This window comes from Corallococcus sicarius (assembly GCF_003611735.1).
GTDB classification, from domain to species: domain Bacteria; phylum Myxococcota; class Myxococcia; order Myxococcales; family Myxococcaceae; genus Corallococcus; species Corallococcus sicarius.
In genome coordinates this window covers 1-51,309 of record NZ_RAWG01000030.1, presented here as the reverse complement: position 1 = coordinate 51,309, position 51,309 = coordinate 1, and the positions used below count along the sequence as shown (strand labels likewise).

Annotated in this window: 38 protein-coding genes; 28 read left to right on the top strand and 10 right to left on the bottom strand. The window is 70.7% G+C overall.

Annotation, left to right across the window (positions count from 1 at the left end; genetic code table 11):
* The 5 genes from D7X12_RS07070 to D7X12_RS07050 form a co-directional block, all read left to right on the top strand.
* A partial coding sequence (locus D7X12_RS07070) for a hypothetical protein (RefSeq protein WP_120624496.1) occupies nt 1-925 on the top strand: 925 nt, incomplete at its 5' end.
* A 76-nt stretch (nt 926-1,001) separates the two neighbouring features.
* Nucleotides 1,002-1,394: a hypothetical protein gene (locus D7X12_RS07065; RefSeq protein WP_120624493.1), complete on the top strand. Its 393-nt coding sequence runs from the start codon at nt 1,002-1,004 to the stop codon at nt 1,392-1,394.
* A 310-nt stretch (nt 1,395-1,704) separates the two neighbouring features.
* A complete protein-coding gene (locus D7X12_RS07060; protein ID WP_158619985.1) occupies nt 1,705-6,693 on the top strand; it encodes a non-ribosomal peptide synthetase in 4,989 nt (1,662 codons plus the stop codon).
* A gap of 43 nt (nt 6,694-6,736) precedes the next feature.
* On the top strand, nt 6,737-12,169 hold the full coding sequence (locus D7X12_RS07055; RefSeq protein ID WP_120624491.1) for a non-ribosomal peptide synthetase/MFS transporter: 5,433 nt from the start codon (nt 6,737-6,739) through the stop codon (nt 12,167-12,169).
* A 29-nt stretch (nt 12,170-12,198) separates the two neighbouring features.
* Nucleotides 12,199-12,870, top strand: a complete 672-nt coding sequence (locus tag D7X12_RS07050) for a DUF6875 domain-containing protein (protein WP_120624490.1) — start codon at nt 12,199-12,201, stop codon at nt 12,868-12,870.
* Nucleotides 12,871-12,906: 36 nt separating this feature from the next.
* Here D7X12_RS07050 and D7X12_RS07045 read toward each other — a convergent pair whose 3' ends face one another.
* Together D7X12_RS07045 and D7X12_RS07040 are read right to left on the bottom strand one after the other, a co-directional pair.
* Nucleotides 12,907-13,260, bottom strand: a complete 354-nt coding sequence (locus D7X12_RS07045; protein WP_120624489.1) for a DUF2019 domain-containing protein — start codon at nt 13,258-13,260, stop codon at nt 12,907-12,909.
* Nucleotides 13,260-14,726 carry a hypothetical protein gene (locus tag D7X12_RS07040; RefSeq protein ID WP_147443552.1) on the bottom strand — a complete coding sequence of 489 codons (1,467 nt, stop codon included), beginning with the start codon at nt 14,724-14,726 and terminating at the stop codon, nt 13,260-13,262. The genes D7X12_RS07045 and D7X12_RS07040 overlap by 1 nt, the downstream gene beginning before the upstream one ends.
* A 226-nt stretch (nt 14,727-14,952) precedes the next feature.
* Here D7X12_RS07040 and D7X12_RS07035 point away from each other — a divergent pair, with 226 nt between their 5' ends.
* Nucleotides 14,953-16,140 (top strand): CBM96 family carbohydrate-binding protein, encoded by a 1,188-nt coding sequence (locus tag D7X12_RS07035; RefSeq protein WP_120624487.1) that lies wholly within the window; start codon nt 14,953-14,955, stop codon nt 16,138-16,140.
* A 130-nt stretch (nt 16,141-16,270) separates the two neighbouring features.
* Nucleotides 16,271-16,720: a hypothetical protein gene (locus D7X12_RS07030; RefSeq protein WP_244224402.1), complete on the top strand. Its 450-nt coding sequence runs from the start codon at nt 16,271-16,273 to the stop codon at nt 16,718-16,720.
* Between the two features lie 26 nt (nt 16,721-16,746).
* On the opposite strand, the gene D7X12_RS07025 is transcribed toward D7X12_RS07030, so the two are convergent.
* Nucleotides 16,747-17,619, bottom strand: coding sequence for an alpha/beta fold hydrolase (locus D7X12_RS07025; RefSeq protein ID WP_120624486.1), 873 nt, complete (start codon nt 17,617-17,619; stop codon nt 16,747-16,749).
* Nucleotides 17,620-17,730: 111 nt separating this feature from the next.
* Between D7X12_RS07025 and D7X12_RS07020 the strand changes: the two genes are divergently transcribed.
* The 16 genes from D7X12_RS07020 (at nt 17,731) to D7X12_RS06945 (ending at nt 34,682) form a co-directional block, all read left to right on the top strand.
* The gene (locus D7X12_RS07020; RefSeq protein WP_120624485.1) at nt 17,731-18,084 is read left to right on the top strand and encodes a hypothetical protein; all 354 of its coding nucleotides are present in this window, start codon (nt 17,731-17,733) and stop codon (nt 18,082-18,084) included.
* Nucleotides 18,081-18,368, top strand: a complete 288-nt coding sequence (locus tag D7X12_RS07015) for a hypothetical protein (RefSeq protein ID WP_120624484.1) — start codon at nt 18,081-18,083, stop codon at nt 18,366-18,368. The genes D7X12_RS07020 and D7X12_RS07015 overlap by 4 nt, the downstream gene beginning before the upstream one ends.
* A 283-nt stretch (nt 18,369-18,651) precedes the next feature.
* Nucleotides 18,652-20,820 carry a methyl-accepting chemotaxis protein gene (locus D7X12_RS07010; protein ID WP_120624483.1) on the top strand — a complete coding sequence of 723 codons (2,169 nt, stop codon included), beginning with the start codon at nt 18,652-18,654 and terminating at the stop codon, nt 20,818-20,820.
* 202 nt (nt 20,821-21,022) lie between these two features.
* A complete protein-coding gene (locus D7X12_RS07005) occupies nt 21,023-22,477 on the top strand; it encodes an ice-binding family protein (protein WP_120624482.1) in 1,455 nt (484 codons plus the stop codon).
* Between the two features lie 128 nt (nt 22,478-22,605).
* A complete protein-coding gene (gene trhA / locus D7X12_RS07000; RefSeq protein WP_244224401.1) occupies nt 22,606-23,232 on the top strand; it encodes a PAQR family membrane homeostasis protein TrhA in 627 nt (208 codons plus the stop codon).
* Nucleotides 23,233-23,318: 86 nt separating this feature from the next.
* Nucleotides 23,319-24,227 carry a hypothetical protein gene (locus D7X12_RS06995; protein ID WP_120624480.1) on the top strand — a complete coding sequence of 303 codons (909 nt, stop codon included), beginning with the start codon at nt 23,319-23,321 and terminating at the stop codon, nt 24,225-24,227.
* Nucleotides 24,228-24,689: 462 nt separating this feature from the next.
* The gene (locus tag D7X12_RS06990; RefSeq protein WP_120624479.1) at nt 24,690-25,934 is read left to right on the top strand and encodes an FAD-dependent oxidoreductase; all 1,245 of its coding nucleotides are present in this window, start codon (nt 24,690-24,692) and stop codon (nt 25,932-25,934) included.
* 127 nt (nt 25,935-26,061) lie between these two features.
* Nucleotides 26,062-26,826, top strand: a complete 765-nt coding sequence (locus D7X12_RS06985; protein WP_120624478.1) for an SRPBCC family protein — start codon at nt 26,062-26,064, stop codon at nt 26,824-26,826.
* A gap of 14 nt (nt 26,827-26,840) precedes the next feature.
* Nucleotides 26,841-28,010, top strand: coding sequence for a zinc-dependent alcohol dehydrogenase (locus D7X12_RS06980; protein WP_120624477.1), 1,170 nt, complete (start codon nt 26,841-26,843; stop codon nt 28,008-28,010).
* Nucleotides 28,011-28,131: 121 nt separating this feature from the next.
* Nucleotides 28,132-28,896: a PQQ-dependent sugar dehydrogenase gene (locus D7X12_RS06975; RefSeq protein WP_120624476.1), complete on the top strand. Its 765-nt coding sequence runs from the start codon at nt 28,132-28,134 to the stop codon at nt 28,894-28,896.
* Nucleotides 28,897-29,010: 114 nt separating this feature from the next.
* Nucleotides 29,011-29,586, top strand: a complete 576-nt coding sequence (locus tag D7X12_RS06970) for an RNA polymerase sigma factor (RefSeq protein WP_120624475.1) — start codon at nt 29,011-29,013, stop codon at nt 29,584-29,586.
* 3 nt (nt 29,587-29,589) lie between these two features.
* Nucleotides 29,590-30,393, top strand: coding sequence for a hypothetical protein (locus D7X12_RS06965; RefSeq protein WP_120624474.1), 804 nt, complete (start codon nt 29,590-29,592; stop codon nt 30,391-30,393).
* On the top strand, nt 30,390-32,036 hold the full coding sequence (locus D7X12_RS44945) for a caspase family protein (protein WP_120624473.1): 1,647 nt from the start codon (nt 30,390-30,392) through the stop codon (nt 32,034-32,036). Before D7X12_RS06965 ends, D7X12_RS44945 begins: the two co-directional genes overlap by 4 nt.
* Nucleotides 32,036-32,950, top strand: a complete 915-nt coding sequence (locus tag D7X12_RS06955; RefSeq protein ID WP_120624472.1) for a carboxypeptidase-like regulatory domain-containing protein — start codon at nt 32,036-32,038, stop codon at nt 32,948-32,950. The genes D7X12_RS44945 and D7X12_RS06955 overlap by 1 nt, the downstream gene beginning before the upstream one ends.
* A 169-nt stretch (nt 32,951-33,119) precedes the next feature.
* The gene (locus D7X12_RS06950; protein ID WP_120624471.1) at nt 33,120-33,620 is read left to right on the top strand and encodes a hypothetical protein; all 501 of its coding nucleotides are present in this window, start codon (nt 33,120-33,122) and stop codon (nt 33,618-33,620) included.
* A 129-nt stretch (nt 33,621-33,749) separates the two neighbouring features.
* Complete coding sequence (locus D7X12_RS06945; protein WP_244224400.1) at nt 33,750-34,682, top strand: DUF4382 domain-containing protein; 933 nt, start codon at nt 33,750-33,752, stop codon at nt 34,680-34,682.
* Nucleotides 34,683-34,773: 91 nt separating this feature from the next.
* On the opposite strand, the gene D7X12_RS06940 is transcribed toward D7X12_RS06945, so the two are convergent.
* Nucleotides 34,774-35,325, bottom strand: a complete 552-nt coding sequence (locus D7X12_RS06940) for a YceI family protein (RefSeq protein WP_120624469.1) — start codon at nt 35,323-35,325, stop codon at nt 34,774-34,776.
* Between the two features lie 142 nt (nt 35,326-35,467).
* Between D7X12_RS06940 and D7X12_RS06935 the strand changes: the two genes are divergently transcribed.
* On the top strand, nt 35,468-36,373 hold the full coding sequence (locus tag D7X12_RS06935) for a LysR family transcriptional regulator (protein WP_120624494.1): 906 nt from the start codon (nt 35,468-35,470) through the stop codon (nt 36,371-36,373).
* Between the two features lie 109 nt (nt 36,374-36,482).
* Complete coding sequence (locus D7X12_RS06930; protein ID WP_120624468.1) at nt 36,483-37,178, top strand: pirin family protein; 696 nt, start codon at nt 36,483-36,485, stop codon at nt 37,176-37,178.
* Between the two features lie 66 nt (nt 37,179-37,244).
* Here the strand turns inward: D7X12_RS06930 and D7X12_RS06925 are convergent, their stop codons facing one another.
* The 4 genes from D7X12_RS06925 to D7X12_RS06910 form a co-directional block, all read right to left on the bottom strand.
* Nucleotides 37,245-38,783 carry a fibronectin type III domain-containing protein gene (locus tag D7X12_RS06925; protein WP_120624467.1) on the bottom strand — a complete coding sequence of 513 codons (1,539 nt, stop codon included), beginning with the start codon at nt 38,781-38,783 and terminating at the stop codon, nt 37,245-37,247.
* A 141-nt stretch (nt 38,784-38,924) separates the two neighbouring features.
* On the bottom strand, nt 38,925-40,454 hold the full coding sequence (locus D7X12_RS06920) for a hypothetical protein (protein WP_147443551.1): 1,530 nt from the start codon (nt 40,452-40,454) through the stop codon (nt 38,925-38,927).
* Nucleotides 40,455-40,633: 179 nt separating this feature from the next.
* On the bottom strand, nt 40,634-41,176 hold the full coding sequence (locus D7X12_RS06915; RefSeq protein WP_120624465.1) for a DUF2378 family protein: 543 nt from the start codon (nt 41,174-41,176) through the stop codon (nt 40,634-40,636).
* A gap of 176 nt (nt 41,177-41,352) precedes the next feature.
* Nucleotides 41,353-45,303: a bifunctional serine/threonine-protein kinase/formylglycine-generating enzyme family protein gene (locus tag D7X12_RS06910; RefSeq protein WP_120624464.1), complete on the bottom strand. Its 3,951-nt coding sequence runs from the start codon at nt 45,301-45,303 to the stop codon at nt 41,353-41,355.
* 64 nt (nt 45,304-45,367) lie between these two features.
* On the opposite strand from D7X12_RS06910, the gene D7X12_RS06905 reads away from it, so the two are divergent.
* Nucleotides 45,368-46,303 carry an RNA polymerase subunit sigma-70 gene (locus tag D7X12_RS06905; protein WP_120624463.1) on the top strand — a complete coding sequence of 312 codons (936 nt, stop codon included), beginning with the start codon at nt 45,368-45,370 and terminating at the stop codon, nt 46,301-46,303.
* 14 nt (nt 46,304-46,317) lie between these two features.
* On the opposite strand, the gene D7X12_RS06900 is transcribed toward D7X12_RS06905, so the two are convergent.
* Complete coding sequence (locus tag D7X12_RS06900; RefSeq protein WP_120624462.1) at nt 46,318-47,409, bottom strand: ADYC domain-containing protein; 1,092 nt, start codon at nt 47,407-47,409, stop codon at nt 46,318-46,320.
* Between the two features lie 249 nt (nt 47,410-47,658).
* On the opposite strand from D7X12_RS06900, the gene D7X12_RS06895 reads away from it, so the two are divergent.
* Both D7X12_RS06895 and D7X12_RS06890 read left to right on the top strand, forming a co-directional pair.
* Nucleotides 47,659-49,350: a hypothetical protein gene (locus D7X12_RS06895; RefSeq protein WP_147443550.1), complete on the top strand. Its 1,692-nt coding sequence runs from the start codon at nt 47,659-47,661 to the stop codon at nt 49,348-49,350.
* Nucleotides 49,347-50,465, top strand: a complete 1,119-nt coding sequence (locus tag D7X12_RS06890; protein ID WP_120624460.1) for a hypothetical protein — start codon at nt 49,347-49,349, stop codon at nt 50,463-50,465. The genes D7X12_RS06895 and D7X12_RS06890 overlap by 4 nt, the downstream gene beginning before the upstream one ends.
* Nucleotides 50,466-50,585: 120 nt before the next feature.
* Here D7X12_RS06890 and D7X12_RS06885 read toward each other — a convergent pair whose 3' ends face one another.
* A complete protein-coding gene (locus D7X12_RS06885; RefSeq protein WP_439329354.1) occupies nt 50,586-51,209 on the bottom strand; it encodes a DUF5953 family protein in 624 nt (207 codons plus the stop codon).
* Nucleotides 51,210-51,309 lie beyond the last annotated feature (100 nt).

Genomic DNA, 51,309 nt, shown 5'->3' with positions numbered 1-51,309 from the left:
CCCTGGCGTAGGCCGCCCCTCCGACACCTTTGAATCCGCCCCGGCCGGCCGCCGGGGTGCGCCCGCGCTGGGTTCGCCCACGCCCGCGGCCACGCCCCTCCCGGTGGGGACGGCCGGCACGCAGGTGGCGACCACGGACACGGTGGCCACCTACCAGGCAGGCCCGCCGCAGCGCCCGGCCATCCACCACGACAACGGCTTCCTGCAGAACCCGAACGACCCCAACGATCCGAACCCCATCGCCACGCAGAGTCCGGGCGTGGGCGACTACGCGGCGCGGGCCGAGTGGGAAGGCCGGCTGGCCGCGGGCCGCGCCATCCAGGGCATCCCGGGCGTGCCGCACAACAACATCCCGGACGGCCTGGACACGTACGACCACTTCCTGCACGGCAACGGGGCGGACCGGCACTTCAGCTACGAGCGCTTCGTGTCCAATGACCCCGCGGGTCAGGCGGTGCTCACCAACTCCACCCGCGACACGCAGCAGGGCGCGGAGGCGTACTACAACCAGCTCGTCGCCAATGATCCGTCGCTCGCCAACCGGCCGGTGACGTTCCAGATCACCGGCTCGCAGATTCCCGTGGGCTCCAGCGAGCAGTTCCCGTACCCGGAGACGGAGAACTGGCAGAAGGCGATTGGCGGCCACAACGTGTGGAACAGCGCCACCGTCACCGTCTACCCGCCGGAGCAGCCGGGAGGGCAGCCGCGCTTCTCCATGGACATGACGTTGCACGCGGAGGACCGCTACAACTTCAACCCGGGACAGTCGGACATCGCCACGGGCGCGCCGGACGCGGCCAACGGGCGGCTGGAGCGGACGGGCCTGGGGCACCAGTACACCAACTACGGCACGCTCCAGCGTCAGGTGACCTGGACGCAGGGGAGCCCCGAGAATGCGGTCTCGCGTCCCATCGGCGGCCGTTAGGCGCGCACTCGCTTCCACCCTGCTGCTGGGGTGTGTTTCGCTGGCCTGTGACAAGCCTGCTGCCGGGAGTGCATCCATGACGACAGAGACGGCGGCTCCGGCCGCGAAGACGGGGACGGACCTGGAGACGCTGGAGAAGCTCGTGAAGCTGCCGCGCCGCCCCCAGGCGGTGCAGTGGCGCAGCTCCGCGCGGGGCATCCCGGGCGGCCTGGGCCCCACGGACACGCAGCTGCTCGCGGTGCTGGAGTACCCGGCCGCGGACGTCCAGGCGCTGCTGCCCACGCTGAAGGCCACGCGGCTGACGGCGAAGGTGGACGACGGCGGCTGGCTGCCGGAAGCCACCCGCGAGGCCCTGAAGCAGGCCACCGCCTACGAGGCGACGCCCTTCTTCAAGTCCCCGCTGAACCAGGGCACCCTGTTCCACCTGCCGAAGTCGAACACCTTCGTGCTGGTGCTCTTCACCACGTAGGCCGGGACGCAAGCCGGCTGACGGCGCGCCCCAGGGCAGCAGTGCCCGGGGCGTGTCTCGCCGACCTCCCAGAACCCTGGTTGTGATTGCGTGACTTCTTCCGCAATTCCTATCAACAGGGTCCAATCCAAGCTCATCCGAAACCCGATGCGTCGGGTCAGACGTCAGAGCGGGCCTGTAGCCTCCCGGATGCTTCCCAATCGCCAGACTTGCTGGCGCTCCAGGATGAGAGACAGCCCCTGTGTCATCTCCAGACAAATCTGTCTTCCCTTATGAATTGCGGGCGACTCACGCCTCACCTTCCTCGCCCGTGGAAACACCGTGGCTCACGACGCAGGTGGAGGCCCGGGCTGCGCAGACGCCAGACGCGCTGGCGGTGGTCACCGACGACCAGCGGCTGACCTACGGGGCGCTGGAGGCGCGGGCGGAGGTGCTCGCGCTTCAGCTCCAGGCCCTGGGCGTGGGGCCCGAGGACCGGGTCGGGGTCTGCGCCTCCCGGGGGCCGGCGCTGATCATCGCGCTGCTGGGCACGCTCAAGGCCGGAGCGGTCTACGTGCCGCTGGACGCCGCGTGGCCGCCGGAGCGCCTCGCCACCGTGCTGGAGGACTCGGGGGCCCGGGTGCTCGTCACGGAGGGGCAGCCGCTGCCCGGGCAGGACGCGCGGAGCACCGTCGTCGTCGACCCCCTGGCGCCCCTGCCTGGCGGTCCCCGGGCCCGGGTGACGTCCAGGGTCGCCCTCACGCCGGAGCGCCTCGCCTACGTCATCTACACGTCGGGGACCACGGGGCGCCCCAAGGGCGTGGCGGTGACCCACGGGGCCGTGCGGCACTTCACGGAGGCCTTCATCCGCGACTTCGCGCTCGCGCCCGGCGACCGCGTGTCGTTCCTCGCGTCGCCCGCGTTCGATGCGTCGGTGCTGGAGGTCTGGCCCGCGCTCGCCGCTGGCGCGAGCCTCCACGTCGCGGACGACACAGTGCGACTGGTGCCGGAGCGCCTCCAGCAGTGGCTGGTGCAGCGGGCCGTCCACCTCTGCTTCCTGACCACCGCGCTGGGAGAGCAGCTCGCGTCGCTGTCCTGGCCCGAGGCCCCTGCCCTGCGCGCGGTGCTCACCGGCGGCGAGGCGCTGCACGTCCGTCCGCACCCCTCCGCGCCGTTCGCCTTCGTCAATTGCTACGGCCCCACGGAGGCGACCGTCTTCGTCACGCGGCAGCGCATCCTCGCGGAAGGCCGTGGACCGCTGGCCATCGGAAAGCCCTTCGAGGGTGTGTCCGTCCACCTGCTCGACGCCGCGCTGCGACCGGTGGCGGCTGGCGAGCCCGGAGCCCTCTTCATCGGAGGCGAGACGCTGGCGCGCGGCTACGTGGACGACCCCGTACTCACGGCGCTCCAGTTCCTTCCGAATCCCTTCAGCCTGACGCCGGGCGCGCGGATGTATCGCACCGGAGACCTGGCACGCAGGTGCGAGGAGGGGGCGCTGGAGTTCCTCGGCCGCGCGGATCACCAGGTGAAGCTGCGCGGGCACCGGGTGGAGCTGGGAGAGGTTGACGCCGCCCTGTCGCTGCTCCCGGAGGTTCGCGCGAGCGTGACTGTCCTGCGCGAGGACCCCGGCACCGAGCGTCGGCTGGTCTCCTACGTGGTGCCACGCGACGCCGCCACGCCCGCGACGCTGCGACAGGCCCTGCGCGCGAAGCTGCCGGAGCCCCTGGTCCCCGCCGCGTTCGTGCTGCTGGAGGCCCTGCCACTCACCGTGGCGGGCAAGGTGGACCGGACCGCCCTGCCCGTGCCGGAGGTCGAGCCGCGAGCGTCCACCCCGGACGTCGCCCTCACGCCCACCGAAGCCCTCCTGCTCCCCGTGTGGCGGCAGGTGCTGCGGCTGGAGTCCGTGCATCGGGAGGAGCACTTCATGGACCTGGGCGGGCATTCCCTGCTCGCCGCGAGGCTGGTGACGGAGCTGCGCCGGCACCTGGGACGCGACGTCTCCCCGCGCGTCGTCCTGGAGACCGGGACGCTGGCCGGGCTTGCCCGCTGGTGGGACGCCTCGCCCTCCTCCACGCTGCCGCCCGTCGCGCGCACGCCGGACGCGGACGGCCCGCTGTCCTTCGCGCAGGAGCGGCTGTGGGTCATCGACCAGCTCGTCGACGATGCCGCGCTCTACAACACGTCCGTGCGCCTCCATGTCCAGGGGGCGCTCGACGTTGTCGTGCTGCGACAGACGCTCACGGAGGTGCTGCGTCGGCACGAAGTGCTGCGGACGGGCTTCGTCGCCCGGGAAGGCCAGCCCCGCCTCCACGTCGTTCCGCCCGGGCCCTTCCCGTTGGAGGTCGTCGACCTGGGGGCCCTTGCGGATCCGAGCGCGGAGGCCGATGCCCGCGAGCAGGCCCAGGCGCGCAGGCCCTTCGACCTGCGTCAGCCGCCGCTCCTGCGGGGACTGCTGCTGCGGTGGGCGGATCAGCGCGCCCACCTGCTGCTCACCGCGCACCACGCCATCTTCGACGGCGCTTCGGTGGACCTGCTGCTCCGGGAGCTGGAAGCGCTCTACCCCGCCTTCGCGGAAGGCAGGCCGTCGCCGCTGGAGGACCTTCCCGTCCAGGCGCGTGACGTCGCCGCGTGGGAGCGCGAACAGCTTCAGGGGCCCGAGCGCGAGCGGCTGTTGTCCTGGTGGATGGAGCAGTTGGGCGGAGAGCTGCCGGTGCTGGCGCTCACGCCGGATCATCCCCGGCCGCCAGTCCAGACGTTCCACGGCGCCACGCTGACGCGCAAGGTGCCCCGGGAGCTGCTCGCGGACCTGGAGGCCCTGGGCCGACGCGAGCAGGCCACGCCGTTCATGGCGCTGCTCGCGGCGTACTGCGCCTGGCTGTCGCGCTACTCGGGACAGCGGGACGTGGTGGTGGGCACGCCGTTCGCTTCGCGCGCGCCTCCCGAAGCGAAGGGGCTGATGGGCTTCTTCGTCAACACGCTCGCGCTGCGGATCGACCTGCACGGCACGCCCACGTTCCGCGACCTGCTCGCGCGCGTGAGGAAGGTCGCGCTCGCGGGCTACGAGCATGGTGCGCTGCCCTTCAACGACGTCCTGGGCGCATTCGGTGCGCGGCGCGAGCTGTCCCACGCCCCGCTGTTCCAGGTGATGCTCGTGGTGCAGGACAGCCCCGCGCCGGCCCGGCTCCAGCCGGGCCTGACGGTCGCCTCCGCGGGCGAGCTCCACACCGACAAGGCCCGCTTCGACCTCACGCTCGTGGTCGACTTCCCACCGGAAGGGCCCACCTTCTCGCTCGAATACAACACCGACCTGTTCGAGCCCGGCACCGCGGCGCGGATGTTCGACCACTTCGTGGCGCTCCTGGGCGCGGCCGTCGCGCGGCCGGATCAACCCTTCGACACCCTGCCCCTGCTCTCCGCCGGGGAGCGCCAGCGGATGCTGGAGTCCTGGAACGACACCGGCACCCGCGCGCCCGAAGGGTGCAGCCACGTCCTCTTCGAAGCGCAGGCGCGCCGCGAGCCCCAGAAGATCGCGGTGCAGTCCGGCGACGTGCGCTGGACGTACGGCGAGCTGGAGGCCCGCGCCAACCAGGTCGCCTCGCACCTGCGCGGCCTGGGCGTGGGGCCGGAGGTGCGCGTCGGGCTCTTGATGGAGCGGAGCCCGGAGCTGGTGTGCGCGGTGCTCGGCATCGTGAAGGCGGGCGGCGTGTACGTGCCGTTGGATCCCGCCCATCCGGATGACCGGCTCACGTTCATGATGACGGACTCGCGGATGCGCGCGGTGGTGTCCGGTCCGGGGCTGGGCGCGCGGGTGGAGTCGCTGGTCGCGAGCATCGCGGCCCAGGGGGCCCCGGCGCCGACGGTGGTGGACTGGACGGGCGACGCGGAAGCCCTGGCGCGCGCGCCTGGCACGCCCGTGGACAGCGGCGTGGGGCCGGAGCACCTGGCCTACGTCATCTACACGTCGGGCTCCACGGGCCGCCCCAAGGGCGTCGAGGTGGAGCACCGGGCCTTCTACAACCTGGTGCTCGCGAAGGTGGAGGGCTTCGGCATCCTCCCGGACAGCACCGTGCTGCAGTTCGTGTCGTTCGGCTTCGACGTCTCCGTGTCGGATGTCTTCATGACGCTCGCGGTGGGCGCGAAGCTGCTGCTGCGTCCGCCGGACGTGGTGGGCGGCGCGGAGCTCGCGGAGCTGCTGCGTAGGGAGGCCGTCACCGTCATCGTGCTGCCCGCGTCGGTGCTGGCCACCCTGCCCTCCACGGAGCTGCCCGCGCTGCGCTCCGTCATCGCGGGCGGCGAGGCGTGCTCCGCCGAGCTGGTGGACCGCTGGGCCCGGGGCCGCCGCTTCATCAACGCCTACGGGCCCACCGAGACGACCATCTGCACCACGATGGCCCGCTGTCAGCCCGGCTGCGGCGCGCCTCCCATCGGCCGTCCCATCCCGCATGCCCGCGTGTACGTGCTCGATGCGCGCCACGAGCCCGTGCCTCCAGGCGTGACGGGCGAGCTGTACATCGCGGGCGCGGGGCTGGCGCGCGGCTACCTGGGCCGGCCGGACCTCACCGCGGACCGGTTCCTCCCGGATCCCTTCGCGCATGCGCCGGGCGCGCGGCTGTACCGCACGGGCGACCTCGCGCGCTTCCTGCCGGACGGCTCGCTGATGTTCGTCGTCCGCGTGGATGATCAGGTGAAGATTCGCGGCTTCCGCATCGAGCTGGGTGAAATCGAAGCCACCCTGCGCCAGCACCCCGGCGTGCATGAGGCCCTGGTCGCCGTCCACGAGCGGGGCCCGGGCGGCAAGCAGCTCATCGCCTACGTCCTCGGCACGCCGGGCACGACGCCCGCCCTGGACGCCCTCCCGTGCTTCCTGCGCGAACGGCTGCCTGAACACATGGTGCCCTCGGCCTTCATCGCGCTGGAGGCGTTCCCCCGCACGCCCAACGGCAAGGTGGACCGCCGCGCGCTGCCCGTCCCCGCGCACGACGCGCTCCAGCGGACAGCGCCGCCTGTCGCCCCGCGCACGCTCACCGAGGAGATCCTCGTGGAGCTGTGGTGCGAGGTGCTGCGCCTTCCCACGGTGGGCGTGGAGGATGACTTCTTCGCGCTCGGCGGCCAGTCCATCCTCGCCACCCAGGTCATGGCCCGGGTGCGCGAGCGCTTCGAGCTGTCCCTCTCCGTGCGGGTGCTCTTCGAGGCCCCCGTCCTCGCCGCGCTCGCGGAGCGCATCGAGCAGGCCCTCGCAGACGACATCGGCGCCCTCAGCGACGCCGAGGTCGCCCAGGCGCTCGACACCGCCGCGACCGCGCGCTCCCGCGCCTCCTGAGTTGAGCAGTCCCCTCTCGTCTTCCCCCAGAAGAGCCATTCCGATGAGCGACCCGAACCCGAGTGTGGATGCACGCAGGGCCTTGCTGGAGAAGCGCCTGCAGAAGGCCCGGGCGAAGGGAGGCGGTGCGTCCGCCATTCCCCGCCGTCCGCCGAGCGAGGAACCCGCCATCTCCTCCGTGCAGCGGCGCCTGTGGTTCCTGGGCCAGTGGGAGGCGGACAGCCCCGCGTACAACATCCCGCTCGCCCTGCGCCTCACCGGGACGCTGCACGTCGACGCTTTGGAGGCCGCGCTCCAGGAGGTGGCCCACCGGCACGAAGTGCTGCGCACCACCTACGCCACCCGCGACGACGCTCCCGCCCTGGTGACGCACCCCGCGTCCCGGGTGACGCTGACGCGCCACGCGCTGGAGCCCTCAGGACGCGAGCAGGTCCAGGCGGCCTTCGAGGCCCAGGCCCGCCGTCCCTTCGCGCTGGAGCACGACCTGCCCCTGCGCGCGGACCTGTGGCGGATCACCGGCACCGAGCACGTCCTGCTGCTCACGCTGCACCACATCGCCGCGGACGGCTGGTCCATGGGCGTGTTGATGAAGGAATTGAGCGCGCTCTACGTGGCGTTCGTGGCGGGCCAGCCCTCGCCGCTGGCGGAGCCCGCGCTCCAGTACGCGGACTTCGCGCACTGGCAGAACGCACGCATGTCCGGTGAGGGCCTCGCGTCCCACCTGGAGGCGTACCGCGCACGGCTCCAGGGCGCGCCCGCGCTGTTGGAGCTGCCCACGGACCGTCCCCGTCCGACAGTGCGCACGTCGAACGGCGCCATCGAGCCCTTTGACCTGATGCCCTCGGTGTCCCAGGCGGTGCGGACCCTGGCGCAGCGCGAGCGTGTCACCCCGTTCGTGGTGCTGCTCTCCGGGTTGAGCGCGATGTACCACCGCTACACCGGCCAGGAGGACCTCGTGCTGGGCACGACCGTGGCCGGCCGCGATGCCTCCGAACTGGAGGCCCTGGTGGGCTGCTTCGTCAACACGCTGGCGCTGCGCACGCGGCCGGTGGGCACGGGCAGCACGCGGGAGCTGCTCCAGCGGGTGCGTGAGGAGTTCCTCGCCGTCGCGGACCACCAGGCGCTGCCGTTCGAGAAGCTGGTGGAGGCGACGGTCTCCGAGCGCAACCTGGCCCACGGGCCGATCTTCCAGGTGATGCTCTCCGTCAACAACATCCCGAGGAGCGCGCTGAGCATCGCGGACCTCGCGGTGGAGGAGCTGCCGCTCGACACGCGCACGTCCAAGTTCGACCTGAGCTGGTCCGTGGATGACGTGGGCGAGAGCCTCACCGGCGCCGTGACGTACAACTCCGACCTCTTCGAGCGCGACACCGTCGTGCGCATGGTGGGCCACCTGCGCGAGGTGCTCGCGGGCATGGCGGCCCGGCCGGAGGCGCCGCTGGCCACGCTCCCGCTGATGCCCCGCGACGAGTACGCGCGCGTCGTCCAGGAATGGAACGCGACGCGCACGGAGTACCCGGCCGCGCTGGACGTGGTGCAGCGCTTCGAGTCCCACGCGGACCGCACGCCGGACGCCCCGGCGGTGGCCTTCGAGGGCCGCCGCTACACCTACCGCGAGCTGGACGAGCGCACCTCCCGACTGGCTCACCACCTGCGAAGCCTGGGCGCGGGCCCGGAGGTCCGCGTCGGGCTCTACCTGGAGCGCTCGCTGGACACCGTGGTGGGCGTGCTGGGCATCCTGAAATCAGGCGCGGCCTACGTGCCCATTGATCCGTCGTACCCGGCGGACCGCGTGCGCTTCATGCTGGAGGACGCGGGCGCCTTCCTCGTCGTCACCGAGGCGCACCTCGCGGATCCGCTCCAGGGCTCGCCGTCGCTGCGCCCCGTGTGCCTGGACCGCGACGCGGAAGCCCTCGCGCGCCACCCCGCCACGCGGCCCGAGCGCATCCACGGCCTGGAGCACCTGATGTACGTGCTCTTCACCTCCGGCTCCACGGGCAAGCCCAAGGGCGTGGCGGTGGAGCACCGCACCTACGGCAACTACCTGGAGGGCATCCTGCGCAGGCTGGACGCACCCCCGGCCAGCCACTTCGCCATCGTCTCCACGTTCGCGGCGGACCTGGGGACGACCATGGTCTACGGCGCGCTGACCACGGGCGGCTGCCTGCACGTCCTGTCGCACGACCGCGCGGCGGACCCGGCGGCCTTCGCGGACTACCTGCGCAAGAACCCCATCGATGTGCTGAAGCTGGTGCCCAGCCACTTCGAGACGCTGCGCTCGCTCTCCGCGCTCCCCGACCTCCTCCCCCGCGCGAGGCTCGTCTTCGCCGGCGAGGCCTGCCCCTGGGACACGGTCGCCGCCATCCGCGCCGCGGCCCCGGACCTCGTCATCCAGAACCACTACGGCCCCACCGAGACGTCGGTGGCGACGCTCACCTACGTGCCACCCAGGGCCCTGCCCCAGCACCGGGGACCGTCGCTGCCCCTGGGCCGGCCGCTGGGCAACACGCGCGTGTACGTGCTGGACGCGCGAGGCCAGCCCGTGCCGGTCGGCGTCCCGGGCGAGCTGCACGTCGGCGGCGCGGGCGTCACGCGGGGCTACCTGGGGCGCCCGGCCCTCACCGCCGAGCGCTTCATCCCGGACCCCTTCAGCGACACGCCGGGAGGCCGCCTGTACCGCACGGGCGACCTGGCCCGCCTCGCGGCGGACAGCACGGTGACGTTCCTGGGCCGCATCGACCACCAGGTGAAGATCCGCGGCTACCGCATCGAGACCGGCGAGATTGAAGCGCTGATCCAGGCCCACGCCGGGGTGCGCGACGCGGTGGTGCTGCTGCGCGAGGACACGCCGGGTGACAAGCGGCTCGTCGCGTACCTGGTGCTCGCGGAAGGCGAGGCGACAACGCCAGACACGGTCATCGCGGGAGTGCGCGGGGGCTTGAGGGCCGCGCTGCCGGACTACATGGTACCGGGCGCCTTCGTGGTCATCCCCGCGCTGCCGCTCAACCCCAACGGCAAGTTGGACCGCTTCGCCCTGCCCGCGCCGAGCGCCGAGCGCGCGACGTCCTCCGAGCCCCGCGTGGCCCCGCGCAACGACCTGGAGGCGAGCATCGCGGCCGTCTGGGCGAGCGTGCTCGGCGTGACGGAGGTCGGCATCGACGAGAACTTCTTCGAGCTGGGCGGTGAGTCCTTCAAGGCGGTGCGCGCGGTGCGCGGCATTGGCCGCGACGTGAGCGTGATGGACCTGTTCCGCTTCCCCACCGTGCGCAAGCTCGCGGAGCACCTGTCGCGCGGCAGCACGGAGAAGCAGGGTCTGCTCCACCGGCTGACCCGGGCGGATGCGAAGGCGGACGGCGTCACCTGGGTGTGCGTGCCCTTCGGCGGTGGCAGCGCCATCTCCTACCTCAACCTCGCCGAACAGATGCCCGCGGGAGACGCGCTCTTCGCGGTGGAGCTGCCCGGCCACGACTACGCCCGCCGGGACGACGCGCTCCAGAAGTTCGACGTCGTCGCGCGCCTCGTGGCGGAGGAAGCCCTGCAGCGCGTGAAGGGTCCCATCCTGCTCTACGGCCACTGCCTGGGCGCGGCGATGGCCGTGGCGGTGGCGCGGCACCTGGAGGACAAGGGCGCGCCGCTCCTGGGCATCATGGTGGGCGGCTCGTTCCCCATGCCCCGGCTGCCGGGCGCGCTGTTCGACATCATCAGCAAGATGCTGCCCACGGATGGGCTCGTGTCCACGCGCTCCATCGTGGACGGCCTGCTGGTGACGGGCGGCGCCTCCGGCAACGAGGACCCGGTGGAGCTGGAGTTCCTGGCGCGCAACATGCGGCACGACGGCCGCGAGGCGGAGGACTTCTACACGCGCGCCTACCGGGGCGAGACGGGCCCGCCGCTGCGCACGCCGCTGGTCTGCGTGGTGGGCGAGCGCGACCGCGCGACGGAGTTCTACCGGGAGGAGTTCCTCGAGTGGGGCCGCTTCAGCCGGTCCATCTCGCTGGAGGTCATCCCCCACGCCGGCCACTTCTTCCAGAAGCACCAGGCGAAGGAGCTGTCCGCCCTGGGCCACCGGCAGGCGCTGCGCTGGAGGCAGGGCGCCTCCGGTGAAGCGCCCCCGGTGCCGGAGCCGGCCGTGGCCCCCAGCCTGGGCACGTTCCTCACCGTGACGGTGGGCCAGCTCGTGTCGATGATTGGCACCGGCCTGTCCACGTTCGCGCTGGGCGTCTGGGCGTACCAGCAGACCGGCGCGGTGTCTGGCTTCGCGCTGATGTCCACGCTGGGCCTGTTGCCGGGCATCCTGGTGCTGCCCATCGCGGGCGCGCTCGCGGACCGGTGGGACCGGCGGAAGATCATGATCGCCTGCGACGCGCTCACCATGGGCGTGGCCGCGATCGCCGCCATGTTGTCGTGGTCGGGCTCGCTCCAGATGGGGCACCTGTACGTGCTGTCGGTGGTGAGCGCGATGACGGGTGCCTTCCGGCAGCCGGCGTACACGGCGGCCGTGGCCCAGCTCGCGCCCAAGCGCTACATCGGCCACGCGAACGGGCTCGCGCAGCTGGGGGGCGCGACGGGCGTGATGCTGTCGCAGATGCTGGGCGGGGCGCTGATGCTGGCGCTGGGGCTGCACCGCATCCTGTTGTTGGACGTGGTGACGTTCGGCATCGCGCTGGCGACGCTGCTCGCGGTGCGCTTCCCCTCCGCGCTGTTCCGCAAGCAGGAGGAGCCATTCCTCCAGGAAGTGACGCAGGGCTGGCGCTACCTGCAGAAGCGCAAGGGGCTGCTGGCGCTGGCCGTGTTCTTCGCGCTGGGCAACTGCCTGGCGAGCGTCGCCAACGTGCTGGTGACGCCGCTGGTGCTGTCGTTCTCCTCGGCGGCGGAGCTGGGCTCGGTGATGGCGATGAACGGCGTGGGCATGCTCCTGGGCAGCCTGGCGATGAGCCTCTGGGGCGGCACGCAGCGGCGCATGGACGGCATGATTGGCTTCATCGCGCTGTTCGGCCTCTCCGCGGTGGGCATGGGCCTCAGGCCCGCGCTTGGCTTCCCCATGGCGGGGATGCTGGGCATCGGCGTGTGCACGGCCTTCATCAACGCGCACTGGCTGTCATTGGTGCAGGTGAAGGTCGGGCTGGAGCTGCAGGGCCGGGTGCTGGCGGCGAACCAGATGCTGGCGCGCTCGCTGATGCCGCTGGGCGCACTGCTCGCGGGGCGGCTGGTGGACCGCGTCTTCACGCCGCTGCTCGCGGACGTGGACGTGGCCACGCGGCTGGCGCCGGTGCTGGGCGAGGGGCCGGGGCGGGGCATCGCGCTGCTGGTGGTGCTGACGGGCGTGCTGTCCCTGGTGCTCACCGTCCTGGGCTTCCTCTACGCGCCGCTGCGGCGGGTGGAGGACGCGCTTCCGGATGCCATTCCCGATCCCGTCATCCTGGACAAGGACGCGTTGCAACAGCAGGCCGACCTCCAGCTGTCGAAGGCCGCCTAAGGCGCCGCCCCGCTTCGAGGACCTTCTCCATGCGCGTGCACCCTCAAGACTCCTCTTCCTGGCTGTTCGACCTGTCCGACCTCACCGGCGCCGACGCCGACGCGGCGGCTCCTGGCACCGACGTGCACGTGGCCCGTCAGGCCGTGCACTGGGCAAAAACCTACCTCTCCGCGCCGCACCCGGAGCTGGGGAGGCCGGGGCTGGTGTGCCCCTTCGTCCCCCGCTCGCTGGACACGGCGTTGTTCTTCCCCACCGTCCGCCGGGGCGCGGACCTCACGCCCGAGGACATCGAGGCGGCGGTGCTCCGCTACCGCGAGTGGTTCCTGATGCTGGAGCCCCGAGAGGGTCGGGATGCGCAATACAAATCCATCCTCATCCTCTTCCCGGACCTGCGGCCGGAGGACTATGGGCGCCTCATCGACGCGCCCCAGGAGCGGCTCAAGCCCGTCTTCGTGGCGGAGGGATTGATGGTGGGCCAGTTCCACGGCCTGCCGCCCGCGAACCCCGGCCTGTGGAACCCGGACTTCCGGCCGCTGAAGAGCCCCGTGCCCATGCTGGTCATCCGGCACATGGTGCCCAGCGACCTGCCCTTCCTCACCGACGCGAGGCCCCTGGTGGAGTCCTACGTGTCGCGCTTCGGAGGAAAGCTGTCGGTGAAGCAGCAGGAGCTGATCACCCGGCTGCACCCGGGCCTGCTCTAACAGCGCGAAGGACGGGCAGAGCTGCCCGTGCCCCCTTCATTCTGGATCCAGGGCCCAGACGCCCTCCTCCCAGCGCTTCAAGGCTTCCTGGGCCTCGAAGGGGATGAGCCCCTTTCCTTTCGCCGCCTCTTCCAAGACGGCCCTTGCCTCAGCATGCCGGTACCGGAGCAGAAAGACCGCCGCCGCCGTCCGCACATCCATGCGTGGATGGGTAAAAAGGGTCGCCAGCGCATCACGCCCGACGTTTCCATGGGCCTTGAGCCGCTTGAATGCAGCAAAGGACTGATTCGCGTGCTTGTTTGAAGCCTTCGCATCTCCTCGCATGATTGCCTCGGTTTGCGCGGCTGAATGCAGCGCGAACTCGTCGACGAATTTCTGGAGCTTCTCCATCACCACACCCCGTTACGAATGTTGTCCATCGCCTGAAGCCCGAACGCTCGCTGAACTTCGAACGATTGGGTACTCAGCCACTGCCGGACGGTCAGCGCCTCTGACGTCGTGATCCTGTACTGGCGCGACGAATAGAATGCGCTCACGGCACCATGAAGCTCCTTTTCGAGCGGAATGATGTTCTCGGTGTTGTGGATCGCCCTTGGCCCGAAGCGCGCCACGTTCCCGTCCGTCTGCTCCACGACGTGGTGCCACTCCTTACCTTCTCCCGCCGGCCCCATCGCTCGTCTGAAGGACTTGTAGGACGAGTAGGCCTTCGGTCCGCTCGACGTCGAAGCATCCAGCGAGCCGTCACCCTGCGCGGCTTCCGAACTCGCCGCATCATCCACCCGCTGGAGGATGATGGCCGCGCCCGGCCCACTGCTCAATATCGCCGCCGCGTGTCCTACCGGGACCGCGATGCGCTCCACGGCCAGCACGCCCTCGGAAGTCAGTGACAGCATGGGCACCGTGGCCTCCGTGCTCGCCAGGGCCCTCGTCAGCGTGCGCGTCGTAGCGGAGGCCGTCCCCCAAAGCGCGATGACGTTCGTCGTCAGCCGGGCTGCTTCGCGGATCTGCTCGCCGCGCGTCATGTGCTGGAAGCGCTCCCAATACTCGGGGGAGGACCCGATGAGGGCCACGACGCCCGCCGGCAGGTTGCGCAACCCCACGAGGGTGTCCGTGGGACGGGACAGCACCTGCCCCAGCGCGTAGTACAGCTCCCGGAATGCGTCCTCCGCGCCATCCAGGGAACGATTGATGACATCCGCGTCGTCGTACACCTCGGCCAGTGGCGGTCCAGCCACGGACCTGAGTTGCGCGTCCGCGTGGCGGAAGACACCGCTCCGTCCGCTGTAGAAACGCCCCAGCTCGAATTGGGACGCGCGAAACGCCCCGTTCTTCCACTCCACGGGCGCCACCTTCTGCTGTGTCGTCCCGTCGAGCGCCCACGCGAGGTAGCCGTCCGGCCGCAGCACCGCCACCTGCTCACGCGCGAACCGTGCCACACGATTCACCAACTCCTCGCGAGAGACTTCGCCGTGCTCCAGAACCTCTCGCAGCAGGAAGCCTGCCGCCATGCGAGGTGGGAAGGTGCCCAGCGTCACGGGCTTTTCCATCAGTCGCTCCAGCACCTCGCTCGCGTCTTCAGGCGTGAAGGGATTGCGGCGAACGGGCAATGCGTCCCGTTCCTCCAGTCCGGCACGCACGAGCAACTCCTCGAAGCTGTCCTCGTTCAAGAGGTCCAACTCCTCGGAATGCACGCCTCCCGCCCGACTCCGGTGTCGCGTGTCGCTTGAAACGTCCGACAAGGAGGCCGTGCGCTGCCGGAGTGTTCGCGAGCCGCCACGTCCTGCAGGCGTCTCGACCCCCGAGCAGCCCGCGAAGAAGAGGGCCAGGTACATCACCACGACACCATTGCGAATCATCCGACCATCAAAGCACCTTCACCCTTCGACGGGCGCGGCTGCCCGCCCGCCCTCCAGGGCTCCTCCCGGCGTTCCTCCCCTGGGAACGCCAGCGCCCCTGGCGTTGCACCCCGTTGTCTCATCTGGGACCCCGCCTTCTCCTCGCGCCTGTCCGCCGCGGGCCCCACCCGGCGCCCATCACAGGCACGCGGAGTGCAACAACCCCGAGTACATCTTGGGGGTGTGTATGTCTTTGAATCGGGCGAAGAGCGCGGCGGGCCTGGGCCTGCTGCTGCTGCTGGCGGGGGCGGGCTGTGGGCCGGAGGTGGTGGAGACGGAGGACGCGGACGCGCTGGAGCTCGCGGACGAGGAGGTCGCGCCGCTGCCCGAGGGACGACAGGCCTCCGCGCTGACCCCGGGCCTGACGAACTACGCCATCGCGAACGCTGACGCCCGCGTGGACGCGACCGCGCCGGACACCAACTTCGGAGACACCACGCGCCTGCGCGCGGACGGCGCCCCCCAGGCCGAGTCCTACCTGCGCTTCGACTTCGTGGGGCTGGGCGCCCCGGTGAACAACGCGAAGCTGCGCCTGTATGCGACCACGGGCTCCCAGGGCACGCCCTGGGCGTCGCCCGTCAGCAATGACTGGGCGGAAGCCACCGTCACCTGGAACCACCGCCCTGCCCCCACGGCCCCCCCGCTGCTCACCACCCCGCTGCCCATCGAGGACGAGTCGTGGGTGGAGCTGGACGCCACGCCGGTGGTCCAGGCTGACGGCAGCTACAGCTTCGCGGTGGGCACGGCTTCGAGCGACGGCGCGACCTTCGTGTCTCGCAACAGCACCCTGGAGGCGCTGCGGCCCGTGCTCTTCGTCAACACGGAGCCCGCCAACTGCACCCCTGGCACCCTCGTGGAGAGCTACGAGGTGAACCACCCGGACCGGGTCTTCTACGTGTCCGCGTCCTCCCCGGACTCACGCCTGTCGCGCAAGACGTCGCTGTGGGTGGACTCGGACGTGGCGCGCGAGAGCTTCCTCAGCTTCCTGGTGGACCCGCGCGGACGCCACATCAAGCGCGCGGTGTTGCGGCTGCGCTCGCGCGACGACGGCACGACCCAGGGACCCGCGCTGTACAGCGTGGTGGAGGGCACCTGGGGTCCGGGCAGTCGCACCTGGAACACCCGGCCACAACTCGAAGCCTCGCCCCTGGCATCACTGGGGCCCGTGTCGCCCTTCACCACCGTGGAGTTCGACGTGACGGGCCTGGTGCGCAGCGGTCAGGGGACGCTGGGCGGCAACGGCACCGGGTTCCGGCTGGAGCTGGGGCTGCGCAGTGACTCGTCGGACGGAGTGGAGTTCTACTCGCCCTACGGCGGACCGGATGCCGTGTGGCCCAGGCTGGTGCTGTACTTCGACCGGCCCTGCCCTCCGTAAGCCTCCCCGGATGCAGGGCAGACCACCGGCCGTGCCACTGCCTTCCCCTGTCCCTGGGGTCGAGAGGCATTCGCCGGCCCCGTCTCCACCTTCCGGCTGTGAACTTCCGCCCCGGACGTGGAGACGACGCGTGAAGGTGAACCTGTTCCAGCTCTTCGCCGTGTCGGCCGTGGTGATGGGCATGGCCCAGACCCTCACCCGGGAGCGCATCTTCGCCGGGCTGCGCGAGCGGCTGGGAGGAAAGGACACCTGGCTGGGCTATCTGGCGTCCTGCCCGTACTGCGCATCGCACTACTTCGCGTTCGTGCTCGTCCCGCTCACGGGGACCTACGCCATCGACGTGACGGTGGGCGGCTGGGTGGGCGGTGTGCTGCGCTGGTTCCTGTCCTCCCTGTTGATCACCGTCATCGCGGCCTTCTTCCGGGTCGTCTTCTGGTTCGTGGACGAGACCCAGGGACTGGCGCGCCGGCGTCAGCGGACGGAGGAGGAGGAGACCGCCACCCGGCGCCTCATGCGCAAGAAGGTGGAGCAGACCCTGCCCCCGTCTCAACACACCGATCCCCCCGGCCCCTCGCACTGAGGGCAGCAGGAGGCGTGCGCCGAGCGCTACCGCTCGCCCGCTCGCGCTGGAGCCGCGGCCTGCCGGGAGGCCTCCGCGCTGTCGAGATGCTCCTTCAGGAGCGCATTGACCTCCTCCGCGAAACGCAACGTGACGCCGTGGGAGGCATTGGGGAACTCCACGTAGCGGGCGCCCGGGATTCCGGCCGCCAGCGCCTGGCCCGCGGACGGAGGCGCGATGGGGTCGTGCGTGGCGCTCACGACCAGGGTGGGCAGGCCCGCGAACTCCCGCAGGTACGGGGTCGAGTCCGCGCGCCGCATCGCCCCGAACTGCTTCATCGCCACGGGGGGCTGATCCGCCAGGTCATGGCCGAACAGATCCGCCAGTTGCTCCGCCAGCGCGTCACGGTCGGCGTGGGCCAGCTCGTCGGGCGCCAACACCATCCGGAGAAAGGCGTGGCGTCGCATGCGCCGCGTGCCCAGCTGCGTCCGAAGCCCCAGCGCGAGCATGCGCGGCGTGAGCCGGGTGGGCACCGCGCCCGACGCGAACGTGCACAACAGCGCGAGGCTCCGCACCCGCTCCTTCGCACGGTGCGCGAGCGCCAGCGCCACCAGCCCCCCCAGCGAATGCCCCATCACGTGCGCGCTCGACCAGCCCTGCGCGTCCATCAGCGCCAGCACGTCGTCCGCCATCAACTCCACCGTCAGCGCTCCGCCGAGCGGCTGGCTGGCACCGAACCCCCGGTTGTCCAGACAGAGGCAGCGGAAGTGGGACGCCAATCCCTCCACCTGGGGGCGCCACCCCGCCGCGCCAATGCCCACCCCGTGGATCATCACCACCGGAGGGCCGTCTCCCTCCACGAACCAGCTCAGCGTGCAGCCCCGGTGCGGCGTGGACTGGCGGAGGTACGAGAGAGTCAAGGGGAGCTCCTGAAGCCGGCACATGGAATGACGCGCGAGGCGAAGCGGGACGCTACTCCGGGAGCCGCCCCCCTGGCGGACCCATGTCGGATTGGGCGAGGCTCCCACTCCATGTCCATCAATTCCTTGCAACGTTCGAGACTCCTCAGCGCGGCGCTCTTCAGCGCGGGGCTCGCGCTCGGCTGGCCGTTGTTCGCGGGCGCGAAGCTCCAGGGCAATGTGTGTGATCCCCTGCTCGACAAGGCCGAGTTCTTCCGCCTCCAGCTCCTCTCCGCCACCGCGGATGGCGTGTCCCTCATCCCGGAGGGAGGCGTGGGCTCGGCGTCGGCCATGTACAGCATGAGCGCCGCGCGCCCCGAGGAGGGGATGACGGGCGAGGCCATGAAGGCCACCCTCTTCGAGGCGAAGCCCCTCCGCGGCACCGGGGAGCTCTACCGGCAGCTCGTCCTCCAGAGGCAGCCATGAAGAAGCTCGGCATCGTCCTCGCGGGCCTGCTGACGAGCGGCCTCGGCTCCGCCTTCCTCACGGCCTGCTGCCCGGATCGCCCGCCCCGCCAGGAGTTCAAGCTCCCTCCCGGGATCTACGGCATGCGGGACAACGCCAGCACTCCCGAGGGTGACACGGGGTATCGACTCACCATCTCCCAGGACGGCCGCGGCGTCGTCGAGGAGTTCAAACGCGAGGGCAGGACCTACCGGCATGAGTACCGGGTGACGAGCAAGGGAGAGAGCGACATCTCCCCGCCCTGACATCCCGCAGCGTCCGCTCGGAGCGGATCCGAGCGGAGGCGGGCTTCACCGCCGCTCACCGGCAGGCGAGCAGGCCCACCGGAGAGGGCCTTTCAGGGAGCCCAACCCTGGGAGTCACACTCCCAGGCGGTGTCACAGGATGACGCTGGCACCGCTTTCATGTTTTACGTGTTATCACCCACTGTATACAGCGCCAGCGCTGACGCGAGCCAGCAGGCAGGGCGGCGAGGCATCGAGGACCCATTTTACAGGGGCCCCCGATACGGCCGAACATCCGCCCCACATGGGTTTCTCTCGCGTCTTCGTCCCTGAGCTCCCCCGCAGGCCCCTTCGCAGCAGCAAGTCCCCGCAGGCCCGTGTCTCGCGCCTCGCGGCCCTCGGATCCGCGCTGCTCCTCGTCCTGATGTTCGCGCCGGCCGCGCATGCGCAGGGGGAAGCGGCGACGGTGCCCGCGCTCGACGGCTGGCGCTTCCGCTGGGGTGACTCGCCGGTGGGCGCCGACGGGGTGCCCACGTGGGCGAAGGAGGCGGAAGGCGCGGAGGGCTGGCAGGAGATGGTGGCGCTCAAGGAGCCGCCGGGCCGCGACGCGAACACGCTGCTGTGGATGAAGATCCCCGTGCCCGCGGGCGCGTGGCTCGAACCCGCCCTCTTCCTGGGCAATGTCGCCAACGTCTTCGAGGCGTACGTCGACGGCCGGCGCATCCACGGCAGCGGGAAGCTGGATCCCACCGGGAGGGAGACGATGGTGAACCTGGCCTGGCACCTGGTGCCGCTGCCGCCCTCGGCCGTGGGCCGGCACGTGCTCCTGCGCATCCAGGCCCATGGCCCCAACATCGGCGTCATGCGCGACGCGCGGGTGGGCTCGCGCCATGCGCTGCTCGCGCAGGCGACGCGCACGGGCCTCGCGCCCTTCGTCATGGGGACGCTGCTGCTCGCCGTGGGCCTGGTGGCCCTGGCGGCCGCCATCCACCGCCGCCAGCAGCGGCTGCTCGTCGCGCTGGGCTTCTTCGCCGTGGGCGCGGGCATGATGAACATCGGTTCGAGCTGCCTGAGCACGGCGCTCTGGAACGCGGAGTCCGCGGGGGCCCTCTTCACGATGATGGGCTCGTATTGCGTCCTGCCCAGCCTCGCGTGGTTCATCTCCGATACCGCCCCCGAAGGAACGTTGCGCTGGTTCCGCCGGGGCGCGTTGGTGGTCACCGTTCCGGCCGTCCTGCAGGCCGTGGTGCTGCTCGTGGACCTGGCAGCGGTCTGGAGCCTGCTTCCCCTCTTCATCCTCTATTCGCTCCCCGGGCTGATGGTCTGCGTCGGCGTCGCGGCCTGGCTGGCCTGGCGGGGTGACCCGGATGCCCGCATCTTCGTCACCGGGCTCGGCCTGCTCGCCGCCACCCTCGTCCTCACCACGCTCCCCGCGCTCGGCATCATGGAGGTGACGGAGAGCCAGGTGCACTGGGGCTTCCTCGCCCTCACGCTGTCGCTCGTGGGCATCGTGGCGCGCCGCTCGTCGCTGGTGGTGCGCTCGCTGGCGGAGCACGCCCAGCAGCTGGACGCGCGGCGCAAGGAGGTGCGCAACCTGGCGGAGGGCATGGGCAATGGCGCCGGGGAGCTCGCCGCCGTCGTGCAGCAGCTTCGCACCACCAGCGAGGAACAGACGATGGGCATCAGCCGCCAGGCGACGGCACTCCAGGAGCTGGAGCAGACCGTGCAGGAGATCCGCCAGGGCTCCCACGTGACGGCCGACAAGGCCCGGCTGCTCGCGGCCTCGGCGGAGCGCGCCGAGCTGGTGGGGCGCGAAGGTGGAGAGGCCATCGAGCGGACGCTGACGGACCTCGCCGCCATCCGCACCGAGGTGTCCGAGATGGCCGCGCGCATCCTCGCGCTCGATGAGCGCACCCGCGAGGTGTCCGGCATCGTCAACGACGTGAAGACGCTGGCGGACCAGTCCAACATGCTGGCCATCAACGCCGCCATCGAGGCGGTGCGCAACGGCGACAGCGGCAAGGGCTTTGGCGTGGTGGCGCGGGAGATGCGCAGCCTGGCGGACCAGTCCATCCGGGCCACCCAGCGCATCCGCGACGTGCTCGACGGCGTGAGCGCGAGCATGCGCGAGGCCGCGAAGATGAGCGAGCAGGGCGAGGCGCGCGTCCAGGTCAGCCTCAACGCGGTGCGCACCTCCGGCTCGCAGCTGCAGAAGCTCGCGGGCATCATCAGCGACACCAGCGGCAGCGTGCGGCAGATCACCGAGGCCGTGGCCCAGCAGGACACGGGCACCCATCAGATCGCCCAGGCCATCCAGGAGCTGTCCAGCCAGATGCGCGGCACGCTGAAGGTGGTGGAGGAGACGCAGACCGTCACCCGCTCCGTCCAGACCCTGGCGGAGAGCATGTCGGGCATGGCCAGCGAGGCGCTCAGGTCCGGCACGCTGGACGACCAGCGGCCCCAGGCCGCGTAGTCACGCGCGACCTGCCCGGGGGTGGCAACGGATGACAATTCGTTGCCAATCACTGGCGGCCCCTTGCCGTCAGCGATTAGAAGCCTATATTGCGTATCGACTCCTCCCCGACGAGCCTCGCACGGGGTAACGGAGTCCTCCTTACGCACCGCCCTGGACTTGAAGCGTTTCGCTTCGTCCGCGGTCACCCCCAAGAGTCCCCATGCGTTCCCTTATCGCAGGTCCCCGCCACCCGTCCGTCCGCGGGGGTCTCGCCGCGCGGCTTGGCATCCTCCTGCTGACGCTGGTCGTCTCCGCCTGTGGCGCCGAGACGGAAGAGCCCCTGCCCCTGCCGCTGACGCCGCCGGAGCTCACCTCCACGTCCCCCATGGACGGAGAGCCCAACGTGCCGCTCAACGCGACGCTGTCCGTGGGCTTCGACATGGCCATGGAGCCCTTCGGTGAGTCCACCTTCACGCTGAAGCAGGCGGAGACGCGGGTTCCCGGCACGGTGGCCCTCAGCGCCGACGGAACGAGCGCGACCTTCTCACCCTCCAGCGCCCTGGCCGCGAACACCGTCTTCACCGCCACCATCACCTCCAGCGCGAAGTCCACGGCAGGCGCCAGCTTCGCGGCGGCCCGCTCCTGGAGCTTCACCACGGGCGTCGCGGCGGACAGCAGTCCTCCCAGGGTCGGTGAGACAACGCCTTCCGCGGACGCCACCGACATGGCCATCAACCGGAAGGTCACCGTGACCTTCACCAAGGCGATGGATCCGCTCTCCATCACCTCCGCCACCTTCACCGTGCGGCAGGGCACCACGCAGGTGTCAGGCCGCGTGACGTACGGTCCGGGAACCACCGCGACGTTCACCCCTGACAGCGCGCTGGCTTCCAACACCCTCTTCACGGCCTCGGTCGGCTCCGGCATCAAGGACCTGAACGGCAACGCGCTGATGGAGCCCTTCACCTGGAGCTTCCAGACGGGCGCCACGGCGGCGAAGGGCCCCATGCCGGTGTCGCTGGGCACGGCGGGCAACTTCGCCATCCTGGCCAAGAGCGGCGTCTCCTCGGTCCCTTCCTCGACGGTGACGGGGGACATGGGCGTGAGCCCCGCCGCCGCGAGCTACTTCACGGGCTTCTCGCTGGTCGCGGATGCCACGAATGTCTTCGCGACCTCCACCCAGATTGTCGGCAAGGCGTACGCCGCCAACTCCGCGGTGCCGACGCCGTCCAACCTCACCACGGCGGTCAGCAACATGGAGGGCGCCTACAGCAACGCGGCGGGCCGCCCGACGCCTGACTTCCTCAACCTGGGCTCCGGCAACATCGGCGGCAAGACGCTCGTCCCGGGGCTCTACAAGTGGACGAGCACGGTGACCGTGCCGACGGATGTGACGCTCTCGGGCGGTCCGAACGACGTGTGGATCCTCCAGACGACGGGCGACCTGACGGTGAGCGCCGCCAGGCGCGTCACCCTGGCCGGCGGTGCGCTGGCGAAGAACGTCTTCTGGCAGGTCGCTGGCCGGACGACGGTGGGGGCCAGCGCGCACTTCGCGGGGGTGCTGCTCTGCAAGACGGACGTCACCTTGCAGACAGGCGCGACGATGAATGGCCGCATCCTGTCGCAGACGAACGTGGCCCTGCAGCAGGCCACGGTGACCCAGCCCGCCCGGTAGTAGCCTGGGCTCGCTGAAGTCCGGGGGGACAGGCGCGAACCGCCTGTCCCCCTTCTTGCGTCAGGGGTGGCCCGTTCGCTGACGGGGCCATGACCTGACAGGGGTACGAGCGGGACATGGATGAAGAGGTGAAGCCCAGACTCCGAGGCGTCTCGCACATGCTCGCGTTCGTGGCGGCGCTGGCCGCGTGCGTGCGGCTGGCGCAGGCCCCCGTCCAGGGCGCGCAGTACGTGGCCAACCTGGTGTTCTGCGGCAGCATGGTCCTGATGTTCGGCGTGAGCGGCATCTACAACGGGCTGACCTGGGGCCCGGCGGCCTACAAGCGCCTCCAGCGGTTGGACCACGCGTCCATCTACATGCTCATCGCGGGCAGCTTCACGCCCATGGCCACGCTGGACACGGCGGAGGGCTGGGGCCGGCAGCTGCTCTGGGTGATGTGGATCGCGGCCCTCACGGGCGCGACGCTCACGCTGCTCGGCGTCTCCACGTCGCGAGGGATCCGCTCCACCCTCTACTTCGCGCTGGGGCTCGTGGCGGCGCCGGTGATGCTGCGGCTGCCGGACGTCATTGGCCTGGGACGGGTCGCGTGGCTCGTCTTCGGAGGCGCCCTCTACGCGGTGGGGGCGGTGGTGTACGCGCGCCGGTGGCCGGACCCCCTCCCTACCCTCTTCGGCTTCCATGAAATCTTCCACCTGATGGTGGTCGCCGCGGCGGGCGTGCACTTCGCCGTCCTGCTGGAGCTCATGGGGCGCTAGGCACCGCCCCGGCGAGCGCGAACGGAAAGCAGCCAGGCGCCCCGGCCCGCGCCGTATGCTTGGAAACCCAAGCCCGGGAGCCCTGAGTGAAAAGCCTGTCGCGCCGGACCGCCTTCGTCGTGTCGTCCCTCCTGCTGTTGGGAGGCTGTGAGCGCCCGGCGGGGTCCACGCCCGAGGCCCCGCCGGTGAAGGCGCCTCCGGTGAAGGCGCCTCCGGTGAAGGTCCAGGCCCCGACGCCTGCCGCGGTCACGCCCGCGACGAGCAGCACCGCGCAGGAGCTGCGGGAGCGGCTGCAATGCGAGGCGCTCCTGGGGTTTCGCGGGCTGCTGGAGGCGCAGCAGGCGTACTTCGGTGAGAAGGACCGGTGGACGCAGGATCTCGCGCTGCTTCCCGCCCCTGCGGCGTGCGCGGATGGCACGCGGGTGCCCACTCCGGACGCCGGTTGGCTCGCGGGGTGTCACTTCCGCTATGCGGTCTCCGTGGCCGGCACGTTGCCCGGTGACACGACCTTCACCGTGAGCGCGGTGGGGGTGGGTGGCCAGGCCGAGGGGCTCGCGTACGCCATGACGCATGGGTCCGCGAATGACAGGCTCGTCCGCGTGTGGCCCGCCGAACTCACCCTCGACTCCTGCCATGGCGTGCGCCGCCCCGAGGGCACGCCCCTGCCGGCCCCGGTGTGCGAAGGCGCCAGCAACCTGCGGGCGTTCTTCACGAGCCAGAAGGCGTACTTCGCTGAGAAGGACCGCTACTCGGAGAAGGCCGACGACGTGGGCTTCGCACCGGAGCCCTGCCTCGATGGCACCCGTGCGCCGGTGCCCGACGCCGCGTGGACGGCCGGCTGCCACTTCATCTACCGCGCCGAGGTCTCGGGCATCCCGCCCGAGCAGACCTTCCGGCTCACCGCGCGCGGCGTGACGGGCGCCGTGGCGGGACAGGAGCTGCAGCTGGACTCCGGCAACACCTGGAGTCCCTCGGCCCCGGACTGCGGCCCCTGAGCACGGTGCCCAGGGGCACGCGAAGCCCTGGGCTACTTCTTCTTCTCTTCCTTCTTCTTCTTCTTGTCCTGCTTCTCCTTCGTCGTCAGCTTCGGCTTGTTGTCCTTCTTCGCCTTCTCTTGACCCTTGGGCACGGTGCGGCTCCTGGCGCTCGACTGCGGGGAGGCGCAGCCTAACGCGCCCTGCGACGGCGCGCAGCAAGCGTGGGCCTGCTCCGCGACGGATCAGTGAGCGCCGCGGTCGCCCGAGGCGCCTACGGGGGATCCAGGCTCCACACGCCCGCTGAGCTTCACGCGGACCCCATTCCTGTCATCCCGCGTGCACGCACCCCGGCCGGGAGGATGAGGCCATCGTGCCATTTCATGCCTGGCCCAGACGGCTTCCGCTGGGGGCTCCTGCGCGACGCGTGATGGCACGTCTAGGATGCCCGCGCCCGGCGTCCTCCGGGCCGGGGGACACACCATGGCGGACGAGACGCGCACCACGCAGTGCTGCATCGCGGGAGGAGGCCCGGCGGGGATGATGCTGGGCCTGCTGCTCGCGCGGGCCGGCGTGGACGTGACGGTCCTGGAGAAGCACGCGGACTTCCTGCGCGACTTCCGCGGCGACACCCTCCACCCGTCCACCCTGGAGCTGATGCACGAGCTGGGGTGGATGGAGGAGCTGCTCGCCCTGCCCCACCAGAAGGCCCCCATGCTGCGGTTCCAGAGCGGCTCCCACGACGTCGTCATCGGCGACTTCACCCACCTGCCCACGCACGCGCGCTACATCGCGTTCATGCCGCAGTGGGACCTGCTCGACTTCCTCGCGCGCAAGGCCTCCGCGTACCCCGGCTTCCACCTGCGCCGGTGCGCGGAGGTCACCGACGTGCTGCGCGAACAGGGCCAGGTCGTCGGCCTCCAGGCCCGCACACCCGAGGGCACGCTCCAGGTGCGCGCCTCGCTGGTGGTGGCGGCGGACGGCCGCACGTCCATCGTGCGACAGCGCTCCGGCCTCGCAGTGGAGGAGCTGGGCGCCCCCATGGACGTGCTCTGGTTCCGCGTGACGCGCAAGCCCGGGGACCCCGTGGACCCCATGGGCCGCTTCGAGGGCGGGCAGATCTTCATCCTCATCAACCGGGGCGACCAATGGCAGTGCGGCCGGGTCATCGCCAAGGGCGCCTTCGAGCCCCTGCACCAGCGAGGCCTCGCCTCCTTCCGCGATGACTTCGCGCGGCTCGCGCCGTTCCTCGCGGACCGGGCCGCGGAGATCGCAACCTGGGACGACGTGAAGCTGCTCACCGTGCGCGTGGACCGCCTGCGCACCTGGTACCAGCCCGGACTGCTCTGCATCGGAGACGCGGCCCATGCGATGTCGCCCGTGGCCGGCGTGGGCATCAACCTCGCGGTGCAGGACGCCGTGGCCGCCGCGAACCTGCTCGCGGCGCCGCTGCTCGAAGGACGCGTGACGCCCGGACACCTGCGCCAGGTCCAGCAGCGCCGGGAGTGGCCCACGCGCTTCACCCAGCGGGCCCAGGTCCTCATCCAGGACCGCGTGCTGAGCCCCGCGCTGCGAACCCCCGCGAACGGCACCGGCCTGCCCATGCCCCTGTGGCTCATGCAGCACGTCCCCGCCTTGCGACGCATTCCCGCGCGCCTCATCGGCCTGGGCGTCCGGCCTGAGCACGTGCGGACGACCGCCGCGCCAGCCATGCCCCCCTCACACTGAGGCAGGGCGAGCAGCCAGGCCCCCCGTCCTGTCGTGGGGTCCAGTTGTCCGGTGACCCCGCTCCCCAAAGCTTCGCAGGGAAAGTCCTGACGGACGCGCCCTGGAGCGCGCCTGAACGGGAGGACCCATGCGGATGTCACGAACCGAGGCCCTGCGGGACTTCGACCTTCAGGAAGCGCCCTCCCAGGAGGCTCCCCCTTCGGGAAGATGGAGCCAGGCCGCTTCGGCGCTGCTCGCCGGGACGCTCGTGTCCCTGGGGCTCAGGCGGCGCTCCCTGGGCGGCACGGTGGTGGCCCTGGCCAGCGGTGCCCTGCTCTACAAAGGCATCCAGTCGCGGCGGCACACCCCGCCCCTGCCGGCCAGAGCGAGGGGCCACGCGCCACCGTCCGACGAAGCCTCACGCGCACACGCCACCGAGGTGGAGCGCACCCTGACGGTGGGCCGACCGGCGGAGGTGCTGTACCGCCTGTGGCGCGAGCCCGACACGCTGGGCCGCATCATGGGGCACTTCGCGGACGTCAAATCCATGAGCGCGGATGACTGGCATTGGAAGCTCCACGGCCCGCTGGGACGCGAGCTGGAGTGGGACTCGCGCGTCGTCGAGGAGCGCGCGCCGGAGTTCCTCCGCTGGGAGGCCGCGGCGAACAGCACGCTGGCGAGCCAGGGCTGGGTGCGCTTCCGGCCCGCCCCCGGGAACTGGGGCACGGAGGTGACGCTGCACCTGTCCTTCTCACCGCCGGGGGGCGCGTTCGCCGAGGCCGTCATGAAGCGCCTGCGCGGCATCCCCGCCCTGCAGACGGTGAAGGCGCTGCGCCGGTTCAAGAGCCTGGCGGAGACCGGAGAGATTCCCACGCTGCACCACAACCCCACCGCTCGCGCGAGCGCGGACTAGAGGAGGACAAGCCCATGCGAGCCCTGTGCTGGAATGGAGTGAATGACCTGCGCGTGGAGACCGTGCCGGATCCGGAGATCGTCAACCCGCACGACGTCATCCTGCGCGTCACCCTGTCGACCACGTGCGGCTCGGATTTGCACTTCATCGACGGGTACCTCCCGACGATGAAGGCGGGCGACATCATCGGCCATGAGTTCATGGGCGTGGTCGAGGACGTGGGACGCGACGTGAAGAAGGTGAAGAAGGGGGACCGCGTGGTGGTCCCCTCGTTCATCGTCTGCGGCAACTGCTGGTATTGCGAACACAACCTCTACTCGCTGTGTGACAACACCAACCCCAAGCCCGAATACCAGCAGGTGGCGTTCGGCCAACCCACCGCCGGCATCTACGGCTACACGCACGCCTTCGGTGGCTACGCGGGCGCCCACGCGCAGTACGTCCGGGTGCCCTACGCCGACAACGACTGCTTCCTCGTGCCGGAGGGCCTGCGCGACGAGCAGGTCATCTTCCTCTCCGACGCGGCGCCCACGGGCTACATGGGCGCGGAGTTCTGCGACATCCAACCGGGCGCCACCATCGCCGTGTGGGGCGCGGGCGGCGTGGGGATGATGGCCACCCGCAGCGCCTACCTGATGGGCGCGGAGCGGGTCATCGTCGTGGACCGCTTCCCGGAGCGCCTGGCCATGGCACGGAAGTTCGTCGGCGCGGAGACCGTGGACTACAGCCAGGTGGAGAGCGTGGTGGACACCCTGCGCGAGATGACGGGCGGCCGGGGGCCGGATGCGTGCATCGACGCGGTGGGCATGGAGGCCCATGGCACCGGACCGGGCCATGCCTATGATCGCGCGAAGCAGGCGCTGCACCTGCACTCGGACCGCGGGCAGGCCCTTCGCGAGGCCATCCTCTCCTGCCGCAAGGGCGGCACGCTGTCCGTGCTGGGCGTGTACGGCCTGATGGACAAGTTCCCCCTGGGCGCCATCATCAACAAGGGGCTCACGCTGCGCACCGCGCAGCAGCACGGGCAGAAGTACGTGCCGCGCCTGCTGGAGCACGTGGTGAAGGGCGAATTGGATCCGTCCTTCCTCGCCACGCACCGCTTCCCGCTGGAGGACTCGCCCAGGGGCTATGAGATCTTCAAGAAGAAGGAGGATGGCTGCGTGCGGGCTGTCTTCACGGCCTGAGCGGGCCCATGTCCTGCGCTGAGCCAGCCGCCGGCCGCGCTTCCCACAACTCAACACCCGGGCGCGCGGTCCGGCAGCCTGCCATCGCCTGGGAGGGAGGGGTGTCCGTAGAAAACCAGGCATGACCGTGCTCCCCCGACTCTCGCTCTGCGTGACGGCCGCGCTGCTCCTGGCGGACTGCGCGCACCGCTCCACCCCGCCGCCGGAGCCCTCCCACGCACTCCCCGCGCCGGACCCCGGCTTCAAGGTCAAGCGCTACAGCTCGGTCGTCGGGTGGCCCGAGGGCAAGCGGCCCCTGGCCCCGGAGGGCTTCGAGGTGACGCGCTTCGCCAGCGGCCTGCGCAACCCGGTGGGCATGGGCTGGGCGCCGGGCACACGCGTGCTGTGGACGGTCGTGAACGAGCGCGACGACCTGGGCGAGGACCTGGTGCCGGACTACCTCACCCACGTGGAGGACGGCGGCTTCTACGGCTGGCCCTTCGCCTACTTCGGCGCGAACGAGGATCCCCGCTTGGCGGGCCAGCGGCCGGACCTGGTGAAGCAGACGCTCGTGCCGGACGTGGCGCTGGGCGCGCACACCGCGTCGCTCGGGCTGGCGTTCTACGAGGCGCAGGCCTTCCCGAAGCGGTTCCAGGGCGGTGCGTTCATCGGGCAGCACGGCTCGTGGAACCGCTCGGAGCTGTCCGGCTACAAGGTCGTCTTCGTCCCCTTCGCGAACGGCCGGCCTTCCGGACCGCCGGAGGACTTCCTCACGGGGTTCATCGCGGACGCGGCCCAGGCCCAGGTGTACGGCCGGCCCGTCGGCATCACGCTGCTGCCCGACGGCGCGCTGCTGGTCGCGGACGACGCCAGCAACACCCTGTGGAAGGTGTCCGCGAAGCCCTGACCGTCAGCACGGCTCCCCCCGCCGCCCGGGTGGTGAATCCTCCCACCCGGTCCGCCGTGCGAGGAAGAATCCAGACCTGTGGCCGATTCGCTCAGGGGGAGGTCTTCCAGGCAGGTGGGTGAAACAAACGCAGTCACGGACCAGGTACGGCGTGCGACGCAGGGGGAGTCGTCCGCCTTCAGCGAGCTGTACCGGAGCACGCGGCCCATGGTGGCGCGGCTGGTCGCGGGTTTCGGCACATTGGATGCCGATGAGGTGGAGGACGTGCTGCAGGAGTCCTACGTCCGGGCCTTTCGGGGGCTTCCCCGGCTGAAGGAGGCCAGCGCCTTCACCCCGTGGCTGCTGACCATTGCGCGCAACCGTGCTCGTACGCGGCTGGAGCGCCGCAACGCCCTGCAGCGGATGGAAGAGGACCTGGCGGATCCGGAGCCGGAGACGGTCCCGGCGCTGCCGTCCGCGCTCCAGGTGGAGCGCGACATCGCGGTGGTGCGGCAACTCATCGCCGAGCTGCCCGAAGGCGAGGAGAAGAAGACCGTGCAGCTTTTCTACATCGAGGGGCAGCTCACGGCGCGGGAGATCGCCGAGCAGCTCGGCGTGGGCAAGAGCACGGTCACCATGCGGTTGGACCGGTTTCGTGGGCGCATCAAGCGGGAGCTCCTCCAACGGGTGCTCGCCGGACGGTGGGAATGACTTATGAGACACCTGGATACCGCCGTGATGCGCGACCTCGCGGACCGCGAGCCCGAAGCCGTCGCCTGGTTCCGTGAGCACCTGGCCTCGCCCTGCGAGGCCTGTGAGACCTTCCTCGCCACGCACACGGATCCGCTCGACGGGCGGGTGGATGCCCTCCTGCTCCAGCTCGCTCCCGCGGACGCGGCGGCCGAAGAGGACACCGCCCCTGTCATCCCCCTGCGCCGTCCTGCCCCGCCCCGGCGCTTCGCCGCGCCCCCGGCCCGGTACTGGGGCTGGATGGCGGGAGCGCTCGCGGCCTCCGTGGTGATGGTGGTGATGGTCCCCCTCGTGAAGGGCCCGGGCGCCACCCGGGACCTGTCCCCGGAGAACCTGAAGGGTTCAGGCCGCATCTCGCTGGAGCTGGCCGTCGTGGCCCGGGGCGTGGACGGCGGGCTGCGCCGGCTGGACCCGGGCGCCACGGTCTCCAAGGACGAGGTGCTGCTCGTGCGCTACCACGCCACCGAGTCCGGCACCGCGCTGCTCTACCAGCAGCGGGAGAACCAGCCGCCGGAGCTCCTGGGGCACTTCCCCCTGGAGGCCGGGACGCACGACCTGGCGGGGCCGGAGGGCCTGGCGGGCGTGAGCCTGGAGACGGACGAGGGCCCGCTCGCCCTGGTGCTGGTCGCCTTCGCGGCCTGGGAGCCGGCCACGGAGGCGGACGCGCTCGCGGCCCTGGGGACGGATGAAGCTTCGGACTCGCGCCCGGGGACGGTGTCCCGGTTCGACGTGCGCGTCCAGACAGGTCAGACTTCGCGCCAACCGTGACGCGACTCCTCTTCCTCCTGCTCGCTGCCCTCACCGCCTGCGCGGGCCCATCCGCCACGTCCGGTGACAAGGGCGGCCTCGTGCCGCTCCGGCTCGCGGAATCCGACCTGTCGCGCGCCTACACGCCCCGGCGGCTCGCGCTGCTCGTGGGCGTGTCCGCGTTTGACGACCCCCGGTGGCGCGACCTGCGCTTCTCCGCCAAGGACGCCATCGACCTGGGGGCCGTGCTGAAGGACCCCACGCGCGGCCACTTCGACCAGGTGCGCGTGCTCACGCGCCCGGAGGAGACGACGAAGGAGGCCATCCTCGCGGCCCTGCGGCAGCTGCGGCGCGAGGCCACCCGGCCCGACGACGTGGTGGTGGTGTACCTGTCCGCGCACGGCACGCTCGCGCGCGATGTCCGGGGCGAACTGACGCGCTACCTGGTCACCCGGGACGCGTCCTACCGCGACATCCCCCAGACGGCGCTCTCCATGGACGCGCTGAAGCTGGAGTTCGAACAGCTGCCCAGCCGGCGGCGGCTGCTGGTGCTGGCCACGTGCCACAGCGGCAGCGGCAAGTCGCTGCTGCCCCGCGAGCTGGAGGCGGAGCTGGCCGGCATCAAGTCCGGCTTCTACGCGCGCCCGCTGGAGGAGTCCTCCCGGGCCTCCATGGTGTTCGCCGCGAGCGACTGGGGCGAGACGGCGCGCGAGGACGACAGCCTTCGCAACGACATCTACACGCACTTCCTCGTGGAGGGGCTGGGCGGCGCCGCGGACCGCAACGGCGACGGCGCGGTGACGGCCACGGAGGCGCATGACTTCTCGCGCCGCCGCACCTTCGCCTTCACCGAGGGCCGGCAGCGGCCGTCGGCGGAGATCCTGGAGGTGGGCGCGGATCCGGTCATCCTCGCGGGCCGCATCGACCGGGCGGGCCAGCCGGAGATGTTCTCCTACAACCCGCGCCTGGACGGCTTCACGCTCAAGGTGGACGGCGAGCCGCGCCTGGAATTGCCGGGCGGCACCGCGGTGGGCCCGGGCAGGCGCACCGTGGAGCTCACCAAGGGCGACACCGTCCTCGTGCGGCGTGACGTCAACGTGATGCAGGGCCAGCGCCTGCCGCTGGAGCAGCTGCTGTCGGAGGCCATTCCCCGGCGCTCGCTGTCGCTCGTGGGCGGCATGGTGTCCTTCGCGGACGCCCAGAGCCGGCGCGACGTGCTGCCCGCGGCGCCCCAGGTGGGGGTGGTGCTCCGGCTGGAGGACGTCCCGCTCGAAAACCTGGGCCTGATGGTGGACGTGGGCTTCGGCCGGGGCAACCGCACGCTCCAGGTGGCCCCCGGCAGCGAGGTGCCCTTCGGCTACACGGCGCTCACGCTGGGTGTGGCGGCGCCGTACCTGTGGCGTTGGGAGCGGCTGACGCTTTTCGCCGGGCCGCGTGTGGCCGCGCTGTACCTGCGCAGGTCTTTTGACGTGGAGGCCTTCTCCGGAGGCCAGCGTTACTTCACCGTGAGTCCCGGCGTGGTGGCCGGGCTGGCGGTGCGCCTGGGCGAGCGGTTGGAGCTGACGGCCCAGTCGCAGCTCCTGCTGACGTACGTGGTGGTGGACTCCCGGGGACAGGCGGTGGGTTTCCTCGGCGGCCACGCCGGCGTGGGGTACCGCTTCTGATGCGCCATTCCATTTCGCGCCTCCCTCTGACGCTGCTCGCGCTGGGGCTCGCCGCCTGCGGCAGCCTGGACAACGCGCCGTTCCAGGCGGGCACCGTGCACGGGCGGCTGACGCAGTTCGACCCCGCCGTGGCCGTGGTGTCCGTGATGGGCGCGCCCGACGTGCGCGCCACCGTGGACGCGGACGGGCGCTTCACGCTGCACGACGTGCCCGCCGGCCCCGCGGAGCTGTTCATCGTGGCCGCGGCGGACAAGGCCGCGCGCGTGCCGCTCACGGTGCAGGGCGGTCAGTCCGTGGAGGTGGCGGACGTGGAGCCCGGCCCCGCCAGCACCCTCTCCGTGAAGGTGCGCGCCCGGGGCAACCTGAAGATCAAGCAGGGGCAGGCGTCCGTGGACGACACGCCCCTCGCGGACCTGCCGCTCGACGACGACGGCAACCGGCGCGTGGGCCCCCTGCCGGACGGCTGCTACACGCTGAGCATCTCCGCGCCGGACTTTCCCAAGCGCTCCCTCCTGGACTGCGTGGGCGGAGGCCAGCAGAAGCTGCTGAAGGTGGAGCTGCTGCCGGACGAGGCCTACGCGGGCAAGGGCTGCGCGCAGACGGGCTGCGCGAACGACAGCGTGTGCGCGCCGAACGGCAAGTGCGTGGAGTGCCTGGATGACAGCGCGTGCGGCTCGCCGCTCGTCTGCCGCGGCTTCCGCTGCGAAGGGCCGGGCCCGCAGTGCGCCTCCTGCAACGGCAACTGGCAGTGCGCCGAGGACACGCGTTGCGAGGACGTGCCCGGCGACGAGATGGCGTGCGTGGCGAAGTGCGGCAGTGGCAGGCCCCCGTGCGACATGGGCTTCACGTGTCAGCAGGAGCGCTGCCTTCCGGATCCCGCACACACCACCACCTGTCAGGCCTACCGCCAGTAGGGTGCCACGTACGTGGACGCCCGGTGCGTCCCGCCGTGAGCTGAGCGTGTCAGCCCGGAAAGTCGCTTCAGGGCCGTGGCCGTTCGCTCCCCAACCAGGTCTTTCTCCAGGGGGCGCCTCCGCTCGGACCGGGGAGGTGAAGGCGGTTCCACTCACCTGGAGGATTCCCATGCGAAACCTGTCGGCTTCTTCGTCCGCGCTGAAGATGGCGTTGTGCGCACTGTTGTTCGTTGGCTGCGGTAGCTCCAGCGAGTCCGACACGCTGCTCGGCACGGACGGCGACAACCTGGGCAGCGCGGAGGCGGAAGCCCCCGCCACGGACGAAGGCGAAGGCCCGGGCGGCGCGCTGCGCGCCACCATCTGCCACATCCCGCCCGGCAACCCCGCCAACGCGCACACCCTCGTGGTGGGCCTGCCCGCGGTGCAGGCACACCTGCGCCATGGCGACACCGTGGGCGCCTGCGAAGGCGAGACGCCCACCGACGGCGGAGTGGGCAGTGGGGACGCCGGCACGGTGGATGCCGGCACGGTGGATGCTGGCACGGGCGGCGCGGTGGATGCCGGCCCCGCGTGCTTCCCCGAGGGCGCCGCGTGCGACGCCGAAGAGGGGGCTCCCTGCTGCAATGGCCTCACGTGCCAGGAAGGCGGTTGCTGGCCGGTCATCGGCTGAAGCAATCCCTTTCATCCCGCCGTGGCCGGTACAGACCCCGGCGGGTCTTCTGTCTGTTCAATACCAGCCGGGCGCCTGACCAGGCCCCGGCGCATCCCCCGAGCCCATTCCATGACCTCCCTTCGTCGCTTGTCCTCTTCCCTCCTGCTGGCCACGGGGCTGCTGTGCCTCGCCGCCTGTGGCAATGACTCCACCGGCCGCGTGACGGTGAAGCTGACCGACGCTCCTGGCGACACGTTCGAGAAGGCCGTCGTCACCATCTCGAAGGTCTACCTGAAGGGCAGCGTCGACGGTGAGGAGGGCGCCGAGGGCAAGGGCGAGGTCGTCCTGCGCAGCGAGCCCATCACCACCGACCTGCTCACGCTGGCCAACGACGCGGCGGACCTGGTGAAGGACGTCGAGGTTCCGACCGGCAACTACCGCGAGCTGCGCTTCGTCATCACCGGCGGCTACGTGCAGGTGAAGGAGGACGGCGGCAGCCGCATCTACTCCACCTCCGCCAACTACGAGGGCCTGCCCCCGGGCACCCAGGTGGACGGCGAGTTGCACATGCCGAGCGCCGCCAGCTCCGGCCTCAAGGTGAAGTTCGACAAGGACGCGGACGTCTCCGTCACCAGCGACGGGGGCCAGAAGGTCATCCTGGTGGACTTCGACGTGTCCCAGAGCTTCGGCCGCGCCGCGGGTGGCTCCGGCCGTTGGGTGATGGGCCCGGTCATCAAGGGCGCGGACCTGGAGTTCTCCGGCAACGTGGAAGTGACGCTCCGGCTGGGCGCGGGCGTGCAGTTGCCCGTCATCGGTGATGCGCAGGTGCAGCTGAGCCACTTCACCGCCGTCCTCGTCAACGCCGACGGCGGCCGCGAGCCGATGGCCTTCACCGCCGGCGCCAACGGCGTCTACGTGGCGGACTTCAAGTACCTGCTGCCCGGCACCTACTCGGTGGACCTGGTCGGCCCCGCGGGCGTGAGCTTCACGAGCGAGCCCGGCCACCCGACGACGGCCACCGTGGGCTCCGGCGCGGAAGCGTCCGTGGCCTTCACGCTGACCGCCGCCTCCGAGCTGTAACCCTCCAAGCAGTCGCAGCCGCAGTCCCGGAAGGACCTCCACGGCGAGTGGAGGTCCTTCTTCATTTGCAGCGGGTGGAGCGTGGCCAGGCTCAAGCCGCCTGCTCTCCTGCCGGGGCCCGGGCCGCCTGCACCTCGAGGGTGATTTCAATCTTCTCCCCCACGAGCACGCCGCCCGCCTCCAGCGCCTGGTTCCACGTGAGCCCGAAGTCGCGGCGGTCCACGGAGGTCTTCGCCTCGAACGCGGCCTTCAGGTTGCCCCAGGGGTCCTTGCCGACGCCCAGCGCCTCCGCCTCCAGCACCACCTCGCGGGTGATGTCGCGGATGGTCAGCTTGCCCGTCACGCGCAGGCCCGTGCCGGAGCCCTTCTCCACCTTCGTGCTCTCGAAGGTGATGGCGGGGAACTTCTCCACGTCGAAGAAGTCCGGCGAGCGCAGGTGGTTGTCGCGCTGGGAGACGCCCGTGTTGATGCTCGCCGTGTCGATGCGGACGGAGACCGCGGACGCGGCGAGGTTCTCATCGTCCAGGGTCAGCGTCCCGCTGAACTGCTGGAAGCTGCCGCGCACCTTCGCGATGACCATGTGGCGGACGTTGAAGTGGATGCCCGTGTGGGTCGTGTCGATGTTCCAGAGGTTCGTGGCCATGGTCGTCTTCCCTGTCGTGAGTGGTGGGCGTTGCTGTGTTCCGACGAAGAGCAAGGTAGCGGTGCGGGGGCGTCCGGATTAGATGGGACGAACAGGATGAACTGTTCCACTCCTGGGACAGTCCTTGCGCTCCGGGACGGCCATGGACCTCAACGAACTCCTCGTCTTCGCCCGCGTGGTGCAGGCCGGCAGCTTCACGGCGGCGGCGCGCGCGCTGCGGATGCCCAAGTCCACGGTGAGCCGCAAGGTGTCCGAACTGGAGGAGCGCGTGGGCGCGCAGCTCTTGCAGCGCACGACGCGCAAGCTGCACCTGACGGAGGTCGGGCGGGCGTACTACGCGCACTGTGAGCGCATCGTCCAGGAGGCGGAGGCCGCGGAGCAGGAAGTGACGCGCATGCAGGCCGGTCCGCACGGGCTGCTGCGCGTGACGACGCCGCTGTCCGTCCCCTTCCTCGCGCCGCTGGTGGCCGGGTTCCTGGAGCGGTATCCGGACGTCCAGGTGGAGCTGCTGTGCACGGACCGCGCGGTGGACCTGGTGGAGGAAGGCATGGACCTGGCCGTGCGCGCGGGGAAGCTGCCGGACTCGTCGCTGATGGCGCGCAGGCTGGGGGACATCGAGCGCGTCGTGGTGGCCTCGCCGGACTACCTCGAAGCCAAGGGCGCGCCCCGCACGCCCGCCGACCTGGCGAAGCACGACTGCCTGCTCTTCGGCACCGCGCTGGAGGGCAACGTCTGGACGCTGCACGCCGGGGGGCGGTCCGTGGAGGTGACGGTGTCTGGCCGGCTGGTGGTGAACGAGCCGGACATGCTGCACGCGGTGACGGTGGCGGGCTCAGGGGTCGCATTGCTGCCCGGCCTGCACTGCGTGGAGGACCTGGACAGCGGGCGCCTGCAGCGCGTGCTGCCGGACTGGAGTTCCGCGGGGGCGCCCGTGCACGCCGTCTACCCGCCCACCCGGCACCACGTGCCCAAGGTGATGGCCTTCGTGGAGCACCTGCGCGAGCACTGGCCCGTGCGCCAGGAGCCGCTCAAGCGCGCGAAGCGCTGAGGCTGGCGTCGCGTTGCGTCCCATGGGTGGAACAATGCGTCCCGACTTCCGTGTCTGGCCAAGGGGGCTTCGGACTCGCATTGTGTTGGGAGAAAGGAAGCACCCCATCATGATGAACGTTCGACCCTCTGAAGCCCGCGGACATGCCAACCACGGCTGGCTCGACTCCCACCACACCTTCTCCTTCGCGAGCTACTTCGACCCGGACCACATGGGCTTCCGCGCCCTGCGCGTCATCAACGAGGACCGCGTCACGTCCGGCGAGGGCTTCGACACGCACCCGCACCGGGACATGGAGATCATCACCTACCCGCTCAGCGGCGCCATCGCGCACCGGGACAGCACCGGAGGCAACGGCCTGCTGCGCGCCGGAGAGGTGCAGCGCATGACGGCCGGCACCGGCGTGATGCACAGCGAGATGAACGGCTCCAACGAGGACGTGCACTTCCTGCAGATCTGGATCATCCCCGACAAGAAGGGGCTGAAGCCCGAGTATGAGCAGAAGCTCTTTCCGGAGCAGGAGCGGCAGGGACGCTGGCGCGTGGTCGCAAGCCCCGACGCCCGCGACGGCAGCCTCACCGTGCACCAGGACGTGCTGCTGTCCAGCACGCTGCTGAGCCCGGGCGAGAAGGCCGAGTACACGCTGCCCAAGGGCCGTCACGCCTGGGTCCAGCTGGCGCGCGGCGCCGGCACGCTCAACGGCGTGGCGCTCAAGGCCGGTGACGGCGTCGCCGTGTCGGACGAGTCGAGCCTCGTGCTCGTCGCCACCGAGCCGGTGGAGGCGCTGCTGTTCGACCTGGCATGAGCCGGGACGCGAAAGAGGCCCCCGGGTGGAAACACCCGGGGGCCTCTTGCTGTCTGCTTGCCTTCGCTACGGCGTGAACGTCGTGGGGTTGGGCACGGCGGGAATGGTCACCGCCTGGCCGTACACGAGGGTGTTGCCCGTCACGGTGCCGGTCGCGTTGAGCCTGCTGCCATCCAGCAGCGTCCCGCGGATGCCCTCCACGTTGAAGGTGCACGCCGTGTCGCAGTCATAGGCGACCAGCTTCGCGGCGTTGCTGGAGTACACTCCGATGTTCTTCGCCGTCGTGGCGCCCGAGCGCATGAAGAAGTGGCCGTCGCGCGGCTGGTAGCTCGTGACGTTCTCGACGCGGGGCCCCGGCGTGACGGACTGCCAGAGGCGGAAGTTGCGCTTGCACTCGGCGGCGACGGTGTTGCGGATGAGCATGTTGCGCACCTTGGTGTCGACGCAGCCGTCCTCCGAGCCCCGGAAGTAGCTGTCCTCCAGGAGGACGTCGCTCGCGGAGCTCTCCCCGTCGATTCCATCCCCCTGCGTGTAGCCCGTCTGCATGCCGATGACGTTCATCACGGTGGCCCGGCGCAGCGTGACGTTGTTCGTGGTGTCGTAGAGGGCGATGCCCACGGGGTAGTCACTCCCCTGCCCGCCGATCAGCTCCGGCTGCATGTCGATGTAGACGTCTTCGACGAGCGAGTTGTTCGTGTGGGAGGCGAGGAAGATGCCGCCGCGCGTGAACTGCAAAATCATCGCATCGCGGATGGTCAGGTCCGTGAAGGCCGCGGTGGTGGAGCGCTCCACGTCCACGCAGGTGGCCACGTTCTCCGCGCGGAACTGGCGCAGCGTCACGTGCGACACGGGCGAAGCCGACTTGAACGCGAAGCACGTGCCCACGTGGCGGAACTCCAGGTTCTGGAACACGAGGTTGCTCGCGCGCACCTGGAAGGCCACCGGCCCCGTCTTCGCGCGCGTGGACGCCTCGAAGGTGGACTGGAAGACGGGCCGGCCCGCCACGCCCTTGATGGTGACGGGAGCCCCCAGCGCGCCGCCCTGGGACACGGAAGTCCCCGTGCCGTAGATGCCGCCGTGGATGCACACCTGGCCCCCCGGGCCCACCGCCTGGATGAACGCGTTCAGGTTCGCCAGCGTCCCGGCGCTCTGCGCCGTCAGGCCATCCTTCGTCCCCGCGCCGGTGACGGTGATGTGGCGGACCGCGTTGCCCGAGCACTCGTCCGCCGTCGGCGTCGCGTACAGGCCATTCGAGTACGTGGAGGTCGTCTCGGCCGTGGAGCCCTTGATGCGCACGTGGAACTCGTAGCGGGTGCCGTTGGTCAGCCCCGTCACGGGGTAGGTCGTGGCCGTCCCCGCGCTCCGGTACACCCAGCTGCCGTCGGCCACGCGGAAGCGCACCTGGTAGCCCTGGGTGCCCGCGGGCCCCGCGCTCCACTGGAGCGTCACCTGTCCGTTGCCTGGAACGGCTTCGAGCAGCGTCGGAGCGGTGAGGGCCGCGGTGGACTCACCCAGCTCCTCCGCCGGGACGAGCTCTCCCCCCTCTCCCTGGGGCTGGGGACCACAGGCGAGCGAGAGCAACAGGGCTCCCGTGAAACACAACATGCGACCGCGGGTCTGGAAACGCGTCAAGGGCTGCTCCGGGTGTCTCGGGCCGTGATGCGACGGCGTGCCCCTGGAGCATAGAACAGACACGAAGAACCCCGGCCGCTCGGATGGCGGCCGGGGAGGTTCGGAGAGGCCGTGTTACCGGCCGTTGTACTTGAGGTCGCGCGGGTTGACGGGCGGCGCGCCGTGGAGCGCGTCCGCGGCCTCGAAGGCCTGCATTCCGCTCTTGCCCTGGGTGGCCTGCTGCCAGGCCGGCAGCGACTTGAAGGCGAAGACCATGTCGAAGTCGAGCGGCGTGGTGCCCGGGTCCAGCGGCACGTTGCCTGGCTGGTTCTGGAACCACTTCATCCAACCCGGCGAGCCCGGGACTTCAATCACCAGTGCGTCGCCCACCGTCTGCGGCGGGAGCGTGGGGCTGGGGAGCAGGAAGCTCTTCATCGGCCACTCGGCCACGCTGTGGCAGCTCATGCAGGACGAGGCCGGGACGGACGCGACCTGCTGGCCGTTGTAGTAGGCCGGCGCCACCACGGCGCCGTCGTTCGGGCCGGAGAGCCGGCCGCCCCACCCGAGCGTCGCCTTGGAGTACGCGGGCGCCACCGGGTTGATGACCGTCTCCATGAGCGGCGCGCTGGGGTTCTGCGTGGAGTTGACGTTCGGATCATCCCCCCACATGGCGCCCAGCGGGATCATCTTGGCCCACGCGTCGCCCGGCACGCGCTTGTCGTAGACGAGCGTGGAGAACACCCAGCCCGTCTTGGGCGCCGTCTTGGTGTCCTTGACGATGATGTCGAACTGCATCACCGACGCGTTCATCACCTGCGGCGGCGCCGTCGGCGGGCCATTGGGCGGCACGACGTAGAGCGGCCAGGTGGTGGCCCCCTCCATCACCGGCCAGTCCTGGGCCAGGGCGCTGGTGAGCGCCGCCTTGACGACGATGGAGCCCTCCGGGAACTGTCCGGACGTGTTGGTGAGCGTGGGGTTCATCGCCGTCTTGCCCCACACCTGCCCCAGCGCGTAGGCCGCGACGTCGTCGTAGTAGGTGAGGACGTACGTGGTCATGTCCACCTTCAGGCCGGACGCGGCGAAGGTGTTGGCGGGGAACTCGGAGCCCACGTAGGTGCCGTGGATGCTCTCGCGGATGGAGGCGAGCCACGGCTCGTTGTACCAACCCGCCTGCGCCGCATCCCACTGGGGATAGTTGTAGAGCAGCGTCTTCATGTCCGACGCGATGTAGTCCTTGAGCGCGTTGACGTACGCGATCGCGTTGTCCTTCCCGATGGGCCGGCCCTTCAGCGCCGCGATCCACGGGGGATTGGCGGGCGGGGCGACGGGACTCGTGGGGTAGTCATGGCTCAGGTTGAACAGCGGCCCCGAGTACTGGGATTGGGCGGGGATCTGCCCGTTGTTGTCCGCGAAGGGGTTCGCGTTGACGGAGTTGAGCTCGAAGGCGCGGCGCACCGCGGCGAACGGCGTCTTGACGTCGGTGCCGGGCCGGGCGTCGGGGGTCTTGGACGAAGCAGGGACGACCTTCCCGGCGGCGGGCTTCTTCGGAGCCGTGGACTCGGCCGCGTTGGCCTCCGGCACCTTGCACGCGGAGAGGGACAGCGCCAGGCAGCCCGTGAGCCCCACGGCGCCGGACAGCAGCAGGGATTGGCGAGAACGCTTCATGGAAGAGCAGTCCTTGGAAAAGGGGTGCATCGCAGCCCTGGACTGCACGAGGCGAGCCACTTCCCTGAATTCCCGTATCTCGTCTGGGGATGGCACCGCCTGGAGGGCCGGGCCCCCGAAAGGACGGGGGCGGCGCGTCTTTGTGGAAGGCATCCGCGTCCGCGCGCGACGCAGCCGTCTCAGGGGTCCCAGCGGACGCGGTAGGAGCAGCCCTGGCCGTCGAAGTCGGCCGGTTCGACGCGCAGGTTCCGGGCGCCCGCCCGGGCCAGGCTCGCTTCGATGATGCCCCGCAGGTAGCCCGGGTTGCCGTTGCACTCGCTCACCCGGATGAGGTGGTCCGCGGGGCCCCGGGAGATGAGCTCGCTCTTCTGGTAGTTGTTCACCGTCTCGAAGCTCTCCTGGATGCGGACGACGACCCGCTCGGGCCCGAAGATGGGCCACATCGACATGAGCGCCTTGCCCAGCTGCGTCTGGGCCAGCCCCTGGATGATGCCGACGCCCAGCCGCCGGTAGCCCTCCTCCGCCGGGGCCTCCGGGTGGAGGTGCTGCACGGTGATGCGGAGCGCTTCGGCGAAGACCTGCCGGGACGTGTTCGGGGGCACCTCCGCGTCCAGGTCCATGCCGACCTCGCGCAGGCGGAGCTTCAGGTCCGGGGTGAGGCGGCTGCCGATGGAGCGGAAGAGACCTTCGACGGTGTGACGGTACACAATCTCTTCAGCCACGAATCACCTGTCCCAGCGCGGCGGCCCCATGACGCAGCGCGCGCGGAGTGTAACCCATCGGCTTCGAGGCTCAAGAGGCCCACCGCCCAATGGCATACGCGTGGTGAGCTTGCGGATGACGGCCGGGTGCTCAACGTCGTCGGGAACCGATGAGCTGAAGCCTGTCGTGAGGCCCACTACCGGGGTTCGAACGAAGCACAGACGCGCGCGCCGATCCGGACGTCGCGCGCCGTCGGGTCCCCGGGGGACAGGTCCGCGCTGGCCGCAGCGAAGAAGTCGTAATACCAGGAGCCGCCCCGGCTCACGACCCGGCCGAACTCCGGCGTCACGGAGCGCGTGATCTCATAGGCATTGCCCACCATGTCTTCCAGGCCGAAGGGGCTCACGGAGACGGGATGGGAGCCCACCGGGTCGGGCCCGAAGGCCAGGGGCAGCCGGTCGTAGGTCGCGTCGATGTTCGCGTCGTCGGGCTGGAGCTCGTCGCCATGAGGATAGCGGCGGCCATCCGCGCCTCGGGCCGCGCGCTCCCATTCGTGCTGTCCGCACAGGCGGGCGCCCGGCAGCCGCTTCGTCTGGTGAAGCCAGTAGAAGTAACCGTCCAGGTCCTGAGCGGACACGCCGGACAGGGGAAGGCGCTTCCAGTCGACGGTGTTTCGCCGGGGCCGCCCTGCGTAGACGAGGGGCTCACCCTCCCTCGCCGTCTGGAAGAACTCGGGTGAGTGATAGAACGTGAAGCGCCATTCCCCCTTGGGGTGCTGCCGCAGCGTGACCGCCCCACCGGGGCCGAAGCGCGGCTCTTCGAGGATCCGCCTCGCGGGTGCGTCGGGAGGCAGGTCGTCCAGGTAGGTCAGCCAGTCACCGAACGTCACCTCGTTGCGCCCGATCACATACCCGTCGGAGAGACAGTACCGATGGAGGGGCGCACTGTAGGAGAACTTGCGCACCATCTCCGGCTCGGAGCGGCCCAGGAGGAAGCACCCGGGCGGGATGTAGACATGACCCTCGGGGACCTCGGTGGGAAGCACGAGGCGGATGGTTTCGCGGGCGCCGTGCGTGAGGAGCAGCGGCAGGTCCACCGGCACACGCCCTGGCTGCGTGACGTGGAGCACGTAGGAGCCCTCGGGAAGGAAGAGGCCCGCCAGGGGCGTCGGGCCCAACGGCCCGATCCCGGCAACGGGCTCCCGGCGGAACGTTCCCTCCTTCTGGGTGTAGCGCTCGATTTCGACCTGGGCGCCAGGAGGCGTGGTCACGACCTCGAGCTGCGCCGGTGCCCGCAGGCCGCGCAGCCGCTCGCCGCCCACCTTCGCGGTCTCCACCTCCTCCGTCAGTCGCCGCATCCACTCGTCACGCTCATCGCGCAGGAGGAAGTGCTCGGCGAGGAGGACGCGTTCATGAAGGACCTCCGTGACGAGCCGGCGCAGGTCCCCGTGGTGCCGGTCGCGATCCAGGCCCCGCTCCAGGCTCCGGTTGGCGCGGGTGTAGGCCGCATCCGCCTGGCCCCGCAGGGCCAGCGCCTCGGTCCATCTGCGCTCGGCGAGCTGACGAAGGTTCGCGGGTCCCGGCGGGGCTTCGAGCTTCATGGAGGCCGTCGTCCGACCATCGAACAGCGTCATCGCCTCCTCGCGGCCCACGCGGGCCTGCTCGGCGAGGGCGCGGCCCGCGATGAGCGCCTCCCGCGCCGTGCCGACTTCGGCGGCGATGAAGCGCGAATCCTCGAGGTGCTCCTGCAGACGAAGCCCGCCATAGGAGGCGAGGACCGCGAGCGCGAGGACCAGCAACGCGAGCCCCTTGCCCCAGCGCGCGCGGGCCACGGCCCGGTGGGACGCACGCAGGAAGGCGTGCTCCCGCGACCCCAGGGTGGAAGGCTCCAGCAGCCGCGCTTCCTCCAGCTGCCGCTGCCCCCAGAGGGCGTCGCTGGCACGCCGCAGCCGCTCCCACTCCGCGCCGGCCGCCTCCACGCGCTTGCGCAGCACCCGGTGTCCGATGTCGTCATCCAGCCAGTCGCGCAGCGTGCCCCAGCTCCGGATGAGCGACTCATGGGCGATCCCGCAGCGCGGCGGTCCCCCCTCGGTGCGCATGTGCAGGAGGCGGCCGTCGACGAGCGCGCGAAGGGCGGTGCGCGCCGCGGTGTCCGAAGCCTCCGCGAGTTCCTCCACGCCCCGCTCGATGCGCGTCCCCTCCCCCGTCACGAGCTGGAGCAGGAGCCGCCGCGCCGCCGCGTGCTCCTCGGGGCTCAGCCGCGCGAGCACCCCGTCGGCATGCCGGGACAGCGCTCCGGCCACGCCGCCCATCGCATCCAGCGCCTCCCGCGTGATGCGGCCCCGTGCGGGATCTCTCCGCTCCCACAGCTCCGCGAGCGCGAACTGGAGCAGCGGAAGACTGCCCACGCCGTGCGCCGTGGAGGCCACGAGTGCCTGCACCAGCGCGTCGGACTCGAAGGCCACACCCTGGGAGCGCGCGGGACCGACGATGGCCTCGCGGACGCTCTCGGGTGACAGCGGGCGGAGGATGTAGAGCGCCCGCTCGGCCTCGTCCCCCAGGCCCGGGAGCGCGCACAGGCGCGTGAGGTAGTCCCCGCGCACCGCCATCAGCACGTGCACCCCCGAGGACGGCAGGGCCAGCTCCCCCAGGAGCCGGGCGAAGTGCGCCGCCTGGACCGGCTCGGCGAGGGTGAGCAGCTCCTCCAACTGGTCAATGAACAGGAACAGGCCGCGCCCGCGGGAGTACGTCTCGCGCAGCGCCTGTCCCAGCCAGGCCGGCGTGGCCACCAGCGCTTCGACGAGCTCCGCTTCCTTGCGCCCGAGCAGCGGCGCGAGCGCGGCGGCCAGCGCGTCGACGGGGCGGCTCCCCGGCCACAGCGTGACGATGAGCTGCTCACGGCCTTCGTCCAGCGCCCCCGAGGCCACCCGGGGCAGCACCCCGGCGCGGCACAGCGACGACTTGCCGGCCCCGGAGTCCCCGGCGACGAGGACCAGCGGGCGCGTGCGCAGGCGCTCCAGCACGGCGCGGATGTCGGCCTCGCGCCCGAAGAAGAGCGCACGGTGTTCGGCCGCGAAGGGCGCGAGTCCACGATAGGGATTGCCGGCCACCAGCGGCGCGGGCGCGAAGGAGCGCTCCAGCCGCTCCAATGCCTCGCACAGCGCCTCCGCGGAGACGAAGCGCTCCTGCGGATCCACCGCGAGGCAGCGCGTGATGATGGCGGCGAAGTCCGGGTCCACCTCCGCGCCGAGCGCGGCCCGGGGCAAGGCCTCCCGCGACCGTGGCACCTGCCCCGTGCACAGCTCGTGGAGGATGAGGCCCAGCGCATACAGGTCGCTTCGCACCGTCGCGCGGCCCCCGGCGAGCAGCTCGGGCGCCAGATAGGGCGGCGTGCCGACGAGGAGCCGCGAGCCGGAGGCCCGCTCCGCGCCCACGTCGAAGCGCTCGGCCAGCCCGAAGTCGAGCAGCTTCACCTCCCCTTCCCGGGTGACGAGCGCATTGGAGGGCTTGAGGTCGCGGTGGAGCACGCCCTGGCGGTGCGCCGCCGCGAGCCCCCGGGCCAGCCCCACGCCCAGGGACAGGACCCGGCGCCACGGCACCGGCAGGGGCAGCTCCGCGAGGCTCTCGCCGACGACGTACTCGGAGACGATGTACGGATGGCCGTCCACCGCGCCCACGCTGAACACGTTGACGATGTTGGCGTGCTGCAGGCGCGCGAGCGCCCGGGCCTCGGTGGTGAAGAGCTCCCGGACGAGGGCGTCGGGCTGCGCGGAGGCCATGAACTTCACCGCCACGCGCCGATCCAGCGAGGTGTCGTGCGCGAGGAAGACCATGCCCATGCCGCCACGGCCAATCAGCCGCTCGATGCGGAACGCGTCAAAGGTCTCCGGCGGTATCCACGAGGGTCCCGGCCCCAAAGCGGTGTCCTCCAGCGCCGGGGTCTCCGCGACCTCCTCCGCCGAGCGCTGGATGCCGGGCGTGAGCAGGGCCACGAGGCTCCGACAGGCGTCGCACCCGGCGGCGTGCCGGTGGACCTGGCTCAGCGCCGCGTCCGGCAACCGGTCCTCGAGGAACTCGACGAGGACGTCGTCCGTCAGGCAGGAGGAAGGGAGCGGATTCACGGAGTCGGAAGCCCGCACGCTAGCCATGCGGCGTACATCCTTCAATGGCATGCGTTGGGGACTGGGAATGGCGCATGCTATGGGCCAGGGTATGCAACAGGTGCCCGAGCTGGTCGCGACGTTCCTCGCGCACACGAAGGTGCGCTCCGTACCCCTCCCGGAGGAGGAGGCCATGGCCCTGGAGTCCCTCCTGGTCCATGCCTGGGAGGAGTCGCGCGCACGGTGGCCCACCGTCGCGCTCCCCGCCGCGCTGTTCGTGCGGCACGTCGCCGAGCGGCTGCCCCCGCCGGGTCCCTCCGAGGCCCTCGCGCCGCTCCTCACCCGCCTGTCCCTGGTGGAGCTGTACCTGGCGTGTGCGTGTCTCCAGGGCATGGCGTCCGCGCACGAGGCCTTCGAGCGGGCCTACCTGGCCCGGCTGCCGGAGAAGCTCCGGGGCCTCAAGCAGGCCGACACGGTCATCGACGACGTCCGCCAGAAGGTGCGCGTGAAGCTCCTGGTCGCCACGCCCGAGCACGCTCCGCGGATCGCGGACTACACGGGGCGCGGCGCGCTGATGAACTGGGTGCTCGTCATCGCCGGGCGCACCGCGAACAAGCTGCGCGCCTCGGAGAAGCTCGGCCCGGAGGACAGCGCGGACGAGCTCATCCAGGCGCTGCCGGGACAGGGCCTGGACCCGGAGCTGGACATGATGAAGCGGCGCCACCATGCCGACTTCCGTCAGGCGGTGCGTGAAGCGACCGCCACGCTTTCGGCCGAGGATCGCCACCTGCTCCGCCTCCACTTCGCGGATCGGCTCTCCACCTACGAGATGGCGCCGCTCTTTCGCGTCAATCAATCCACCATCTCCCGCTGGTTGAAGCGGGCCCAGCAGCAGGTCTACGAGGAGACCCGGCGCCGCCTGCAGGAGCGGCTGGGGCTCACCACGGAGGGCTTCAAGAGCTTCCTCGCCTTCGTCGACAGCCAGCTCGACCTGACGCTCAGCCAGCTCCTGGAGGAGCAGGCCAGGCCGCCGCCCACGGACGGCTGACCCCGCGAGGCGTCCTACGGCGCGCTGGCGGATGAGGCGGCTCCCTTCGGCGCGCCATAGGACAGGTTGCGCAGCAGCGCGCTTCCCGGCTCCACGTCCGCGCGGCGCACCGTGCAGCGCTCCCCTTCTCCCAGCGCGACGACGGCGCCCGTCTGGAAGCGCTGGGGGCACTCCTTGAGGATGGTCTCCATCGCGCGGCCGTCCCGCGTGCGGGCAAGGCACGTGGCCCCATCCGGCGCCCACGCCGCTTCGAATGAAGCCTTCGCCAGGTCCCACTCGGCTGACGTCTCGGTGGCCCGCTCGAGCATGCCGAAGCGATCATAGATGTCGATGGTGGTGTCCTGGTGTGTGTGATTGCGGCCGTTGCCGCAGTAGTCCGCGCGAGCCAGCCGGGTGCAGGCCTGATGGAGGTCCGCGAGCGGCCGTCCATCCCGGGAGGTCCAGGGCTTGTAGCCCCATTGGATGCACTTGGTGATGGCGCCGTTCTCACAGGCGAAGGTGAGCTTGCCGGGGGCAGCGACGTGGGCCCCGCTGGAATCCCAGACACCGCTCACCGCGAGGGCGCGAGGGTCGGGCACGCGGTCCACCGCGACGCAGGGGTTCTCCCACTCGTGCGCCACCGCGTTCCAGGCCTCGATGCGATAGAAGACCATGCTCGCATCCTCGGCCGAGGGCTCCGCGCCGCAGATGGCCACCTCCACGGGCTTGCCGTCGCTGGAGGTGCCCTGGAGCACGGTGCCGACGACGCCGCTGCTGACCGCTCCGGCGTCCGGTGGCGGAGAGGCCACGAGGTGCCCGCCTTCGAAGCGCAGGGCCTTCACCCCGACATCCGCCTGTCGCAGCGGAGAGAGGTCCACCGAGACGAGGACGCTGTTGCGCTCGTCGGTCGGCTTCTCGGAGTCCCAGCTGCGCCGGGTGCCCCACAGCATCGTCCCCTGCGGCCGCGCGATGCGTTGGGCGGACTGGGACTGACACCGGCGCGAGTAGTGCTCGGCCCGGGGTTCTCCCACCGCGGATTTGACCGCGGGCTTCGGAGCGGTGGCTCCCGCCAGGGTGGGGACGGACAGGAACAGGCAGACCAGCAGACAGCGCGGCAATGCATTCACGACATTCGCTCCGGTGAGCCCACGGGAAGGGGCTGAACAGGTGCCCTGGACCCTGGAGAGCCCGCGACCGGAAGAATCATGCAGAAAAATCCGCTGCCGCCCTCCACTTCACGAGGACTCGGCTTCTGGTGGGGACAGGAGCGGCATTGACTGGTTTTCATCGCATGGGCCCCCCAGAACGGGAAGCAGGACGAAGCCCCGGGGGTGGCTGTCTTGTCGGGTTCCGGCGGGCTGGGGCAGTGTGGCCGCATGCGAAGGTCCGACCGATATCGCGGGCACGCGGTCCGTGCTGGCCGCGGCAAGAGCCTCCACGATGCGCTCAGCACGCTCCCAGCCGAAGCGCTGCGCGCGGTCATCGCGGAGGCCCTTGAATGGCAGGGTGAGGGGCCGAGAGGCAAGCTCGAGGAGGCCCTGCTTCGGCGCGTTGCCGCCGCGGGCGCGGGGGAGGGATCCGCAGGCCCACCGAGCGCGCGAGTCGTCGACGTGGAGCGCTTCGCCGCCGCGGCTCAGCGAGTCGGGTGCGCGGACCCGTCCGAGGTCGACGACGCTCTGCAACAGGGAATCAGGGCGTCACGCGCTGGCGACCACGCCACCGCGTGCGCCATCTTCCGGGCACTGCTGCTCCCCGTCGCCAACGCGGACATCGACCTGGGGCAGGATGAGCTGGTCGAAGAGGTCCTGTCCGTGGATCTCCAGGACTGCACGATCCGGTATCTCGCCGCCGTGTACATGACGACGCCGGTCGCAGCGCGAGCGGACGCCATCGCGGCTGCAATCGACGAAGTGCCCGGGCTTGCGTACTTCAGCGATCCTGTCGAGGAGCTCCAGGCGGCTCTTGGCGGGACACTCCCTGACAGGGATGCGTTCCTGTCAGCGTGGATTTCCCGCCTCGAGCGGGACGCGAAGCCGGCGTCGCTTTGGGAGTCCGAGAAGGAGCGTTGGCTCCGAGCCGCCATCGGACGCCGGGACGGCATCGCGGGTCTTGAGCGCGTCGCGCGCACGACGAAACACCCCCAGGCCGCACAGGCCTGGTGCGACGCGGTCAAGGCGGCTGGAGATGTCTCAAAGCTGCTCCGGGCCTACGAGGCCAGTGCGGCACTTGTGACGTCCAGGGTCTGGCGTGGGAACTTCCTCGACGGGGCTGCGCTCGCCGCCCAGCTGCTCGGACGGAAGGACGCGAACAAGAAACTCGAGGCGGCGTGGCTCGGCGCGCCATCCGTGGCGCGGCTGCTGCGGTGGCTGCTCGCCGGAGAACCGACCTCCGTGACGATTCGCAAGCGTGCGGCCTCCGCACTGAAGGCAAGCCCGACGAAGGCCCCCCGACTCGTCGGGTTCCTGCACGTACTCGTTGGAGACATCGACTCCGCGGCCCAGCAGCTTGCGCGGGCGCCCGGCCTCGGCTGGTCGAGCGGAGACCATCCAGGCCACCTCCTGTTCCCGGTGTTCGCGTGGATGCTCGGGGGCGCGCCGAGGGGCTCGGTCCGTGCGGAACTCGCGCAGGTGCTCCAGCAACCGTTGGACCTGGAGGACGACGCCGGGTTTGCCCTGCTCGATGAGGTCGGCACGGAGCAGGACGCAGGACCGCGGCTTTCGACCCCGTCGGTCATCGATGCGCTTCAGCGGGCAGAGGTCGTCAGGCACCTCACGGTCCAGGAGCGCGCGGTGGCGCTCACGGCGATGAAGGCCGCGGCAACGAAGCGAACCGATGGGGTGCTCGGCCAGAAGCGGCGCCGCCACTACGGGCATGCCGCCGCGCTCGTCGCCTGCTGCGTCGAACTCGAGGACGGGACTGGCAGGGCCTCCAGTGCCTCGCCGTGGGCCGGAGCGCTTCGTGCGCGGACGGCCCGGTTCCCTGCCTTCGAGAAGGCGCTTCGCGCATCGCTGGCGCAGGCGCGAAGGGCCCCGGGTTCCGTGACGGAGACCGGGGAGGACGACACATGAGCGAGTACCAGTGCTACGAGTTCATCGCGCTCGACCAGCCACTCACGCCGAAGCAGATGGCCGAACTGCGCGGCATCTCCACGCGCGCCGAGATTTCACCGACCCGCTTCTGGAATGAGTACCAGTGGGGCGACCTCAAGGCCGACCCAGCGAAGCTCCTCGCGCGCTACTTCGACGCCCATCTCTACTTCGCGAACTGGGGCACGCACCGGCTGATGCTGCGTTTGCCCAAAGCGCGCGTCGACGTGAAGGTGTTGAAGGGGTACTTCATCGGCCGGTACGCGGCACGTCTCACGCCGACCAGCGAGCATGTCGTGCTGGACCTCACCAGCGAGAACGAAGAGCCCGAGGATGATGAGGAAGGCCACGGTCTACTCGCGGCGCTGACGCCCCTCCGCGCGGAGCTGTTGCGCGGCGACCTGCGTTCCGCCTATCTCGCCTGGCTCCTGGCGGTCCAGGCGGGCGAGGTCCGCGACGATGCCCCGGAGCCGCCGGTGCCCGCGGGGCTTGCCACGCTCACGGCGGCTCAGCAGGCCATGGTGGAGTTCCTTCGCATCGACGTCGATCTCCTCGCGGCGGCGGCACGCGACAGCGCGGAGCCCAATCCAGGCGACGACGCCTTCCGACGCTGGGTCACGCGCCTTCCACCCGCACGGAAGGACCAGTGGCTGCTGCGCGCGGTCGACGACCCCGACCTGGCGCTCGGCGGCGAGTTGCTGCGGACGTTCCGTGCAGAGAAGGCCCCGGGTGGAGCATCCGCGCGCCGCTCGGTTCGTGAGTTGAAAGCCCTCGCCGAGACGCAGCAAGGAATGAGAGAGAAGGCGGAGGCCGCTCGGGCGAAGAAGGCTCGGGACGCAGCCAGAAAGAGACTTCAGCGCAGGCTCGACGAACTCGGGCGTGATGTCGACGCCGCGTGGGTGAAGCTCGAGAAGCGCGTTGCGGCGAGCGCCTACGACGAGGCCGTGACGCTCGCCGTCGAACTGAAGGAGCTCGCGACGCGCGGGGACGAACTCCAGGACTTCGCGACGCGCTTCGAGGCAATGCGCAAGCGGCAGCTCCGGCGGCGTGGATTCTTCGACCGGTGGAAACACCAGGAAGGAGGCGCGAGGTGGTGAAGCAGCCACTCGCGCCTCGCCCGGCACACGCAACTGCTGGGTACGAGCAGTCTCACTCACGCTAGCAGAGAGGGCAGTGGATCCCGTTCCTACAGTCGCAGCGCGCCCCGAGGTGATCGGTCACTGTCCTGAGCGACCACCGATCTTCGGAAAGCGCTCGTAGGCCCGCTTGAGCGTGTCCAGATGGGCAGGGTTGTCGTAATCGAGCGGTGAATCCGTGAGCTGCACGACCCACCCGCCCGACGGCGTGCGGCACGCCCGCGTGAGCAGTTCGGCGTCGCGAGCAGGATCCGGGAACCCGATGGCTCGTGCGGCAGCGGTAGACCAGTAGTTCAGCCACCCAAGGAAATAGGGAGTCTCAGGCGCGGGGATTTTCTCTGGAAGGTTGAGCATGGGAAGCCCACGGGGTGAGCGCTCCGGCCCATGAGGCGAGCGACGAAACTGCTGCGCGACTTCTGAACCATAACTGTTCGGCGACGCATGGCCCCAGAACGAGCGCGCCCCCTCTGCCACGCCCTCAAGGAGAGCCGCCGCTGCCGCGATCACGGGCTCGTCCAGTGGCAGCTTTGCATGCACTTCAAACTGGGCCTGAGCGCCTGGGCTGAAGAGTCCCGATCTTCCCCTTCCCATCACTGTCACGGGGTAACTCTCGTCCCCGTTGCACACAATAGGGAATCCGCCATCCTCAATCCTCTCTATGAGCCACGCGTCACGCTGCCCTCTCTGCCAACGTGAGTGAGACAGTTCGTACCCAGCAGTTTAGTGTGCAGGGCGACCCAGGCAGGGACGATGAATCCGGTGGTGAAAGAGGCTCGGGTCCGGGAGACCGAGGTGGTGGAGAAGG

Excerpts from the sequence above, each read along its gene's own strand:
- D7X12_RS06940 (WP_120624469.1), bottom strand. The coding sequence starts at position 35,325 with ATGGCCACGAACCTCTGGAACATCGACACGACCCACACGGGCATCCAC.
- D7X12_RS07065 (WP_120624493.1), top strand. The coding sequence starts at position 1,002 with ATGACGACAGAGACGGCGGCTCCGGCCGCGAAGACGGGGACGGACCTG.
- D7X12_RS07035 (WP_120624487.1), top strand. The coding sequence starts at position 14,953 with ATGTCTTTGAATCGGGCGAAGAGCGCGGCGGGCCTGGGCCTGCTGCTG.
- D7X12_RS06965 (WP_120624474.1), top strand. The coding sequence starts at position 29,590 with ATGAGACACCTGGATACCGCCGTGATGCGCGACCTCGCGGACCGCGAG.
- D7X12_RS07020 (WP_120624485.1), top strand. The coding sequence starts at position 17,731 with ATGTCCATCAATTCCTTGCAACGTTCGAGACTCCTCAGCGCGGCGCTC.
- D7X12_RS07015 (WP_120624484.1), top strand. The coding sequence starts at position 18,081 with ATGAAGAAGCTCGGCATCGTCCTCGCGGGCCTGCTGACGAGCGGCCTC.
- D7X12_RS06890 (WP_120624460.1), top strand. The coding sequence starts at position 49,347 with ATGAGCGAGTACCAGTGCTACGAGTTCATCGCGCTCGACCAGCCACTC.
- D7X12_RS06950 (WP_120624471.1), top strand. The coding sequence starts at position 33,120 with ATGCGAAACCTGTCGGCTTCTTCGTCCGCGCTGAAGATGGCGTTGTGC.
- D7X12_RS06910 (WP_120624464.1), bottom strand. The coding sequence starts at position 45,303 with ATGGCTAGCGTGCGGGCTTCCGACTCCGTGAATCCGCTCCCTTCCTCC.
- D7X12_RS06925 (WP_120624467.1), bottom strand. The coding sequence starts at position 38,783 with ATGTTGTGTTTCACGGGAGCCCTGTTGCTCTCGCTCGCCTGTGGTCCC.
- D7X12_RS06935 (WP_120624494.1), top strand. The coding sequence starts at position 35,468 with ATGGACCTCAACGAACTCCTCGTCTTCGCCCGCGTGGTGCAGGCCGGC.
- D7X12_RS07005 (WP_120624482.1), top strand. The coding sequence starts at position 21,023 with ATGCGTTCCCTTATCGCAGGTCCCCGCCACCCGTCCGTCCGCGGGGGT.
- D7X12_RS07040 (WP_147443552.1), bottom strand. The coding sequence starts at position 14,726 with ATGATTCGCAATGGTGTCGTGGTGATGTACCTGGCCCTCTTCTTCGCG.
- D7X12_RS06930 (WP_120624468.1), top strand. The coding sequence starts at position 36,483 with ATGATGAACGTTCGACCCTCTGAAGCCCGCGGACATGCCAACCACGGC.
- D7X12_RS07055 (WP_120624491.1), top strand. The coding sequence starts at position 6,737 with ATGAGCGACCCGAACCCGAGTGTGGATGCACGCAGGGCCTTGCTGGAG.
- D7X12_RS06980 (WP_120624477.1), top strand. The coding sequence starts at position 26,841 with ATGCGAGCCCTGTGCTGGAATGGAGTGAATGACCTGCGCGTGGAGACC.
- D7X12_RS06955 (WP_120624472.1), top strand. The coding sequence starts at position 32,036 with ATGCGCCATTCCATTTCGCGCCTCCCTCTGACGCTGCTCGCGCTGGGG.
- D7X12_RS07045 (WP_120624489.1), bottom strand. The coding sequence starts at position 13,260 with ATGGAGAAGCTCCAGAAATTCGTCGACGAGTTCGCGCTGCATTCAGCC.
- D7X12_RS06975 (WP_120624476.1), top strand. The coding sequence starts at position 28,132 with ATGACCGTGCTCCCCCGACTCTCGCTCTGCGTGACGGCCGCGCTGCTC.
- D7X12_RS07050 (WP_120624490.1), top strand. The coding sequence starts at position 12,199 with ATGCGCGTGCACCCTCAAGACTCCTCTTCCTGGCTGTTCGACCTGTCC.
- D7X12_RS06895 (WP_147443550.1), top strand. The coding sequence starts at position 47,659 with ATGCGAAGGTCCGACCGATATCGCGGGCACGCGGTCCGTGCTGGCCGC.
- D7X12_RS06905 (WP_120624463.1), top strand. The coding sequence starts at position 45,368 with ATGCAACAGGTGCCCGAGCTGGTCGCGACGTTCCTCGCGCACACGAAG.
- D7X12_RS06920 (WP_147443551.1), bottom strand. The coding sequence starts at position 40,454 with ATGAAGCGTTCTCGCCAATCCCTGCTGCTGTCCGGCGCCGTGGGGCTC.
- D7X12_RS06990 (WP_120624479.1), top strand. The coding sequence starts at position 24,690 with ATGGCGGACGAGACGCGCACCACGCAGTGCTGCATCGCGGGAGGAGGC.
- D7X12_RS06985 (WP_120624478.1), top strand. The coding sequence starts at position 26,062 with ATGCGGATGTCACGAACCGAGGCCCTGCGGGACTTCGACCTTCAGGAA.
- D7X12_RS07010 (WP_120624483.1), top strand. The coding sequence starts at position 18,652 with ATGGGTTTCTCTCGCGTCTTCGTCCCTGAGCTCCCCCGCAGGCCCCTT.